A 54,698-nucleotide genomic window follows, 5' to 3' on the forward strand; every position below is an offset into this window, starting at 1 on the left:
CGACCAGTTCAAGATCTACAAGGACACGACCTTCTCGATGATGCGCGAGGCGCAGCGCCGTGGCTGGCGCGTCGCGGCCTGCCTGCCGCAGGACCTGACGTGGAAGTCGGGCGGAGCGGTCATCGCCAACGTGCAGCAGATCACGCTGACCGGCGACGCCAAGACCTGGTACCACGTCGACATCGCCGAGTCGAAGGCGCTCAAGGACTTCGACGTCGTGCTGATGCGCAAGGACCCGCCCTTCGATGCCGAATACATCTACGCCACGCACCTGCTCGAGCAGGCCGAGCGCGAGGGCGCACGCGTGGTCAACAAGCCCCGGGCGCTGCGCGACCACCCGGAAAAGCTCGCGATCATGGAGTTCCCGCAGTTCGTCACGCCCACGCTGGTGACCCGCAGCGCGGGCGCGGTGCGCGACTTCCACGCCGAACACGGCGACATCATCCTGAAGCCGCTCGACGGCATGGGCGGCATGGGCATCTTTCGCGTCAAGCAGGACGCGATGAACCTCGGCTCCATCATCGAGACGCTCAACAAGGACGGCGCCGAGACCATCATGGTGCAGCGCTTCGTGCCGCAGATCGTCGACGGCGACAAGCGCATCCTCATCATCGGCGGCGAGCCCGCGCCCTTCGTGCTGGCGCGCATCCCGCAGGGCACCGAGGTGCGCGGCAACCTGGCGGCCGGCGGCAAGGGCGTGGCCCAGCCGCTGACGCCGCGCAACCGCGAGATCGCCGAGACCGTGGGCCGGGCGCTGGCGCCGCGCGGCCTGTTGCTGATCGGCCTCGACGTGATCGGCGACAGCGTCACCGAGATCAACGTGACCAGCCCGACCTGCTTCCAGGAGATCACCGAGCAGACCGGCTTCGACGTGCCGGCGATGTTCGTCGATGCGCTGGAGGCGGAATTGAAGAAGGGGCCGTGAGGTCGTCGGCTGCCCGCTTGGGTCGCCGGTGGATGTCCTCCCCCATGTCGTCGCGCGGGAAAGTGCACTGCGTTGTTTTGCGCCAACGCAGCGCCACGGCCCGCCAGGCCGGGGTCAGCCCGCCCGTCGGCCGTCCACGAACACCGCGAGTTCGCCCGCCGAGAACGGCGTCCACTGCTCGTTGGTCGTCAGCGGCGCGGTCACGATCACGGCGACGCGGTCGTCGGGTGTCGTGTGTTGCGCGAAGTCCATCTGCACATCCTCGTCGGCCAGCTTCGCCAGCGTGAACGGGTGCTGCCGCTCGATGTACCAGAGCTTCGTCGACGCATGCGCCCACAGCGCCTGCCCGTTCGACAGCATGAAGTTGAAGGTGCCGTGCCTGGCCAGTTGCGGCGCCAGTTCGCGCAGCGTCAGCGTGAGTTCGGCGACGCTGGGCACGTCGGCATGCGACTTGGCCAGCTCCTGCATGAGCCAGCAGAAGGCGTGCTCGCTGTCGGTGTCGCCCACGGGGTGGAAGTTGCCGTGCAGCCGCGGCCGGAAGTCCTTCAGGTCGCCGTTGTGCGCGAACACCCAGTAGCGGCCCCACAGCTCGCGCACGAAGGGGTGGCAGTTCTGCAGGTTGACGCGGCCCTGCGTCGCCTTGCGGATGTGCGCGATCACGTTGCGGCTGCGGATCGGGTAGCGGCGGATCAGCTCGGCCACCGGTGACTCGCAGGCCGGCAGGTGGTCGACGAAGTGGCGCAGCCCGCGGTCCTCGAAGAAGGCGATGCCCCAGCCGTCGGCATGGTGGTCGGTGCGGCCGCCGCGCTGCGCGAAGCCGGTGAAGCTGAAGGTCACGTCGGTCGGCGTGTTGCAGTTCATGCCGAGCAGTTGGCACATGGGTTCAGGTCTCCTGTCGCGCGGGCAATGGGGCGCGCAGCTGCCAGGCCGCGCAGATGGCCAGGGCGCACAGCGCCGAGAGCATGAAGAACACCTCGTTGAACGCCGTCAGCCGCGCCGGGCTGCTGGCCGCCTGCGCGAGCGAATCGCCATGCGCCGCCAGCCGCCACTCCAGGGCGATGGCGCACAGGCTCACGCCGGCCGCACCGCCGAGCATGCGCAGGAAGCTGATGGCGCTGGCGCCCTGCGGGATGAGCGGCTTGGCCAGCGGGCGCATCGCGCCCAGGTTGAGCGACGGCAGGATGAAGCCCAGCCCGATGCGCCCGATGATCGCGAAGGCCACCAGCAGCCACAGCGTGCTGCCCAGCGTGAGCACCTTCATCAGCGCGAAGGACAGGGCCAGCAGCGCCAGCCCGATGCTCACCAGCAGCCAGGTCGCATGCCGATCGGCCAGCCGGCCGACGCCGGCGATGGTGATGGCCAGCACGATGCCCGCGGGCAGCATGATGGTGCCCACATGCGAGGCCGACAGGTGCAGCGCGACCTGCATGTACACCGGCAGCAGGTAGGTCGAGCCGAACAGCGCCGCGCCGTAGATGAACGACACCACGCTGCCCATCGCGAACGGCCGGTAGCCGAAGAGCGCCATGTTCATGAGCGGCGCGCCGCCACCGGCCGCCAGGCGCTTCTGCCACCACACGAACAGGGCCAGCGACAGCACGGCGCTCACCAGAAGCAGGGCGGCCTCGATCGGCGCGTTGCCGCGCAGTTCGACCAGGCCATTGAGCAGGCACAGCGTGCCGACCAGCCCGATGAGCAGGCCGCGCCAGTCCAGCCCGCCCGCGCGCGCGGCGGTCACGCCGCCGGGGGCCGTGGTCGGCACGAACTTGTAGGCCAGCCAGATCGAGGCCAGGCAGAACGGCACCACCATGAAGAAGATCGAGCGCCAGCCGAACAGGTCGACCAGCACGCCGCCGATGCTCGGTCCGATGGCCGGTGCCAGCACCACGCCCATGCCGAAGATGCCGCTGGCGCGGCCCTGCTCGTGCGGCTCGAAGGCGCGCAGGATGATGATGGCGGGAATCGGCTGCACCACGCCCGCGGCCAGCCCTTCGGCCACGCGCGCCAGCAGCACCAGCGAGAAGTCGTTGGCCAGCCCGCCGGCGACGCCGCCGGCCAGCAGCAGCACCATCGTGCCGACATAGGTGCGCCGGTAGCCGTAGCGGCCCAGCAGCCAGGGCGTGGTGAGCATCGACACCGTCATCGCGACCATGAAGCCCGAACTCACCCACTGCGCGCGTTCCTGGCCGAGCGCGAAGTGGTGGCTCATGCCCGGGATCGCCACGTTCACGATGGTCGAGGACATGATCGATGCCATCGTGCCGACCATCACGGAGAGCAGGAGGAACCAGCGGTAACGCTCGCCATAGCGGCTGCGCAGCGAGGGAAGAGGGGTGTCGTTCATCGGGTCGGGCGGTCGGCGGCACGGCCGTGTTGGCCTGTCCTACAAGGATACGGGCCTTTGCGCGGCGGGGCGCCGACGCGCGGCGCGGACAATGCTGGAGCTGTCTCACCCGTTGCGCCGACGCACCGTGGCGCAATCACACGAAAAGAACATACCCCATGGATTCCATCCTCCACGACAGCGGCCAGCCCGCCGCGTCGAACGAACCGGCCGACGCGCCGGCGGGCGGTAGCCAGTCGCTGGCCGCCGACCTGCGCGCGCCCACCATCAGCCGCGCCTACCAGTGCCAGTGCGGCCGCCCCGTCTTCCTCGGCAACAGCCAGTGCCTGGCCTGCCGCACGCCACTGGGCTACGTCACCGAGCGCCTGGGCGTCGTGCCGCTGGCTCCAGCCACGCACGACGGCGCCGAACCCGATACCTTCACCGTCTTCGGCGACACCGGCGGCAGGGCGTGGCGCCGCTGCGCCAACTTCCTGACCGCGGCAGGCTGCAACTGGATGGTGCCGGCACCGCGCGCCGGCGACGATCCGTCCTTCACCACCGACGGGCTCGCGCCCGGCTTCTGCCTGTCGTGCAGCGCCACGCGCACCATCCCCGATCTCTCGGTCGCGTCCAACGGCAACCTGTGGCGCAAGCTCGAGCAGGCCAAGCGCCGCCTGCTCTCGCAACTGCTCGCGCTCGGGCTCCCGGTGGTCACGCGCCATGCCGACCCGGTACACGGCCTGGCCTTCGACTTCCTGGGCAACGTGCCGGGTGGGCCGCACGTGCTCACCGGGCATGAAGAGGGCCTGATCACGCTCAATGCCGAAGAGGCCGAGGACGCCGTGCGCGAGCGCATCCGTGCCGAGATGCGCGAGCCCTACCGCACGCTGGTCGGCCACTTCCGCCACGAGATCGGCCACTACTACTGGGACCTGCTGGTCTTCCCCACGCCCTGGGTCGACGACTTCCGCGCGCTGTTCGGCGACGAGCGGGCCGACTACGCCACCGCCCTGCGCACGCACTACGAGAACGGCCCGCCGGCCGATTGGGCGAACCGCTTCGTCACCAGTTACGCGAGTTCGCACCCATGGGAAGACTGGGCCGAGACCTGGGCGCACTACCTGCACATGGCCGACACGGCCGACACCGCGATGAGCTTCGGTGTCGATGCGCAGAACGTGGAGCTCGCGAGCGACCTGTTCGAGCCCGCCGACCTGTGGCAGCCCGATCATCCCGGCGCGATGAAGTTTCTCGACTTCCTCAACGGCTGGGTGCGGCTCACCAACGTGCTCAACGAACTCTCGCGCAGCATGGGCCAGCCCGACTACTACCCCTTCGTGCTGCCGCGCGCGGCCGTGGGCAAGCTGCAGTTCATCCACCAGGTGATCACCGAGCAGCGGCAGCGCCGCCAGACAGGCGCTGCGCAGTCGGCGGGCACGGGCACCGATGTGGCGTTGGATGCGTCCGCATCGGTGGCCACGCCCCCGCGGGCGATCGAGACGGTCGGTACGACCGAGGGCCCAGCCCAGGGACAAGGCCAGGGACAGGGACAGGCGCAGACGCAGACGCAGGCGCAACAGCCCTTCTTCCAGACCGGCCTGCAGCAGAACCAGGGCCTGTTCGAGCACGGCACGGGCGCGGTGCAGCAGCACTGAGAGGCCGAGGGCCGATCAGATGGTGCGCTCGGCCGCCGCGGCGCAGCGCGCGCAGATGCACGCCAGGCCGCGCGCGGCCTCGGGCACGCGCTGCTTGAGCGCGTCGTCGAAGCGCGCCGTCATGCACCAGCACGGCCCCTGTGCCACGCCGGTCAGCCGCTCGATCTCCATCGCGCAGGCGTTCGTGGCCCCGCAGAGCGGGCAGCGGGTCGGGTCGACGGGGGGTGATTCGGGCATGGCGCGATTGTCGTGCCCGATCGGCCGCGTGCTCAGCGCGCCTCGTCGTCGCCCAGAAAGGCGAAATGCGAGGACATCGGGCTCGACTCCGGCAGCACGTACACCACGCCGTGTCGCGTGCCCAGCGCCGGCTTCACCTGCGCGTCGTAGAAGGCGGCAGGCACGTTGATGCAGCCATAGGAGATGCGGTTGTCCGCCACGCTCGGCGAGGCCAGCCGCTGCAGCCGCCATTCCGCCTTGTTCGTCGCGCGCACGCGGTGCATGGAGATCGCCGCGTCGTAGTCGACCCACACGATGTCCTCGCCCGAGGTGTTGCGGCCAGGCTCGGACACGAAGCGGCCCGCAGGCGTGGTGCGCTCGTGCGGCTCGATCCTCGCCATGGGCCGCTCGCCGATGCCGGGCACCGAGGCATCTCCGGAGGCCAGGCCGAGCAGCACCGGCGACGACGCCTTCAGCTCGCCCCGGGCGCCATAGACGAAAAGGCGCGCATTTTTCTTGTCGATCACCGCGAAGGGCTGCTGCTGGTTGTCGCCCGCGGCCACGGCGCGCCGTGCGAACGCGGCCGCGTCGGGGTCACCGGGCGCCGCATGGGCCGGCAGCTGCGCTGCGCCGCAGAGCAGCGACACCGCAACGAGTCGAGGCAGAAGAGGGGGCGAGGGCATGACGCGGTCCCGTGATCGTGAAGGGAAGGACGACGGGCCGGGCATCGCATGCGGTAGCCGGCCCTCGTTGCCTGGCAAGGCCTCGGCCTTGCGGCCAGCCTCAGTTGCGGTCCGCGCGCGCCGGGCGCATGGCGGGCTCGGCGGGCGCGTTCGGCGCCTGAGCCGGCGTCGTGGCCGCGCCGCTGTTCATCGGCATGGTGCCCGTCGCGCTGCTCGGGCCGGTGGGGGTGCCGGTGGTGCCCATCGGCGTGCCCTGCTGCGTCTGTTGGCCGGCGCCGGTGGCGGGGTTCGCGACGTTGGGGTTCGGCGGATTGCCCTGCGCCATGGCGACGCCGGCGGCGCCCATCAGCAGAGCGGCGAGAAGGGGAGCGGTGCGCTTGATCATGATGAATCTCCTTGGATGAATGAGAAGGGATCGAACCGGAGAACCCGGTGCCGTCGTCTCGACAGCTGCGTTCAGCCTATGCAGCCCCCGCGTTGCTCCCGTCGTCCCGGCGCGCGGTGCCATGTAGGAGAGGCCTGCCCCTGGCTGTGGCGCAGGGCACTGCGCCACTGACGGCCGAGGCCGGCGTCGCCATTCGCGGGGGTGGTTCAGACCTTGGGCGGCGGCTTGCGCAGCGCATCGCGCAGGCCGCCCACGATGCCGGCCTGCGTTGGCCGCGCACGCGTCACCATGCCGATCTCGCGATGGAAGGTCGCGTCGCCCAGCGTGACGACGCGCACGCCTTCGGGCACGCGCCAGTTGGCGCGCACGCGTGGCAGCAGGGCGGCGCCCATGCCCAGGCCGACCAGCTGCACGATGCCTTCGAGCTCGTCCATTTCCACGGCGTCCTGCACCTCGATGGCTTCGCTGCGCAGGAAGCGGTCGACCAGCCGGCCGCCGAAGGACGCGCGGTCATAGCGCAGGAAAGGCTCGCTGCCGAGAATGCGGCGCCAGTCACGCCCCTTGGCCTGCGGCGGCGCGAGCAGCACGAAAGGTTCCTGCCACAGCGGTTCCCACACCAGCTCGGGTGGCAGGCTGAAGGGCGGCCGGATCATCACGGCGGCGTCGAGCTCGCCGGCGTCGACCATGCCCAGCAGCGTCAGCGACACGCCCGGCACCACGCGCAGCCGCAGCTGCGGAACGCTGCGCCGCAGTGCGACCAGCGCGGCCGGCAGCCCGCCCGCCTGCACCGAGGCGATGGCGCCGATGCGCAGCGCGACCGAGAAGTCCGCCGCGCCCGGCCCGGCGTGCAACTGATCGGCCATGAGCACCAGCGCTTCGGCGCGTGCGAGCGTGTCGCGGCCGGCCTCGTTGAGCAGGGCGGTGCGGCCCGCCCGGTCGAACAGCGCGAAGCCCAGCGAGGCTTCGAGCCGCTGGATCTGCGCGCTCACGGCCGATTGCGTGAGCCCGATGCGTTCGCCGGCGCGCGAGAAGGTGCCGTGGCGCGCCACGGCGATGAAGGTGCGCAGTTCCTTGAGCATCGGTACCGATCGATGAAAGTGATGAGTCAGAGAAAAATATATCGTTTTTCAGCGTCAGCGGATTTTCCTAGACTTGCCGGTTTCCGTTCCAACCAATACGCCCCATGACCACCGCTGCCGCCGCCACGATCCCGCCCTTCCACCTCGCCTTCCCGGTGCATGACCTGTCGGCCGCGCGCGCCTTCTACGGCGGCCTGCTCGGCTGTCCCGAGGGCCGCAGTTCGCCGGACTGGATCGACTTCAACTTCTACGGCCATCAGATCGTGGCGCACCTCGCGCCTGACGAATGCGCGAACTCGGCGCTCAGCCAGGTCGATGGCCACGGCGTGCCGGTGCGCCACTTCGGCGCCGTGCTGTCGATCCCGCAATGGGAGGCGCTGGCCGCCAAGCTGAAGGCGGCCGGCACCGAGTTCGTCATCGAGCCCTACATCCGGTTCAAGGGCGAGCCGGGCGAGCAGGCCACCATGTTCTTCCGCGACCCGTCGGGCAACGCGGTGGAGATCAAGGCCTTTGCGAGCCTCGAATCGCTGTTCGCGAAATGAGCGGGAGCCGCATCGCGCTGTACTGTGCGCAGGCCCAGGCGTCGGCCTGGGCCGATGGCCTGCGCGCTGCGCTCCCCGGCACGCAGATCGACCTGTGGCCCCAGGCCTCGCCCGAAGCGCGGCACGCGATCGTCTGGACGCCGACCCAGGCATTCATGGACGCGCATCCCGCGCTCGAACTGATCTTCAACATGGGCGCGGGCGTCGATGCGCTACTCAAACTGCACCTGCCGCCCAAGGCACGCATCGTGCGCATCGAGGACGGCGGCATGGCCGTGCAGATGGCCGACTACGTCTGCCACGCGGTGCTGCGGCATTTTCGCGAGTTCGACGTCTACGACCGCGCGGCCGCGGCCGGCCAGTGGGCGCCGCGCCCGGACCGGTCGCGCAGCGACTTCCCGGTCGGCGTGATGGGCCTGGGCGTGCTCGGGCAGCGCGTGGTGAGCGCGTTGCAGCAGTTCGACTTTCCGGTGCGCGGCTGGAGCCGATCGCCGAAGACGATCGACGCGGTGCGCTGCTTCAGCGGTGCCGAACAGTTCGACGACTTCCTCGCCGCCAGCCGCTTCCTCGTGTGCATGCTGCCGCTCACGCCCGACACGCGCGACATCCTGTGCCGCGCTTCGCTGTCGAGGCTGCAGCCCGGCGGCTACCTGATCAACGTGGCCCGCGGCGCGCACCTGGTCGAGGACGACCTGATCGCGCTGCTCGACAGCGGGCACTTGTCGGGCGCGATGCTCGACGTGACGCGCACCGAGCCACTGCCGCCGGGCCACCCGTTCTGGTCGCACCCCAAGGTGACGATCACGCCGCACATCTCGGCGCAGACCGTGGTGTCGGAGTCGATCGCGCAGATGGTCTCGAAGATCCAGGCGGTACAGCGTGGCGAGGTGCCGGCCGGACTGGTGGACCCCGCGCGCGGCTATTGAAGACGCGACCATCGATCATTGAAAAGGCACCCGCGGGTGCCTTTTCATGCCGGTGCGGCGCGGCCGATCAGGCCTCGCCCTTCACCTTCAACCGCCACGCATGCAGCAACGGCTCGGTGTAGCCGCTCGGCTGCTCGATGCCCTTGAACACCAGGTCCTGCGCGGCCTGGTACGCAGCCGAGGTCTTGAAATGCCCGGCCATCGGCTGGTACAGCGCGTCGCCCGCGTTCTGCCCGTCGACCACGGCGGCCATGCGCTCGAAGGTCGCGTTGACCTGTTCCTTGGTCACGATGCCGTGCAGCAGCCAGTTGGCGATGTGCTGGCTGCTGATGCGCAGCGTGGCGCGGTCTTCCATCAGGCCGACGTTATGGATGTCAGGCACCTTGGAGCAGCCGACGCCCTGGTCGATCCAGCGCACGACGTAACCCAGGATGCCCTGCACGTTGTTGTCGAGTTCCTGCTGCTTCTCGTCGGCCGTCCACGCCGGCTTCGGCGCCACCGGCACCTGCAGCAGGTCGTTCAGGATGTTGTCGCGCTCGGCGTTGGCATCGATCTTCTCCAGTTCCTTCTGCACGTCGGCCACGCTGACCTGGTGGTAGTGCAGCGCATGCAGCGTGGCGGCGGTGGGCGAGGGCACCCAGGCGGTGTTGGCGCCGGCCTTGGGGTGCGCGATCTTCTGCTTGAGCATGTCGGCCATCAGGTCGGGCATGGCCCACATGCCCTTGCCGATCTGCGCCTTGCCGCGCAGGCCGCACGAGAGGCCGACCAGCACGTTGTTCTTCTCGTAGGCGGCGATCCACGGCGTCGTCTTCATGTCGCCCTTGCGCAGCATCGCACCGGCCTGCATGGCGGTGTGCATCTCGTCGCCGGTGCGGTCCAGGAAGCCGGTGTTGATGAAGGCCACGCGCGCGGCGGCCTCGGCGATGCAGGCCTTGAGGTTGACGCTGGTGCGGCGCTCCTCGTCCATGATGCCGAGCTTCACGGTGTTGGCCGGCAGGCCGAGCAGTTGCTCGACACGGCCGAACAGCTCGCTCGCGAAGGCGACTTCGGCCGGGCCGTGCATCTTCGGCTTGACGATGTAGATGCTGCCGGTGCGCGAGTTGCCCTTGCGCTTGAGGTCGATGGTGGCGATGGTGGTGGTCACGACCGCGTCGAGGATGCCTTCCGGGATTTCCTTGCCGCCCGCGTACAGGATGGCCGGGTTGGTCATCAGGTGGCCCACGTTGCGCAGGAACATGAGCGAGCGGCCGTGCAGCTTCAGCGGCTTCCCGTCGGCGCCGGTGTAGGCGCGGTCGGGGTTCAGGCCGCGGGTGAAGGTCTTGCCGCCCTTGGCCACTTCCTCGGTCAGCGTGCCCTGCACGATGCCCAGCCAGTTCGAGTAGGCCGTGACCTTGTCGGCCGCATCGACCACCGCCACCGAGTCTTCGAGGTCGAGGATGGTCGAGAGCGCGGCTTCCATGATCACGTCGCTGATGCCGGCCGGGTCGGTCTTTCCGATCACGGTGCTGCGGTCGATCTGGATGTCGATGTGGATGCCGTTGTGCTTGAGCAGCACCGACGACGGTGCCGCCGCGTCGCCCTGGTAGCCGACGAAGGCGGCCGGGTCCTTGAGCGAGGTGTCGCTGCTGTGCAGCGTGACGACCAGCTGGCCGTCCTTCACGTGATAGCCGGTCGCGTCCTTGTGTGAACCGTTGGCCAGCGGCGCCGCCTGGTCGAGCACGTTGCGCGCGAAGGCGATGACCTTGGCGCCGCGCACCGGGTTGTAGCCCTTGCCCTTCTCGGCACCGTCGGTCTCGGGAATGGCATCGGTGCCGTAGAGCGCGTCGTACAGCGAGCCCCAACGCGCGTTGGCGGCGTTGAGTGCGTAGCGCGCGTTCAGGATCGGCACCACCAGTTGCGGGCCGGCCTGCTGCGCGAGTTCGGCATCGACATTCGACGTCGTGGTCTGCACGTCCTTCGGCTGCGGCAGCAGGTAGCCGATCTTTTCCAGGAAGGCCCGGTAGGCCGGCATGTCGGTGATCGGGCCGGGGTGAGCCTTGTGCCAGGTGTCCATTTCGGTCTGCAGGCGGTCGCGTTCGGCCAGCAGCGCGATGTTCTTGGGCGCCAGGTCGGCGACGATGGCATCGAAGCCCTTCCAGAAGCGCGCGCTGTCCACGCCGGTGGCGGGCAGCACCTTGTCTTCGATGAAGCGATGGAGTTCGTTGGCGACCTGGAGGCCGTGGACGGTGGTGCGTGCGGTCATGGGGAAACCTCTGGAAGAAAGAAAGCGGGGAGGGTGGGACGCCGTGCTGCGTTCAGCTCCGTACTTTATTTGATACCGGCCAAAGCATTAAGAAGTTCGAAGTCGATTGATTTATGACAAAAATGAACTGAATCAGACCGTGCCGTCGAGCTTTGCGGCTGCTGCGCGCACAGGTGCGATGAACGCGTCGTCGTAGCGGTGGGCCGGCATCGTCAGCGTGACGGCGCCGGCGAGCCTGCCGTCGGCATGGAACACGGGCGCCGAAATCCCGCCCAGCTCGGCCGTGCGGTCGCCCACGGCCGCGCAGTAGCCCTGCTTCACGATCGCCTCGTAGAACGCCTGCTCGCCGGCGCCGGCCGGCCACTCGGCGCGCGGACCGAAGGCGATCAGGATGCGCGCGCCCGCGCCGCGGTCGACCGGCAACAGGTCGCCTGCGCGCACATGGTCGCGCACCATGTGCGGCGAGTCGACGCGGTAGAGGCAGAGGCGCACGTGTCGTTCGCCGTGGTCTTGCCGCACGTGGTACGCGGCGCTCTCGCCGGTGGCGCCCACCAGGTCGCGCAGCACCGGCGGCACCACCTGGTCGAGCGAGAACGACGCCGCGTACAGGCCATGCAGCCGCGCGATCTCGGCGCCCAGGGCATAGCGCCCGTCGCCCTGGCGGCGGATGAAGCGCGCATGTTCCAGCGAGGCCAGCAGGCGCAGCACCGTGCTCTTGTAGAGCTGCGTGCGCTGGGCCAACTGGGCGAGCGTCAGGGCGTCGTCGCCCGCCCGGAAGGCCGACAGCAGGGTCAGTGCACGGTCGACGGCGGCGGCGCCGCCCGGGGCGGCGTTGAGGTCCGACACGGACTCGGTCTGCGCTTTGCGCGGCATGGCGTCTCCTTGACGTGAAAGGCGATCGGCGATTTAATTCTGTTTGTCGGAATATAGTTCTATAAGATAGAACTATCAAGTCCGGCCTTCAGTTTGCGACAGGAGACAAGCCCATGACATCCCCCGACGTCCTCATCAGCGAGGTCGGCCCGCGCGACGGCCTGCAATCGGTCAAGGCCACGATGCCGACCGCTGACAAGTTCCGCTGGATCGACGCGCTGCGCGCCGCGGGCGTGCGCGAGATCGAGGTCGCTTCCTTCGTTCCTGCGCGCCTGCTGCCGCAGATGGCCGACGCCGCCGAGGTCGTGCGCCACGCGCTCACCTTGCCGGGCCTCACCGTCATGGCGCTGGTGCCCAACCGGCGCGGCGCCGAGGCCGCCTTGGCTGCCGGCGTCCACAAGCTCACGATGCCCGTGTCGGCCAGCGCCGCGCACTCGCTGGCCAACGTGCGCAAGACGCGCGAGGAAATGATCGAGGAGGTGCACGCCATCTCCGACCTGCGCCGCGATATCGCACCGCACGTCAAGCTCGAAGCCGGCATCTCGACCGCCTTCGGCTGCACGCTGCAGGGCGACGTGCCGGAGGACGAGGTGATCTGGCTCGCGGCGCAGTGCGTGGCCGCCGGTGCCGACGAATCCGGCCTGTCGGACACCGTGGGCTACGCCAACCCCGCGCAGGTGCGCCGCCTGTTCCGCCGCCTGCGCGCCGAGATCGGCGACAAGGCGGGCGCCGCCCACATGCACAACACGCGCGGCCTCGGCCTGGCGAACTGCCTCGCCGCCTACGAAGAGGGCGTGCGCACCTTCGACTCGTCGCTCGGCGGGCTGGGTGGTTGCCCGTACGCGCCGGGTGCGTCGGGCAACGTCGTCACCGAAGACCTGGTGTTCATGTTCGAGGCCATGGGCGTTCGCACCGGCATCGATCTCGACAAGCTGATGGCGGCGCGTGCGCCCCTCATGGCCGGGCTGCCTGGCGAGCCGGTGTATGGCATGACGCCCGAAGCGGGCCTGCCCAAGGGATTTTTTCAAGGAACGTCGCATGTCTGATTCGCCATTGCCTTACGCGGGCATCCGTGTCGTTGAGTTCACCCACATGGTGATGGGCCCGACCTGCGGCATGCTGCTGGCCGACCTCGGCGCCGAGGTCATCAAGGTCGAGCCGATCGAGGGCGACAACACGCGCCGCCTGCTGGGCTCGGGCGCGGGCTTCTTCCCGACCTTCAACCGCAACAAGAAGAGCATCGCGCTCGACCTCAAGCAGCCCGGCGGCGTGGAAGCGGCACTCCGCCTGATCGCCACCGCCGACATCGTGAGCGAGAACTTCAAGCCCGGCACCATGCAGAAGCTGGGCCTCGACTACGAGACGCTGAAGAAGCTCAACCCGCGGCTCATCTACGTGAGCCACAAGGGCTTCCTGCCCGGCCCGTACGACCATCGCACCGCGCTCGACGAGGTGGTTCAGATGATGGGTGGGCTGGCCTACATGACCGGCCGCTCCGGCGACCCGCTGCGCGCGGGCACCAGCGTGAACGACATCATGGGCGGCATGTTCGGCGCCATCGGCGCGATGGCCGCGCTGCGCCAGCGTGAACTCACGGGCAAGGGCGCCGAGGTGCAGTCGGCGCTGTTCGAGAACAACGTGCTGCTGGTCGCGCAGCACATGATGCAGTTCGCCGCCACCGGCAAGGCGGCCGACCCGATGCCCAGCCGCATCTCTGCCTGGGCCGTGTACGACGTGTTCACCGTGAAGGACGGCGAGCAGATCTTCCTGGCGGCCGTCAGCGACAAGCAGTGGGCGATCTTCTGCAAGGCCTTCGGGCTGGAGGACATGCAGGCCGACCCGCGCCTGAAGTCGAACAACGACCGCGTGCGGGCGCGCGACTGGATGATGCCCATCCTGCGCTCGCACCTGGCGGGCTACAGCGCCGCCGAACTCAGCGCAGTGTTCGAGAAGAACGAGTTGCCCTTCGCCCCCATCACCAAGCCGCAGGAACTGTTCGACGACCCGCACCTGAACGCAACCGGCGGCCTCGCGCCGATCCGCATGAACGACGGCCACATGGCCAAGGTGCCGCTGCTGCCCTTCACGCTCGACGGTGAGCGCCCGGGCATCCGCCTGCAGCCGCCCACGCTGGGCGAGCACACGAATGCCCTGCTCAAGGAAGTGGGCTACAGCGACGACGAGATCGCGGCCCTCAAGACCCAACACATAACCACCGGAGACTGACCATGAAAAAAACCAATGGCGTGCAACGCCGTCTTCTGCTGGCCTCGCTGGCCGCGTTCGCGTGCCTGCCGGCTGCGGCCCAGAGCGTCTGGCCGAGCAAGCCGATCCGGCTGGTGGTTCCATTCCCCGCCGGCGGACCCACGGACATCTCGGCCCGCGTGATCGGGCAGGCCCTGGGCGACCTGCTCAAGACGCCGGTGTTCGTCGAGAACAAGGGCGGTGCGCACGGCTTCATCGGCGCGTCGGACGTGGCCAAGAGCGCGCCGGACGGCTACACGCTGATGATGTCCAGCATCGGCACCATGGGCATCAATCCGCGGCTCTACAACAAGCTGCCCTACGACGCGAACAAGGACTTCGTGCCGCTGTCGCTGGTCGTGACGGTGCCGATCGTGGTGGTCGTCAACCCGAAGGTCCTGCCGGTGAAGACCGTGCCCGAACTCGTCGCCTATCTCAAGGCGAACCCGGACAAGGTCAACTTCGGTTCGGCGGGCAACGGCGGCTCGTCGCACCTGGTGCCGGAGTACTTCAAGTACCGCACCGGCACGACCATGACGCACATTCCCTACAAGGGCTCGGGCCCTGCCGTGGCCGATCTCGTCGCCGGCCAGGTCCAGATCATGTTCGACACGCTGCTGACCAGCACGCCGTTCGTGAAGTCTGGTGCGCTGAAGATGCTCGCGGTGACCACGCCGCATCGCCTGGCCGAATACCCCGACGTGCCGACGATGGCGGAAGCCCTCGGCATGAAGGACTTCGATGCCTCGTCCTGGTACGCGATGTACGCGCCGGCCGGCACGCCGGCCCCGATCGTCCAGCGCTTGAACGGCGCCATTCAGGCGGTGCTGAAGCAGCCCGAGATCGCCAAGCGCCTGGCCGAACTGGGCGCCGTGCCGTCTGGCGGGACGGCGGCGCAGCTGGCGGCCTTCCAGTTGGCCGAGCAGGACAAGTGGGGCCAGGTCATCAAGGCGGCGAACGTCAAGCCCGACTGAAGCCTGGCGCGCTCAGCGCACGCTGGCGGCTCGCGTCGCGGGCGTCGGCTGCCAGCCGCCGCCGAGGGCGCGGTCCAGGTTGATGCGCGCCGCCAGCTCGTCGGCGCGCAATTGCAGTGCCGTCTGCTGCGCGCTGAACAGGTTGCGCTGCGCATCGAGTTCGTCGAGGTGCGACGCATAGCCTTCGCGGTAGCGGTTGCTGGCCACGCGCAGCGTTTCCTCGAGCGCCACGCGCTGCGCATCGACTTCGATGCTCTGCTTGCTCAGTTCGTCGACGGACGCCAGCTGGTCTTCGACTTCGCCGAAGGCCGTGAGCACTGCCTTTTCGTAGCTGGCCAGGGCCTGGTCGCGTCGCGCGTCGGATGCCTTCACGCCGGCACGCAGACGTCCGCCTTCGAACAGCGGGGCGAGCACGCTGCTGCCGAGGCTCCACAGCTTGAAGGGGTCGCCAGTGAGTGCGCTCGAGCGGATGCTGCCGAGCGTCGCAGACAACCTGAGCGAGGGCAGCAGTTGTGCCCGCGCGGCGGCCAGTTGCGCATCGCTTGTGGCCAGCTGCGCCTCGGCACCGGCGATGTCGGGGCGACGGCGCAGCAGGTCCGACGGCAGGCCCAGATCGGGCAGGGCGACGAGCTTGAGCTCGGTCAGCGGCAGGCCTCGGGGCACGGGGTCGGGCGGCGAACCCGCGAGCACGCTCAGCGCATGTTCCTGTCGGCGGATGGCCAATTGCAACTGCGGGATCACGGCCGCGGTAGCACGGTACTCGGCTTCGCTCTGCTGCGTCTCGAGGGCCGAGGTGTAGCCGCGCTCCTGGCGCGAACGCGCGAGCTTCAGCGCCGAGTCGCGTGCCGCCAGCGTCTGGCGTGCAACGTCGAGCCGCGCGTCGAGCGCGCGCAGGTTGATGTAGCCCGAGGCCATGGTCGCGGCCACGCTCAGCGCGGCGCTGTCGCGTGCGGCCTCGCTGGCCTGCAATTGCGCGTCCGAGGCCTGGTTGAGCGCGTCGATGCGGCCCCACAGGTCGACTTCGTAAGACGCCTGGAACTGCGGCAGGCCCACGGTCGACAGGTAGGGCTTGCCGGTGGCGGCGCTGATGCTCTGGCTGCGGCTTCCGGCGAAGGCGGCTTCGAGCGTCGGCAGGCCGGCCGCGCGTTGCACGTCGACGAGCGCACGGGCTTCGGCCACGCGCGCGGCGGCGCTGCGCAGGTCGGTGTTGTGTGCCAGCGCCTGGTTGACGAGCTGGTCGAGCACCGGGTCACCAAAGGCGCGCCACCAGCCGGCCTCGAGCGTGGTGCCCGGCGTGGCCGGGCCGCGGCTCTGCCAGGCGGCCGGCACCGTCGCCTCTAGCGTCGGCGTGGTCGGGGTCATGCTGCTGCAGGCCTGCAGCAGGGCCAGGACGACCGGTGCGAGCGTGGCGCGGCAGGCGGTCAGGGCGCTCGGCGATCTCATGGCTGGCGCTCCGCCGCGTCTTTCGCACCTGTGCCCGACGCGCGTGTATCCACGCTCACCACCACCGACATGCCCGGCCGCAGGCGCTGTGCCATCGCCTGGTCGGCGTCGATGGCGATGCGCACCGACAGGCGCTGCGGGATCTTGGTGAAGTTGCCGGTCGCGTTGTCCTGCTTGATCACGCTGAACTCGGAGCCGGTGGCCGGCGACAGGCGCTCCACGTGCCCGGTCAGGCGCGCGCCGGACAGTGCATCGACATCGAAGTGCGCCAACTGCCCGGGCACCATGTGCGCGGTTTGCGCTTCCTTGAAGTTCGCCACGATCCACACCTGCGACGGCACCACCGCCGTCAGCTGCGTGCCGGGCGTCACGTACTGGCCGAGCTTGACGCCGACCTCCCCCACATGCCCGTCGCGTGGCGCGCGGATCTCGGTGTTGTCGAGGTCGATCTCGGCGAGCTTGACGGCAGCGCGCGCGGATTCGACCGCCGCCTCGACCGCGTCGCGGTTGACGATCACGGTGCGCAGGTCCTGCGTCGCGACCGACTTGCCGGCCTGGCTTTGCATCGCCGCGGCTTCGGCCTGTTTCACCGCGGCCTCGGCCTGGTGCAGCGCGGCCTCGGTCTGGTCGCGCTCACGCTGCGACAGCGAGCCGTCCTGCGCCAGCGGCGCGGCGCGGCGCATGTCGGCCTGGGCGCGCGTGAGCTGGGCGCGGGCATTGAGCAACTGCGCCTGTGCGCTGGCGATCTGTGCCTGCGTGCTGCCGATGGCCGCTTCGCGCGCGCGCTGGGCCTGCGCGGTGTTCGCCAGGTTGGCCTCCTGCGCCGCGAGCGCGCTGCGTGCCTGCTCGAGCTTCTGGCGGTAGATGCGGTCGTCGAGCTTCACGATCACCTGGCCGGCCTTGACCGTCATGTAGTCCTGCACATCGACCTCGGCGACGTAGCCGTCGACCTTGGGCGCGACGATCGTCACCATGCCGCGCACGTAGGCGTTCTCGGTGGTTTCGGTGCCGGTGTGGAAAGGCGGTAAACGCCAGGCGTAGAGCACCAGCGCGACGCAGGCGAGGGTGGCGATCAGCACGATCCAGCTGCCGCGCGAACGAAGGGTTTTGGTCAGGAGAGACATGATGAGAAGCGATCAGGAAGAAGCGGCAGGGGCCATCGGTGCATCGGTCGACGCATCGTCAGCAACGGCGCGGCGTGCGCGGTGCCAGCGGTGTGTCTTGGCCCCTGCGAAGACGAGAAAACCGAGGGTCGATACGAGCGCCACGGCGCGGAACAGGTCGTTGTAGGCCAGCACATAGGACTGCTGCGTCACTTGCTGGGCGAGCAGGCCCAGGGCCTGGGTGCTGCGTGCGGCCGTGTCGTTGAGCGTCGACGCGTAGGCGCCGCCGAGCTGCGCCAGGCGCTGCACCACCTGCGGGTCGGACAGCTGCATGTGTTCGAGCAGGCGCTCGTAGTGCAGGCGCTGGCGGTCCTGCAAGAGCGTGGCCAGCCAGGCCTGGCCGATCAGACCGGCCAGCGCCTGTCCGCCGCTGAACACGGCGATGAAGCTCACGATGTTCTTCATGCCGCCCGCGATCACCTTGCCAAAGCCCTGCAGCAGGGCCGACGCGAGGAACATCGCGCTGGCCGTGGCCAGCAGCGTTTGCGAGAGATACAGGTCGTGGGGGCGCGTCAGCACGGTCGACTGGCTGTCCATCCACGCGGCGATGATGATCAGCACCAGCGCGATGTCGCCGAGCACGCCGAAGCGCTTGGACGGCAGCGCCAGCAAGGCCAGCAGGAAGCCGCCCACCGTACCGGCCGTGACCCAGAGGAACAGCGGATGCATCTGGTCGTTGGTGAAGCCCAGCGTGTTCATGAGGCCCACCGCGCCCGTGGTCTGCTCCGACAGGATGATGCGGAACAGCAGCGTCGCGCCCATGAAGCGCAGCATGAAGGGGCTCACCAGCCAGCGCAGGTCGAGCAGCTGCTTCTCGCGCGGCAGCTCGAGGGCCAGATAGAGGCCGAAGCACAGCACCGACCCGGCCAGGCACAGGCCCAGCCAGGGCGTGTCGGTCCACCAGTGCAGGCGGCCCTGCGTCAGCACCACGCACAGCAGCGCGAGCGAGGTCGCGTACAGCGCGAAGACGATGGCGTCGCCCCTGGCGAACATCTGCTGCGTCGGCATGGGCTTGATGCGCACCACGTTGATGGCAGCCACGCACAGGATGGCGAGCGCCGCGTCCACCACGTTGAGCCCTTGCCATTGCCCGATCTGCAGCAGGTCTTCGGAGATCACGCGTGACAGCGGCGCCCCGAGCTGCAAGGCCGCGAAGGCCAGCACCGCCCCGATGAAGACCTTGGGCCCGGCCGGAAAGGCCTGCACCATGTAGAGCACGGTCAGGCTGCTGATCGGCGCGGCCGCCAGGCCGAGCGCTGCGCGCACGAGGAGCGCCGAGCCCAGGTGCTGCGTGAACAGGTGCGTCACCGCCAGCAGCAGGTAGAGGGGAATGACGATGTCGGCGAACTTGCGCAGGCCGTACTGGTAGCGCACCTTGGTCAGCAGCAGCGACGCCGAGATGTTGGTGGCGTAGTAGGCGGTGGTGAGCCAGCTGGCCTCGGTGGACGTGACGCCGAGCGCGCCCTGGATGCCGGTCAGATTGGAGTTGACCAGGTTCACACCCAGGCCCTGCGTGATGCCCAGCAGCACGGACACGGCGGCGAAGGCCAGGCCTTCGCGCAAGTCGTACGGCGCGGCCGGGGCGGGTGCTGGTGCCGCGACGGGTTCGCGTTCGTCGCTCATGTCGGGCGTGCCTCGCCGGGCTGGCGTGCCAGCGGCATCACGAGCTCGTCGACGACCCGGGCGATCGACGCCCGCGTGACTTTCTGGCTGCGCGTGTTGTAGCGGTAGAGGATCATGGCCGGCACCAGGTCGAGCAGCAGATCCATGTCGACCGGGGCGTCGATCTCGCCGCGCGCGACCGCGCGCTCCACCAGCGCCCGCACCTTGGCGCGGCGTGCGGTGAGCCGTTCGGGCGCGATCTTCTCGGTCCAGGCCATGTGCTGGCGCACGTTGCCCAGCATCTCCTGCACGGCCGCCTGCATCACGTGGTTGCCGATGCCGTAGTAGTGCTCATAGATCTTCACGAGGTCGCCGCGCAGCGTGCCGGTGTCGACTTCGACATCGATGGGGGAGTGCAGAGTGAGGGCGTCGGCCAGCAGTTCGTCCTTCGACTTCCAGCGGCGGTAGAGCGAGGCCTTGCCCGCGCCGGCGCGCTGCGCCACGGCGTCCATGGTCACGGCCTGGATGCCCGATTCGCCCAGGAGCTCCATTGCGGCGCGCAGGATGCTCGCGTCGAGCGCGGCGTCGCGGGGGCGGCCGGGGGTCGGAAGGGCGGTGTCGGCGGTCATGTATTTCGGAACGAATTAGTATCGAAACTGAATTGTATCGAAATTGGGGATTTCCCGCTGATGCCCGGCAAGGCCGTGCGGGCGCTCTGGATAATCCGGCGCCAATGGACCGCCTCACGCAACTCGAATCCTTCGTCTCGGTCGCCACCCGCGGGAGCTTGACCGCGGCGGCCAAGGCCGAGGGCGTGGCGCCGGCGATCATGGGCCGGCGCATCGACGCGCTGGAGGCGCGGCTGGGCGTGAAACTGCTGCTACGCACCACGCGGCGCCTGACGCTCACGCACGAGGGCAGCGCCTTCCTGGAGGACTGCCAGCGCCTGCTGATCGAATTCGCCAACGCCGAGGCCAGCGTGAGTGCCGGCGGCGTCAAGGCCAGCGGCCACCTGCGGGTGACGGCACCGGCCGGCTTCGGCCGCCGCCACGTGGCGCCGCTGGTGCCGCGCTTCCATGCGCTGCACCCGGAGGTGACGATCTCGCTGAACCTGAGCGACCGGGTGGTCGACGTCACCGGCGAGAACTTCGACTGCGCGGTGCGGGTCGGAGACCTGCCCGACTCGTCGCTGGTGAGCCTGCGCCTGGCCGACAACCGCCGCCGCTGCGTGGCGACGCCGGCCTTCCTGCGTCGCCACGGCACGCCGCGCCATCCGTCCGACCTGGCGCGCTTCGCCTGCCTGACGCTGTCGAGCGATGCCTCGCAGACGCGCGGCTGGGCGTTCCGCGTTCCGTCGGCCAGCGGCGAGCCGGAGACCATCCATTTGAAGCCCAGCGGCCCGCTCGACTGCTCCGACGGCCAGGTGCTGCACGACTGGTGCCTGGCCGGCCACGGCATCGCCTGGCGCAGCGGCTGGGAGATCGAGGCCGAGGTCGAGGCCGGCCTGTTGGTGCCGGTGCTCGACGACTTCGCGGCGCCGCCGAACGGCATCTACGCGGTGTTTCCGCAGCGAAAGCACCTGGCGCTGCGGGTGCGGCTGTGGCTGGATTTCCTCAAGGCCGAGTACGGGCGCCCTGAATTCTGGAGCGGCACAATGGCGGCCGCCCACCCGGACACCACGAACCCCACGGAAAAGACACGATGACCTTCGAAGCCATCCTCGCCTACCTGCACCTGCTGGCCATCCTCACGATGGTTGTCTTCATCTCCAGCGAAGCGGCGCTGTGCCGCGTGCAGTGGCTCAACGCCGCGGTGGTGGAGCGGCTCGCCAAGGTCGACCGGGTCTACGGCATCGCCGCGATCATGGTGCTGGCCACCGGCGTGGCGCGTACCGTCTGGGGCGTGAAGGGCACGTCCTGGTACTGGACCAACCCGCTGCTGCACGTGAAGCTCACGCTCTTCATCATCGTGGGCGTGATCTCGATCTTTCCGACCATGACCTACTTCCGCTGGCGCAAGGCCCTGCGCGCCACCGGCGCCCTGCCGACCGAGGCCGATATCCAGAAGACCCGCAAGCTGGTGATGGTGCAGGCGCACCTGATCGCGCTGATCCCGCTGGTCGCCGTGTTTCTCGCGCGCGGCTTCGGCAAATAGGAAAAGCCCCGCGAGCGGGGCTTTTCTTCGGTTGGCAGCGGGTCAGGCCGGCTTGTTGCTCAGGCAGGTCTTCATGAAGGCCTTGCGGGCGTCGCCGGCCAATGCCTTGGTCTTGGCGTCGGCGTTGCAGGTCTTCATCTTTTCCTGCTGCGTCACCTTGCCGCCGCCGCCGGCCGACAGGCAGCTCTTCATGAACGTCTTGCGTTCGTCGCCCTTCTTGTCGCCGGCGTCCTTGTTGCAGGTGGCCATCTTGCCCTGCTGGGCCGTCGGCGCTTTCTCGGGCGTGGCGGCCTTGTCCTGGGCCTGCGCGGCGCCGAAGGAGAGGCAGGCGCCCAGTGCGATCAGGGAAAGGATTTTCTTCATGATGTGGTTCCTCGAAGGTTGATCGGGTGACAGCAACCCGGCGACGGCCGGGCCGTTCATGCTAACGGCCGATCCCGCGCCGCGGATGACCGGACGGACGGCCATCGGGGTTTGCCCCGGTAAAATCCCGCGATGCTAATGGTCAAACAGGAGCTGCTCGCGGCGCTCGCGAACACGCTCGAATCCTTCTCGTCCGGCGCCGGAGCCAAGGCCGCCTTCGAATCGCCCAAGGTGGCGGCCCACGGCGATTTCGCCAGCACGGCCGCCATGCAGCTGGCCAAACCCCTCGGCCGCAAGCCGCGCGAACTGGCGGAGCAACTGAGCGCCACGCTCTTCGCGACACCGGCTTTCGCGCAGTGGGTCGAGGCGATCGAGATCGCCGGCCCCGGTTTTCTCAACATCCGCCTCAAGACGGCCGCCAAGCAGCAGATCGTGCGCGAGGTGCTGGCCGCCGGCGACGCCTTCGGCCGCCAGCCCGCCCGGGGCGACAAGGTGCTGGTCGAGTTCGTCTCCGCCAACCCGACCGGCCCGCTGCATGTCGGCCACGGCCGCCAGGCGGCGCTGGGCGACGCCATCTGCAACCTGCTGGCCGCCCAGGGCGCGGACGTCTACCGCGAGTTCTATTACAACGACGCCGGCGTGCAGATCCAGACGCTCGCCAGCAGCACCCAGTTGCGCCTGAAGGGCTTCAAGCCGGGCGACGCGCAATGGCCGAGCGGCGAGAAGGCGGCGGCGTACAACGGCGACTACATCGCCGACATCGCCGAAGATTTCAAGGCGAAGAAGACAGTCAGCGCCGACGACCGCGAATACACCGCCAGCGGCGACATCGAGGACATCGACTCGATCCGCCAGTTCGCCGTGGCCTACCTGCGCCGCGAGCAGGACCTGGACCTGAAGGCCTTCCAGGTGAGGTTCGACAACTACTACCTGGAGTCGAGCCTGTACACCAGCGGCCGTGTCGCTGCCACGGTGCAGAAGCTGGTCGATGCCGGCAAGACCTACGAGCAGGACGGCGCGCTGTGGCTGAAGTCGACCGACTACGGCGACGACAAGGACCGCGTCATGCGCAAGCAAGACGGCACGTACACCTACTTCGTGCCCGACGTGGCGTATCACATCGCCAAGTGGGAGCGCGGCTTCCACCGGGTGGTGAACATCCAGGGCACCGATCACCACGGCACCATCGCCCGCGTGCGCGCCGGCCTGCAGGCGGCCGGCGTCGGCATCCCGGCCGGCTACCCCGACTACGTGCTCCACACCATGGTGCGGGTGGTCAAGGGCGGCGAGGAAGTGAAGATCAGCAAGCGCGCCGGCAGCTACGTCACGCTGCGCGACCTGATCGAATGGACCAGCACCGACGCGGTCCGCTTCTTCCTGCTCTCCCGCAAGCCCGACACCGAATACACCTTCGACGTTGACCTGGCGGTCGCGAAGAACAACGACAACCCGGTCTACTACGTGCAGTACGCGCATGCGCGCATCTGCTCGGTGCTCGCCGCCTGGGGGGGCGACGAGGCTACGCTCAAGGGCGTCGACCTGTCGGCCCTCGAGAGCCCGGCCGCCCAGGCGCTGATGCTGCTGCTGGCCAAGTACCCGGAGATGCTCACCGCCGCCGCCAAGGATTTCGCGCCGCACGACGTGACCTTCTACCTGCGCGAACTGGCCGCCAGCTACCACAGCTATTACGACGCCGAGCGCATCCTGGTCGACGACGAAAAGGTCAAGCGGGCCCGGCTGGCGCTGGTCGCGGCCACCGCGCAGGTGCTGCACAATGGCCTCGCGATCCTCGGCGTGAGCGCGCCGCGCAAGATGTGATGACCCCTTTTTCCTCACCATGAAAACAAGACAACGCGGCAACACGGTCATCGGCCTGATCATCGGCATCGTCCTGGGCCTGGGCGTGGCGCTCGGCATCGCGGTCTATGTGACGAAGGTGCCGATCCCGTTCATGAACAAGACCCAGCGCGGCGGTGCCGAGCAGGACGAGGCCGAAGCCCGCAAGAACAAGGACTGGAACCCCAATGCCCCGCTCGCCGGCAAGGCACCCGTGCGCACCGCGCCCGAGCAGCCCGCCTCGGTCGGCCCGCTGAACCCGGCGGCACCCGCCACCGGCCCGGTGCCGGCCGTGGTGACGCCCGACGCGCGCAGCGCGGCCGCCCGCGCCCGTCCCGACGCCAACCCGCCGGCCGCTTCGTCCGACCCGCTGGGCGACCTGGCGCGCGCCCGCGCCGGCACCACCGCCCCGGCCACCACCACGGCCGCGGCCGACGGCACCGACCCCTTCGTCTACTTCGTGCAGGCCGGGGCCTTCCGCAGCAACGACGACGCCGAGGCGCAGCGCGCCAAGCTGTCGCTGATGGGCGTCGAAGCCCGCGTCACCGAGCGCGAGCAGGCCGGCCGCACCGTCTACCGGGTGCGCGCGGGCCCGTTCAACAAGAAGGACGACGCCGACCGTCTGAAGTCGCGGCTCGACAGCGGCGGCCTCGAATCCAACCTGGTCCGCGTGCAACGCTGAACGCCGCAAGGCGGGACCGAATCGGCGCCGCCCGGCGTCACCCCCTGGCGCTGCGGGAACTCCGCAGCCGCTGCCCGGCTCTGTCAGCCGCACAGGAGAACCTTTGATGACCATGAACCGCCGCGATTTTTCGCTGACCGCCGCTGCCTCCATCGGGCTGCTCCCCCTCGCCGCCACCGGCGTGCATGCCCAGTCCAAGCCGCCGAAGGCCGGCACCGACTACATCGTGCTGGGCAAGCGCGCCCCGGTCGACACGCCCGCCGGCAAGGTGGAAGTGGTCGAGTTCTTCTCGTACAACTGCCCGCATTGCGCCGCCTTCGAGCCGCGCCTGGAGTCGTGGATCAAGACGCTGCCGGCCGACGTGGTGTTCAAGCGCATCCCGGTGCCCTTCGTGGGCAACGACACCGAAGTCAAGCAGCGCCTGTACTACACGCTCGAGGCGATGGGCAAGGTCGACGCCTTCCAGATGAAGCTGTTCCAGGCCATCCACCAGCAGCGCCAGCCGCTGTTCGGCGACGCCGCGATCCTGGCCTGGGCCGAGAAGCAGCCGGACCTGGACGGCAAGAAGTTCGCCGACGTGTTCAAGTCCTTCTCGGTGGCGGGTAAGGCCAAGCGCGCCACCCAACTGACCAGCGACTACCAGGTGGCCGGTGTGCCGGCACTGGGCGTGGCGGGCCGTTGGTACGTGGATGGCGACACGGCCGGCTCGCTGGACCGCGCCCTGGAAGTGGTGGGCCTGCTGGTGGCCGAAGCCCGCAAGGGTTGATCGGTCGGCCGACACGATCGGCCACAAATGTAAAAAGCCCGCCTTGGCGGGCTTTTTTGTCCGGGCGGCCGGATGCACTGATCCGCCGCATACAATCGCCGAGCAAGTTTCGTGCCTTTATGACACTTCGACCCCACACTCCCCTTTCCTCCCTCCTGCGCGCCGGCTTCGCCGCGCTGTTGCTGGCCGTCGCCACCGTCCCGGCGCTGGCCGAGAAGGCCGACCGCACCAAGCCCATGAACATCGAGGCCGATGCCATGCGCTACGACGACCTGAAGCAGACCAGCGTGTTCACCGGCAACGTGGTGGTGACCAAGGGCACCATCATCATCCGTGGCGCGCGCATCGACGTGCGCCAGGACCCGGAGGGTTACCAGTACGGGGTGGTCACCGCGGCGCCCGGCAAGCTGGCCTACTACAAGCAGAAGCGCGACTCCGGCGTCGACGAGTGGACCGAGGGCGAGTCGGAGGTCATCGAATACGACAGCCGCGCCGACAACGTCAAGTTCATCCGCCGCGCCATCATGCGGCGGCTGATCGGCGCCAAGGTCAACGACGAGACCACCGGTGCCCTGATCGTCTACGACCAGAGCAACGACACCTTCACCGTGAACGGCGCGCCGCTGCCCCCGGGCGCCAGCGTGGCCGCCGGCAACCAGGGCAGCCGCGTGCGCGCCATCCTGACGCCGAAGGCTGCCGGCGCGGACGCGGCGCAGCCGAGCGCCCCCGCGGCGTCGACGCCCGCGCCGGGCCGCGGCCTGCGCCCGAGCACCACCCTCGGCGGAGAAGCGCGCCCGTGAACGACAGCGTGGACATCGCGAAGCAGGCCGTCCCGGCCGGCGCCGGTGCCGTCGAAGGCAGCCGGCTCCAGGTGCGCGGGCTGCAGAAGCGCTACGGCAGCCGGCAGGTGGTCAAGAACGTCTCGCTCGATGTGCAGAAGGGCGAAGTCGTCGGCCTGCTCGGCCCCAACGGCGCCGGCAAGACGACCTCGTTCTACATGATCGTGGGCCTGGTGCGGGCCGATGCCGGCGAGATCAGCATCGACGGCGAGCCGATCGCGCACATGCCGATCCACCGCCGCGCCCGCATGGGCCTGAGCTACCTGCCGCAGGAGGCCTCGATCTTCCGCAAGCTCACCGTGCAGGAGAACGTGCGCGCCGTGCTCGAGCTCCAGCGCGAGCCCGACGCCAACGGCCGGCTCGTGCCGCTGTCGAAGAAGCGCACCGAAGAGCGCCTGAACGAGCTGCTGTCGGACCTGCGCGTCGAGCACCTGCGCGATTCGCCGGCGCTGGCGCTGTCGGGCGGCGAGCGCCGCCGTGTCGAGATCGCCCGCGCCCTGGCCACGCAGCCGCGCTTCATCCTGCTGGACGAGCCCTTCGCCGGCATCGACCCGATCGCCGTGATCGAGATCCAGCGCATCGTCAGCTTCCTCAAGAGCCGCGGCATCGGCGTGCTCATCACCGACCACAACGTGCGCGAGACGCTGGGCATCTGCGATCACGCTTTCATCATCAGCGACGGGCAAGTGCTGGCACAAGGCACGCCTTCGGAGATCGTCGACAACGCCGAGGTACGCCGCGTGTACCTGGGCGAACACTTCCGCATGTAAGGGGAGGACGGAACTCTCCATGAAGCAGGGCCTTTCGCTGCGCGTTTCGCAGCATCTCGCGCTCACGCCACAGCTGCAGCAGTCGATCCGTCTGCTGCAGCTGTCCACGCTCGAACTGAGCCAGGAAGTGGAGCAGATGCTCGACGAGAACCCGTTTCTCGAGCGCACCGCCGAAGAGGCCGCCCGCGAGGAGTTCGGCGTCGACACCGCCGATGCCCCGCCGCCGCGCGACGACGACTTCTCGCCCGGCCCCGCTGCGGCCAGCAGCGACAGCACGCTCAGCACGACCGAGGCCGAAGCGCCGGTGGTCGACGCCACCGAAGCCACGCCCGACTGGGAAGGCGACGGCACCGTCGACATGGCGCCCGACGACAGCGAATGGGGCGGCGATGCGCCACCGCGCGCCAACAACCTGGGCGACGACGAACGCGCCGACGCCACCGAGCTGGCGCGCAGCCAGGAATCGCTGCAGTCCCATCTGCACCGCCAGGCGCTGAGCCTGCGCCTGAACGAAAGCGACCAGGCCGCGCTGCGCTTCCTGATCGAGTCGCTCAACGAAGACGGCTACCTCGAAGAGTCGCTGCCCGCCCTGGCCTCCGGCCTGGCCGGCGACGACAACGACGAGTTCGACGGCCTGGTGCACCACTTCCAGGTGGCGCTCGGCCTGCTGCAGAGCCTGGAGCCGGTCGGCGTGGGCGCGCGCGACCTGGGCGAATGCCTGGCCATCCAGCTGCGCGCGCTGGCCCGTGCGAACGAAAGCGCCGAAGAGGCGCAGGTGCGCAAGACCGCCATCGCGATCTGCAAGCAGCCGATGGAGCTGCTCGCCCGGCGCGACTTCAAGCGCCTGGCCACGCTCACCCGCAGCAACGAGGAAGAGGTGCGCAGCGCGCTGCAGCTGATCGCCACGCTCGAACCCAAGCCGGGCCGGCGCTTCGTCGACGTGGAACGCAACGTGGTGATCCCCGACGTGATCGTCACGCGCGTCGGCACCGGCACCAACGTGAAGTTCCGCGTGATGCTCAACCCCGACGTGATGCCGCGCCTGCGGGTGCACGACATCTACGCCGGCGCGCTCAAGCAGCACAAGGGCGAAGGCAGCCAGGCGCTGTCGCAGCGGCTGCAGGAGGCGCGCTGGTTCATCAAGAACATCCAGCAGCGTTTCGACACCATCCTGCGCGTCTCCAATGCCATCGTCGACCGGCAGAAGAGCTTCTTCGTGCACGGCGAGCTGGCCATGCGCCCGCTGGTGCTGCGCGAGATCGCCGATGAACTCGGTCTGCACGAATCCACCATCAGCCGCGTGACCACGGCCAAGTACATGGCCACGCCCTACGGCACGGTCGAACTCAAGTACTTCTTCGGCTCGGCGCTGGGCACCGAGACCGGCGGCAACGCGTCGAGCACCGCGGTGCGCGCGCTCATCAAGCAGTTCGTCGGCTCCGAGAGCATCAAGAAGCCGCTGTCGGACAGCCAGATCTCCGAGATGCTCAAGGAGCAGGGCATCGAATGCGCCCGGCGCACCGTCGCCAAGTACCGCGAGGCGCTGCGCATCGCGCCGGCCAACCTGCGCAAGGCGCTTTAAGCAAGCCCGTTCATGAACCAGCTCCATCTCTTCCTGCCCTGCGCCGCCGGCGTCGAGGACTTCCTGGCCCAGGAAGTCCATGGCCTCACCGGTCTGGCCGGCGACGACCTGATGGCCTCGCGCGGCGGCGTTTTCGTGCGCGGCTCGTGGCGCGACGCCATGAAGCTCAACCTGCACAGCCGGCTGGCGCAGCGCGTGCTGATCGAACTGGCGCATGCGCCGTACCGCAGCGAGAACGACCTCTACGCCATCGCCAGCGGCGTCGCATGGGAGATCTGGTTCACGCCGAAGCAGACCTTCAAGATCGAGACCACGGCGCAGCACAGCCCGCTGCAGAGTCTGAACTTCGCCACGCTGCGCATCAAGGACGCCATCGCCGACCGCTTCCGCGCCAAGGCCGGTGGCGTGCGGCCGAGCATCGAGACGCAGTGGCCCGACGTGCGCGTGTTCGCCCACCTCACCACCGACACCTGCACGCTCTACATCGACACCTCGGGCGAGCCGCTCTTCAAGCGCGGCTGGCGCCAGGACACCGGCGACGCGCCGCTGAAGGAAACCCTGGCCGCGGCCATGCTGGCCGCCAGTGGCTGGTGGAACCCGGAAACCGGTGCCGTGTCGGACGCGCCGCTGTACGACCCCTGCTGCGGCAGCGGCACCATCGCGATCGAGGCGGCGCAGATCGGCCTGGGCATCCCGGCCGGCGCGCTGCGGCGCTTCGGCTTCGAGAAGCTGCTGCCTTTCCAGCCGCACGTGTGGGAAGCGATCCAGAACGAGGCCGCCGATGCGCCGGCCAAGACCGCGCCGCCCATCTTCGGCAGCGACGTGTCGCACCGCATGGTCGACTTCGCCGAGCGCAACGCCGAGCGGGCCGGCGTCGCGGCGGCCATCCAGTTCCGCGGCGGCGACGCCCTGCAGCGCATGCCACCCGAAAGCGCTGCACAGGGCGGCGTGATCGTGCTGAACCCGCCCTACGGCGAACGCATCGAGGTCGGCGGCGTGGCCCGCGCGGGCGCCCGCGAGCAGGCCGCGACCGAGGACGGCGGCGAGTTCTTCACCCAGCTGGCCAGCCACTGGAAGAAGAGCTACGCCGGCTGGACCGCCTGGGTGCTCACGCCCGACCTGCAGCTGCCCAAGCGCATGCGGCTGAAGGAGTCGCGCCGCGTGCCGATGTGGAACGGCCCGATCGAGTGCCGGCTGTTCCGCTTCGACATGGTGGCCGGCTCGGCCCGCACGCCGCGGCCCTGAAGGCCCGTCGCGCCGTCGTCAGCCGTGCGCCAGCGGCTGGTCGGCCGGCAGGAAGCGCTGGAACAGGTCCGACACGAAGGCCGCGCCGGTCTCGGCCTGCACCCCCGTCAGGTACAGGCCGCGCCAGTACGGCGAGCGCCGGCCCCGGCTCTCCTCGAACATCCGGTCCACCACGCTGCGCAGCCCGGGTTGCAGGGCGTTCACCTGGTCGAAGAAGGCGTGGATCGCGAGACGGTCCGCCGCACTCGGCGCGTCCTCCAGCAGTCGCAGCCGCAGGCCCTGCAGGCGCGCTGCGATGGGCTCGAACAGCTCGCTCAGGCGGTCACCCGCCGCCGAGACGGCATGGCGATCCTGCAACGGCAGGCGATGGCCGAGTGCCTGCGCCAGCACCTCGGGCGGCAGGGCACCATGCACGGTGTCGTAGCCCGGAAGCCCTTCCAGCCCTGTCACGATGAGGTAGACCGGCAGGCGCAGCTGCAGGTGCTCGGCGGCCTCGTCGACCACATGCCGCAGGCGCGCCGTGCCCGGCATGACCTGCGCGGCGTTGCCCAGCAGGCTGGTGGCGCCGACGCACACCACCACGCCATTGAGCGGCAGCCGCTCGCGCTGCTCGGCCAGCTCCATCAGTGCGCCGTACCAGAGGTTGCGCATGCGGCGCGAGCCCGAATCGCAGACGGCCGCCGGACTGGTCTCGATCGCCGTCATCGTCTCGAAGAACCACCAGCGCCAGAAGGCGCGGCCGCTCGCGTCACGGTCGTGTGCCACCGGCAGCGGCGACACGCTGTGGGCGGCGGCGAGCAGGCCCGGCACGTCGGCTGCCGTGTCGCCGATGAAGAGAAACCAGGGGATGCCGTAGAGGCCGTCGTGGTGCGGGCGGGGCGGCGCATCGGCGTGACGCAGGGCGCGTCGTGCCAATGAGACGGCCTCGCGCAGGCCGTGCAGGGCCGCGAGTTCCGAGGGCGATTCCGCCGGCCCGAGGGCCGCGATGCGCGCCCGCAGGGTGCGCCGCCGCGCGGCCTGCGGCGCGCCGAGCAGCCACCACCACAGTCCGAGGAAGGCGATGCCGCAGACAGCGACCAGCTGCCAGAAGGTGACCGGCAGGGAAGACAGGGTGGCCATGGCATTTCTCCTCGTTCGCGTCGATCCGCTCAGCGCGCAGTGGTTTCGAGAAACAGGAAGTCGGCGACGAGGCGCTCGTTTCCCGGGTTCGCCGCGATCGACTCCCGCAGCGCCGAAAGATAGGTCGGCGCGACCTCGTAGGGCGGCCGGCCGGCGAGGTGTGCGAAGGGGGCCGGCGAGGCGACCACGGCCACCAGCACGGTGCCGAAGGGCGGGCTCACGAGCCAGCTCGCGGGCATGTCCTCGCCCAGCGTCACGCTCTGCCGGGCCGACAGGCGCGCGTGCGTGGATTCCGGCATCAGGTGCAGCACCGCGCCATCGCTGGTGTAGTAGTCGACCCGCATGTGGCTGGCGTAGGCAGGGCCGGTGACCCTCAGTCGCACCGCATCGCCCTCGCGCAGCCGGCCCGAGGGGGCGGAGGGCGCCTCGATGCGCAGCCCGGCCTTGCTGTCCTGGTTGCGCAGTTGGTAGGGCTTGAGGATCGCTGCCACCTCGCAGTAGGGCCAGGCGCGGATGCGCAGGTCGAAATCCGGCGTCTTGGCCTGCGGCAGGGCCGCGACGTCCTGTCGCACGCGCGCGCCATCTTCGGAGCTGGCGACGAAGCCGCTGACGTGCGCACTGCCATCGGCGCCCGTCGCCAGCGCCAGGTCGGCACAGGCGTAACGCTGCAACTGCTCGGCGACACGCTCGGCGGGTGCGGGTGGCGGCCCGGCGCGGTTGCCGAGCAGCAGGCCGAGCAGGTAGATCCCGGGGACCAGCAGCGCGACGGCGCCACCGGCGCGCACCAGCGCGCGGCGGCGGCGCTGGGGCCGACGGCGTGCCGGCGGGTCCGGCGAGGCATAGGGCTGCGGCGTGAGCCGTGTCCATGCCAGCGCGTCGAGTTCGACCGGCGGGGTCGGCAACTGCTGGCCGTGCAGGCGCTTGAGCTTGCCCCATTCGCCGGTGTCGGCGTCCTCGAAGTAGTACTGCCCTCGGAAGCCCAGGGCCAGTGCGTACCAGTAGACCTCGCGCACCGCGCCGTCGTCCGGGCCGAGCGCCGCCAGGTGGTGGAAGAACTCGGTCTGCGCATTGCTGGAATTGAAGAGCGTCGATTGCAGAGGGGCTCCGGTATCGTCCGCGCCGGCCAGCCGCTGCAGGAGCTCGTCGAACCAGGCCACCGCCGCGAAGCTCGCCGACTCGACCTGCGCTGCCGGCCAGCCGGCCGAGCGCGCTGCACCGCGCGCCGCGTCGAGCAACACGCGCGCCTGCTGCCGTGCGGCGGCCGGGGCCGTCATGGCGCCGCCGGCCTCCCGTGTGGCATCGAGCCACAGCCCGAAGGCGAAGAAGGCGCAGAAGGCGTCGAGCAGGCGTGCCATGGCGGTCATGCCGACGCGCGGGGCCGGTCAGGCGTGTGCCGGGATCGATGGCCCATGCTGTCTCCCGTTGTCGTGGCTCGGAGGAAAACCATCCCACCAGCCTCGGCGCGCGCCAATACCGCAGGGGGCCTATGCCTTTCGGCAGCCGGTCATGCCTTGCTGCGCAGGCCGTTCGCCGTTATCTTCTGCCGTTTCGGAGTTCATCCGAACCCTGGGGTTACGTCATGAAAATCCTGATCGCCGACGATCACCGACTCGTCATGGAAGCGGTCAAGGCCAAGCTGGCCGAACTCGAGCCCGGCATCGAATTCGTCCTGGCCATGAGCGTCGACGAGTTGCTGGCCGCGGCCACCGACGACCTGGACCTGGCGCTGATCGACCTGAACATGCCGGGCGCGCAAGGCCATGGCCACATCGACGAAATGCGCCGACGCCATCCGGCCGTGCCGGTGATCGTGCTGTCGGGCACCGAAGACCCGGCGGTGATGCGCGCGACCATCGAGCGCGGCGTGCTGGGCTTCATCCCCAAGGCCTATTCGCCCGACGTGATGATCTCCGCCGTGCGGCTGGTGCTCGCCGGTGGCGTCTACGTCCCGCCGATGATGCTGTCGGCCGTGCCCGCCGGCATCGTGGCCGGGGTGCCGGCGGCCGAGGTCGCGCGGCAACTCGGCGGCGCCAGCCACACGCTCGACCACCTGCGCAACGTGCTCACCGACCGGCAGGTCGAAGTGCTCCAGCTGCTGTCCCAGGGCAAGCCCAACAAGTTGATCGGCCGCAGCCTCGGCATCAGCGAGGGCACGGTCAAGATCCACCTCGCGGCGATCTTCCGCGCCCTCAACGTCCGCAACCGCACCGAGGCGGTGGTCGCGGCGCAGGCGCTCACCGAAGCCTGACTAGGGCCTGTTAACGCTATTTCCGGAAATAGCGTGAACAGGCCTAGCTCGACTTCCATCGGGCACAGCGCGACTCGGCCTTGGTCGTCCAGGGCAACTCGCCCTTGATCGATTCGACGACCTTGTAGTAGTCCCACGGCTCTTTCGACTCGGCCGGCGTCTTCACCTGCAGCAGGTGCATGTCGTGCACCATGAGCCCGTCGCCGCGAAGCCATCCGCCCTTGACGAACATGTCGTCGAACCGGGACTTGCGCAGCTGCGCCATGATCTTCTCCGGGTCGTCGGAGCCGGCCGCCTTCACGGCCCTGAGGTACTGAAGAGCCGCCGAGTAGTCGCCGGCATGGAACGAGGAAGGCATGCGCTTGTGCTTGTCGAAGAAGCGGCGCGCCCAGTCCCGCGACTCGGCGCTCTGGTTCCAGTACCAGCTGTCTGTGAGATACATGTTCTGGGTCGTCTTCAGGCCCAGGGCATGGACATCGTTGATCGTGATGATCATCCCGGCCAGCTTCATGCCCTTGCCGAGGCCGAATTCCGCGGCGGACTTCAGCGCGTTCACCGTGTCGCCGCCCGCGTTCGCCAGTGCCAGCACGTCCGCCTTCGAGCTCTGCGCCTGCAGCATGTAGGAGGAGAAGTCGCTGGCGCCCAGCGGGTGCTTGATCGAGCCGGCGACCGTGCCGCCATTCTCGAGAATCACCTTGGTCGCGTCGTTCTGCAGCGAGGCGCCGAAGGCGTAGTCGGCGGCGACGAAGTACCACTTCTTCGCGCCTGCCCTGACCACCGCGCCGGCCGTGCCACGGGCCAGCGCCACGGTGTCGTAGGCGTATTGCACGGTGTACGGCGAGCAGAACTCGTTGGTGAGGCTGGAGGCGCCCGAGCCCACGACGAAGTACGGCTTCTTCTTTTCGGCGGCCACGCCCGCCATGGCGATCGCGGCGCCCGAATTCACGCCGCCGATGAGCATGTCCACCTTGTTGACATCGAACCACTCGCGCGCCTTGGCTGCCGCGATGTCGGGCTTGTTCTGGTGGTCCATGGTCAGCAGCTCGATCTGCTTGCCGTTCACCATGCCGCCGGCATCGGCGATGGCCATGCGGATCGCATCGGCGCCGGCCGGGCCGTCGTAGTCCCGGTAGACGCCCGACATGTCGCTGATGAAGCCGATGCGCACGACATCGTCGGAGACCTGGGCCGACACGGCGGTCGCTGCGATCACCAGGCCGACGGCCACTGCAACGCAATTCTTCTTCATGGGTGTCTCTCGTGGTGGGGTGAAGGTCAAAGGGCGAACGCGGGCCGCACCGCACCGACGCGGGGAAGGCCCATCATGGCGCGCGCCTCGGCCGGCGTCGCTGGCTCCATGTCGAGCTCCCGGATGATGCGAACGATGCGTTCCGTCAGCTGGATGTTGGTCGCGAGCTCGCCCTGGCGCAGATAGAGGTTGTCCTCCAGGCCGACGCGCGCGTGGCCGCCCAGCAGCAGGGACGCGACATTGGCTTCCAGCTGCGACGGGCCGATGCCGCTGACGCAGAAGATGCTGTTGCGCGGCAGCGTGTCCACCATCATCTGAAGAAAGCGCGGGGAGTACGGCATGGCGTTCTGGAAATTGCGATGCACGTTCATCACGATGTTCACGAAGTGCGGCGCGTCGTCGAGCCCTTCGCCGATGAGCGTGGTGGTGTCCTGAAGGATGTGGGTCGGACTGAACACCTCCCACTCCGGCTTGATGCCGCGTGCCTTCATGCCTGCCGCCAATTCGCGGCCGCGGGCGATCGAGGTGTCCATCAGGATCTCCTTGCCCTCGAAGCTGAGGTTCAGCGTCGTTGCATCGAGCGTGCACATCTCCGCACCGGCCTCCATGCCCTTGAGCCGCTCCTCCCACAGGATCTCCCAGCGGTCGCCGGCGAGCGGCTTGACCATGTCGCCGTGGACGCCGCCGCCCGTCGAGTTGTTGATCACGATGTCGCTGCGGGCCCGGATGCGTGCGTTGATGTCGCGGTAGACGGCGGGATCGCAGGTGGCGCCATCGTCCGGCCTGCGCGCATGGATGGCCACGACGCTCGCGCCCGCGTTCCAGCAGCGCACGACGTCGTCCGCGATCTCCGCGGGCTGCGTCGGAAGGTGCGGGTTCTGCGACTTGTGGGCCATGCCCCCTGTGGGAGCGATGGTCAGGATGACTTTGCGTTTGGACATGGAGTTCGTCTGGTGGGGGGAGTGGAGGGGGATCGCGCAGGGCGAGGGCTCAGGCATCACGGCCGGCCCGGCCCGAAGCCGTGGCCGGGGCAGGCCGCGCGACGCGGATCACGCGGGTGTCGGGTGCTTCGGCGTGCATGCGCGCCACCTCGTCCGCTCGGCGAGTCAGGACGGCGCGCTGGTTCACGTAGCCCTTGTCGGTGATCTCGCCCGCATCGGCATCGGGTGGGTCCGTCAGGAACATCACGCGGCGCGGCATCTGCGACGAGCCGACGCCGCTCTGCTCGAACATCGACAGCGCCTCCCGGACGCGCTGCGCGACCTCGTCGGCCGATGCCTGGCTGGCGGCGGGGCTCGGGAACACGAGGGCGCCGATCTCGTCGCGGTCGTGACCGGTCAGGACCACGTCGGCGGCGTAGGGCGACAGCGCGGAGACGAGCTTCAGGCGCAGGGGCCCCACGGACACCCAGGTCCCGGTGGAGAGCTTGAAGTCTTCCGAGACCCGGCCATCGAAGAGCACGCCGCGCGAAGGATCGCCGGGGTCGACGACGAGGCCGGCGTCGCCGATCCTGTAGAAGCCCTCGTCGTCGAAGGCGGCTGCCGTGAGCGCGGGCGCATCGCGGTAGCCCGCGAAGACGCTGACACCTCGCACGCGCATTTCCAGCTTTTCGCCGTTGCGCACCAGCTTGAGTTCCGTGCCCGGCAGCGGGACGCCGATGCAACCCGCGCCATCGAGCCTGAAGTGCGCGCTGGTGACGAGCGGTGCGGTCTCCGTCGCGCCCCAGGAGGTGGTCAGCCACAGCGGCTCTTCGCGCACCTGGGCGGCCAGTGCTTCCAGTCGGCCCCAGGTCGCGGCAGGAAGCGCTGCCGCAGCGTAGAACACCAGCTGCAGCCGCGACAGGACATCGCGTGCCAGGTCGAGGTCGGCTTCCAGCAGCGGCAGCAGCATGTCCAGCCCGCGCGGCACGTTGAAATGCAGGTTGGGCCGGACCTCGCGCAGATTGCGCACCGTCTTCTCGATGAGCCCCGGCGCGGGGCGGCCCTCGTCGATGTACAGCGCGCCGCCATGGCGCAGGACCATGTGGAGGTTGTGGTTGCCGCCGAAGGTGTGGCTCCAGGGCAGCCAGTCGACGATCACGGGCTTTTCCGTCTCGAGGAAGCGCCAGGTCTGGGCCAGCGCCTGCTGGTTGGCGCAGAGCATCCGGTGCGTGTTGGGGACGACCTTGGGCTGTCCGGTCGAGCCGGAGGTCAGAAGGTACTTGGCGACGTCGTCGCCGCTGAGCGTCTCGAACACGGCCATCACGGCGGGCGTTTCGCGGGTCTCCAGAAAGCGGGCGAAGTCGAGTGCGCCGGGCATGTGCTCGGCGCCGTCGCCGAGCACCTGGATGGCGTCCCCCGCGCAGGCGGCCATCGCGGCGCCGTACACCTTGGCGTCGGCGGCGTAGATGAGCGAAGGGTGCAGCGCATCGACGATGCCGCGGATCTTCGCGTGGTCCCTGGAGAGGCGCGAGTAGGCGCTGGAGACCGGGCAGACCGGCAGTCCGACATGCATGGCCCCCAGCATGAGCAGCGCATGGTCGATCGAGTTGTCGGACAGAATCACGATGGGCCGCTCGCGGGGCAGCCCGAGGTCGATCAGGCGTTGCGCGATCGCACCGATGGCCACGCGCAGCTGGCCCCAGGTCATGCGCCGCCAGCCGCCGGCCGCATCGCGCTCCGCCAGCGCCAGCGCGTCGGGTGTTTCGCCCGACCAGCGTTCGATCCATTCGCCGATGCAGCGCGCGTAGTCGCCCAGCGGCTCGGTCGAGCGCAGCACCAGGCTGCCGTCGGCATGTCGGCGGCACGCGATGCGGGCGGGCGCGACGCGTGCGGGGTCGTCGTAGATGGCCATGGCGCTCATTCCCCTGGCCATGCCTGCGCCTTGCCCTTGATCGCGGCGATCAGCAGTTCGTCGCGTGCCGCTTCCAGGTCCGCCAACCGCCGGCCCGCCAGTTCGTCGTCGACGCCCTGCACGATCCTGGCCTTCAGCGCGGGCGTCAGCGTCGGCGAACCGAGGTCCTTCCACCAGTCCTCGATGGGGCCGCCCAGGTGATCGAGCACATGACGGATGCCGCCGGCGCCGCCGGAGAAATGCAGGTTCAGGAACGGGCCGCAGACACCCCAGCGGAGGCCGGGGCCGTAGGCGATGGCGGTGTCGATGTCCTCCACCGTGGCGACGCCCTGTTCGACCAGATGGAAGGCCTCGCGCCAGAGCGCCGCCTGCAGCCGGTTGGCGATGTGGCCCTTGATCTCCTTGCGGCCGTGGATCGGGCGCTTGCCGATCGCGGTGTAGAAGGCCATCGTCCGTTCGATGGTGCGGGGCGACGTGCGCTCCCCGCCGATGACTTCCACCAGGGGAATGAGATGGGGCGGATTGAAGGGGTGTCCCAGGACGACGCGTTCCGGGTGCTGGCAACCGGCCTGGATCGCGGTGGTCGAGAGACCGGACGAACTCGACGCGAGGATGACCTCCGGCGGCAGCAGCGCGTCCATGCGCCGAAAGAGATCCGCCTTGACGTCGAGACGTTCGGGGCCGTTCTCCTGCACGAAGTCGGCACCTTGCAAGGCATCTTCCAGATCGCGGTGGAAGCGAAGGCGCTGTGTCGATGCGCCCGGCGCCAGGCCGAGCCGTTCCAGGGTCGGCCAGTGCTGTGCCACGCTGTCCCGCAGCCGCTGCTCCGCGCCGTCCGACGGATCGGTCGCGACGACGTCGAGGCCCTGGGCGAGAAAATGGGCGGCCCAACTGGCGCCGATGACGCCCGTTGCGACGACGGCGACGCGCTGGATGGTGGGAGGGAGCATGGGTGCGGGGTCCGGTCGTTGGCGCGTGCGCTGGCGGGCCAGTGCATGCAGGGTGACGAAGCCCCGGATTGTTCGATGCCCCCCGGGATGGCACAGTCGTCAGCACGACAATCGACACCCGGGAAAACCACCGGACCCCCTGCACGACGTGAGCGCGTCCAATACCCCATGAGCATCAGAGCCGCGCCGCGTGCGTCCGGAATCACCCTTGCGCAACTGCTGGCGGAATCGGCGTGGTTTCCGCAGTTGACACAGGCTGCCCGCGACCAGGTGCTGTCCGACGTGGTGGAGCGAACGGTCGCGGCCGGTGAGGCGCTCATCCGTCATGGCGAGACGGCGCTGTGGTGGAACGGCGTGATGGACGGGGTGATGAAGTGGTCGACGGGCACGCGGGCCGGACGCTCCGTCACGCTGGGCGGGCTGACGACCGGAAGCTGGTTCGGCGAAGGCAGCCTGTTGCGCGGCAAGCCGGTGCAGGCCGACGTCATCGCGTTGCGCCACAGCCGTGTGGCGCTGCTCCCCAAGAACACCTTCGAGTGGCTGTACGACACGGAACCTCGCTTCGGCCGCTTTCTGCTCAACCAGATCAACGAGCGCCTGCACTGGTTCATGGGCGACTTCGCCGCGCACCGTGTGTTGAGCGTCGAAGCGCAGGTGGCCCGGGCGCTGACCGGCTTGATCCATCCCTGGTTGAATCCGGGCGGCGATCTGCACCTGCAGATCTCCCAGGAAGAACTGGCGAACCTCGTGGGCCTCTCGCGTCAGCGCTGCAATCAGGCCCTGAGCCAGTTCAAGGGCCTGTCGATCGTGCGCACCGAGTACGGCGGCATCACCATCCTGGATGCGCAGCGGCTCGAATCACTCACGCGGGTCGAATAGAGGGGCCGCCGCCGCGACCGGCGCGCCGCGCGCCGTCTACGCGCCCAGCTGCAGGAACACCCGCCCGCCCTCGATGCGCACCGGGTAGCTGCGCAGGTCCGCGGTGACCGGCGCGCAGGTCGCGCGGCCGTCGCGGATGTCGAAGCGGCCCTGGTGCAGCGGACACTCGATCTCGAAGCCCTCGAGAAAGCCGTCGCACAGCCGTGCCTGGCCGTGGGTGCAGGTGTTGTCGGTGGCGAAGATGCGGCCCTCCACCTTGTAGAGGGCGATGTCGCGGCCGGCGACCTGGGCGCCGATCACATCGTCCTCTGGCACGTCGTCCTCGGCGCTCGCATCGATCCATGGGGTGTCGTTCATCGGAGGGCCTCAGATCGGGTAGATGATGGAGTTCGGGATCATTTCGCTGTCGTACACGCACAGGCGCGACGCGAACCGGAGTCCGTCCGGCGTCCGGACGATGGTGTCGATGTAGCGGCCGACGTTGAAGACGGTCGATGCCTGCGACAGCTTGGTGCGGAACACCGCGTAGTTGGCTTCCACCTCGAAGCGGTCGGGCGTCGCCGACCGGATCAGCGGCGCGCCGACGACATGCCGCTGGTAGTACGGGTCGTGAAACAGCGTCTCGCGGATGCCGTAGACGCGGTCCTTCAGCATGCCCTTGCTCTCGAAGAACAGGGTGGCCAGCGGGAAGCCGCGCTCGTGGTTCTCGCGCGGGATCAGCTTGTAGAGGCAGTCCTCGACGAAGAACTCCGGCCACAGGCCCCAGTCGCCGGAATCCACGGCCTGCGCGTAGTCGGCATGCAGGCGCGCGATCGCGGCGTAGTCGTGGAAGCCGACGTCCGGTGCAGCGTTCGGCGTGGTCGCCGTCGGTGTTTCAGTCATGTCGTTCATGGGGTTCAGGCCTCCATGACTTCGCGCCAGTAGGCGTACATGCCGCGGATCAGCGTCTCGGTCACCATGTGGTCGGTGTCGCCGACCTCGCGCCCGCCGAGCTCGGCCAGCGTGCGATGGAAGGGCTTCTGCTCGAAGCCTTGCTGCGAGAACTCGATGACCTCGCCATCGTCGGCCGAGACGAAGCCGGCCGGCCCGAACAGGTTGGCCTGCCGCAGCCGGCGCTGCGTCATCTCGTCCGTGTCGTCGTCGAAGCCGAAGTGCGTCCACACGAAGTCGAAGGCGCCATGGCCGTCGGGCTGGATGTGGCGGGTGGAGACGCTGTTGACCTGCTGCTGCAGGATGACGCTCGGGAACAGCGTCATCATCACGGCTGTCGGCCCGCCCCACCAGGGCTCCGGCACGATGTCGAGAAAGCGTGGGTCGTTGAGTGTCATGCTCTCCTTGAAGCTCGACACCTGCGTCACCTGGTCGGCCTTGCCCGACTGGCCGCGCGTGGAGATCATCGCGGCGTGGCGATGCCGGGCGTCCATCTTCAGCTCGCTCTTGTTGTCGGCGCGCCAGAGCCCGAAGGTGACGAACCAGGTGTGCAGCAGGCCGGGGTGGTACGGGTCCTTGATGTTCTCCTGCATCAGCTTCCAGTTGCCCGGAATGCGCTGGCGGTTGTAGCCGAGGATGCGCAGCTGCCGGCCGTTGAACAGGCGGTCGAAGTAGCCCAGGATGGTCGGCCCGAGGAAATCCTCCAGCGACTCGATGTCGTGGTCGAAGCTCGCGAACACCACGCCGCCGCGCGTCGCCACCTTGAGCTTGTTCAAGCCGTGGTCGTCGGTCTTGAAGTCGGCCGGCATGCCGCCGTTGACCTTGCCGTCCTGCTTCACGCCGCGCCGGAAGGGCACGCCCTGCAGGTCGCCCTGCAGCGTGTAGCTCCACTGGTGGTAGGGGCAGACGAACTCCTTGCGGTTGCCGTGCCGCTCGCGGCAGAACTGCATGCCGCGGTGCGCGCAGACGTTCTCGACCACGCGGATGCCACCCTCGGCATCGCGCACCATGAGCACCGAGCGCTCGCCCACGACGGTGCGCTTGAAGTCGCCGGGCGCGGGGATCTCCGCTTCGAGGCCCACGTAGTTCCAGTGCTTCGTATAGAAGAAGCGTTCGAGTTCCTTCCTGTGCTGGGCCTCGTCGGTGTAGGCCATGAAGGGGATGCGGCTGGTGTCGGCGGACGCCCAGTGGATGCGGGCCGGAAAGGTGCCCGTGTCGGCGGTGCTCATCGTGTGTCTCCTTTATCGTTGAAGCTCAATGGCCGCTGGCGTAGAACGCATCGGCATGGATCTGGTCGGCCTGGATCCCCAGTCGGTGGACCAGCAGGCGCGTGGCGTCCACCAGGGGTGGCGCGCCGCACAGGTAGGCGCGAAAGCCCGCCAGTGAGGAACCCGGCCAGTCGCTCGCGATCGCATCCGTCACCAGGCCGCTGCGGCAGTCCGGCGCCTGGCCGGCGCTGAGCACCACATGCACCTGCAAGGACGGATGCTCCCGCTGCAGCGCCGCGAGCTGGTCGCGGCCATACAGGTCGCGCGCCGCACGCACGCCGAAGTACAGGTGGATCGGATGGCGCATGCCCTCGGCGATCGCGCCGCGCACGATCGAGAGGATCGGCGCGAGGCCGGTGCCGCCGGCCACGCACAGCATCGGCCCCGCGTGCCTGCGCCGCAAATAGGCGCAGCCGAGCGGGCCGCTCACGCGCACGCTGTCGCCGACCGCGAGAGACGTCGCGACGTAGCCGCTCACGCGGCCGTCCGGCACCATCCGCACATGGAACTCGAGGGCGTCGTCACCCGGCAGGCCGGCCATTGAATAGGGGCGCACATGTTCGGGCGTGAACTGCAATTGCGCGTACTGCCCGGGCGAGAAGTCCAGCGCCTTGGCGGCTTTCAGGCGGATGCGGCGGATGTCGTGCGTCGGCGCGTCGATCGCCACCACCGTGGCCTTGAGCACCCTGGCGGTGTGGACGACGACGTCGTCGATCTCCGGGATCTCGACCGTGCAGGGTTCGGTCAGCGATGTCTGGCAGGCCAGCACGTACGCGTCGGGCTGCTCGGCGGCTTCCGCCACATCGCATGCCGGGCCCTTGACCAGCTTGCAGCGGCAGGTGCCGCAGCGGCCGGCCATGCAGCTGTAGGAGATCGGAATGCCGTGGCTGCGCAGCGCTTCCAGCAGGTTGATGCCCGGCGCCACGTCGAGCGTGCGCTGGAGCGGTCGCACCAGGAGTTCCATCGTGTCTTGTCTCGTCGTCTCTTGTTGTCTGCCGCCGATGGGGCGATGAGGTCCGATGCTCGGGCTGCGGTAAAAATCAGTCAATACAATGGCGTCGATGTTCAATATCACTTGAATCAATGATGTGAAGGGCCCTTCATGGAGCTGCATGACATCGACCTGAACCTGCTGGTGGTGTTCGACCAGCTCATGGCGGAACGCAAGGTGTCGAAGGTCGCCGAGAACCTCGGGCTGGGCCAGCCGGCCGTCAGCAACGCGCTGGCACGTCTTCGCAAGCTGCTGGGTGACGAGTTGTTTCTTCGCACCTCGGCCGGCATGCAGCCGACGCCGTTCGCGGACCAGCTGGCCGCATCGGTCGGCCTGGCGCTGGGCATGCTCCACAGCGCCGTGAACGCCCGAAGCACCTTCGACCCCGGCAACAGCCAGCGCCGCTTCGCGATCGGCATGACCGACATCGGCGAGATCTATTTCCTGCCCCGGCTGATGCAGCGCCTGCACGAGCTTGCGCCGCAGGTGTCGATCACCACGGTGCGCAACACGGCGGTGAACCTCAAGGACGCGATGGAGGCGGGCCAGGTCGACCTCGCGATCGGCCTGCTGCCGCAGCTCAAGAGCGGGTTCTTCCAGCGGCGCCTGTTCGAGCAGAAATACGTCTGCCTCGTGCGGCGCCGGCATCCGCTGACGCGCCGGAAACTGCAGGAAGCGGACTTCTTCGCCGCAGAACACCTGGCCGTGGTCTCCGCAGGCACGGGCCACGGCCGCATCGACCAGATCCTGGACCGGAACGCACCGCAGCGAAAGGTTCGGCTGACGGTGCCGCACTACGTGGCGCTCGGCCACATCCTTCAGTCCAGCGACCTGGTCGCGACCGTGCCGCAACGGCTGGCCGAGCGGATGGTGGCGCCGTTCGAGCTGGCGGTGCTGCCGCATCCGGTCCAGCTGCCGGCAATCGCCATCCACCTGTTCTGGCATGCCAAGTACCAGAAGGACCCGGCAAACCAGTGGCTGCGCAACCTGATCGTCGAACTGCACGCCGATTGACGGCGCACGCGGCGCGGGCGATGCAGCGTCAGACGCCCAGCCAGCTGGACAGCGTGGCCGGGTCCGCCGCGAGCGGCGCCGACTCGGACGCCAGCACGATGCGGCCCTTCTCCATCACCACCGCATGGTCGGTGTGCGCCAGCACCTTGCGCCAGTCGCGGTCGACGATCAGCGTGGCGATGCCGGTGCTGCGGATGTCCGCGATCACCCGCCAGATCTCCGCGACGATCAGCGGCGCCAGGCCCTCCGTCGCCTCGTCGAGGATGAGCAGGCGCGGGTTGGTCATCAACGCCCGGCCGATCGACAGCATCTGCTGTTCGCCGCCCGACAGTTGCTGGCCGCCGTGCGAGAGCCGTTCGGTGAGGCGCGGGAAGGTCGCCATCACGCGGTCGAAGGTCCAGGCGCGGCGCCCATCCAGGCCGGCGCGCTCGCTCATCAGCAGGTTCTCGCGCACCGACAGGTTGGGGAAGATGCCGCGACCCTCGGGCACGTAGCCGATGCCCTGCCGGGCCATTTTCTCGGGCGCCCAGCCGGTCACGTCGCGGCCGTCGAGCAACACGCGGCCGGAGGCCGGCCGCACGTAGCCCATCAGCGAGCGGATCAGCGTGGTCTTGCCCATGCCGTTGCGCCCGAGCAGGCCGAGCGAGGTGGCTGCCGGGTGCACGGCATCGACCCCGCGCAGGATGTGGCTGTCGCCGTAGTAGGTGTGGAGCGATTCGATTCGCAGCATGTCAATGTGCTCCCTCGTCGCCCAGGTAGGCCTCGCGCACGGCGGGGTCCTGCCGGATCGTGGCGGGGTCGCCGCTGGCGATGACCGCGCCGTTGACCATCACGGTGATGCGGTCGGCGATGCGAAAGACCGCGTCCATGTCGTGCTCGACCAGCAGGATGGCGTGCGACGCCTTCAGGCGTTCGAGCAAGGCCAGCATCCGGTCGGTCTCCTCGGCGCCCATGCCCGCCAGCGGTTCGTCCAGCAGCAGCACCCGCGGCCGGGTCGCCAGGCACATCGCGACCTCGAGCTGGCGCTTGGCGCCGTGGCTCATCGTGCCGGCGATGCGGCGCGCCTCGGTGTCGAGCCCGGCGGCACGCAGCGCTTCGTCGGCCGCCGCGTTGCTGGACGCGCAGCGGTGCGAGGCCTGCCAGATCGCCCACGGTCGCGGCGTCGCGGCCTGCGCGGCGAGGCGGCAGTTCTCGTGCACGGTGAACTCGGGGAAGATGGTCGTGCGCTGGTAGCTGCGGCCCACGCCGTCGCGGGCCCGGCGCGATTGCGCGCGGGTGGTGATGTCTTCGCCGGCCAGCGCGATGCGGCCCTCGGAGGCCTCGATCTCGCCCGAGAGCATGTTGATCAGCGTCGACTTGCCGGCGCCGTTGGTGCCGATCACGGCGTGCACTTCGCCGCGCTTCAGGTCGAGCGTCACGGCGTTCACCGCGACCAGGCCGCCGAAGCGGCGGGTGAGCCCCTGCACCGTCAGCAGTGCGCCGCTCATGGCGTCACCGCCTTCGGCTGCGGGCTCGGCGACAGGCGTGCGGCCAGGCCGATCAGTCCCTTCGGCAGCAGCGCCACGAACACGATAATCGCGATGCCGAGCGTGAGCTGCCAGTGGTCGGCCAGCGGCCCCACGAGCGCATGCGTCCCGAGGATTTCCTTGAGCACGGTGAAGGCGACGGCGCCGATCACCGCGCCGCGCAGGTGGCCGAGGCCGCCGAGGATGATCATCAGCAGCACCTCGCCGGAGTTGTGCCAGGCCAGCAGTTCGGGGTTGACCACACCGTCGCGCGAGGCGACCAGGAAGCCCGCCAGGCCGGCCAGCGCGCCTGCGAGCACGAAGGCCGCGAGCTTGTAGCCGTACACGGCGAAGCCGGCCGCGCGCATGCGCTGTTCGTTCACGCGGATGCCCGCCAGCGCCGCGCCGAAGCGGGAGCGGCGGATGAGCGCGAGCAGGCCGTAGGTGCCGGCCAGTGCCGCGAGCACCGCATAGAACTGTACGCGGCGGTTTTCCATGTCGATCGGGCCGAGGCTCGGCCGCACGTACATATAGATGCCGTCGCTGCCGCCGCCGACCTTGGTGTCGTGGAAGATGAAGAAGGCCATCTGTGCGAAGGCCAGCGTGACCATGATGAAGTAGACGCCGCGCGTGCGCAGGCTGAGCGCGCCGACCACCAGCGCGTACAGCGCGGCGCTGCCCATCGCCAGCGGCAGCAGCCAGGCGATCGAGCCGCCCTCGGCGCCAGAGCCCAGCACCGTCGCGTAGGCGCCGATGCCGTAGAAGGCCGCATGGCCGAGGCTCACGAGGCCGGTCATGCCGACCAGCAGTTCGAGGCTCAGCGCGAAGATCGACAGGATCATCACCTTGACGACGAGGTCGGACGCGTACGGCCCCAGCAATGGCCCGGCCGCCGCCAGGAGCACGGCGCAGAGCAGGGGAATCCAGGCAGAGAAGTTCTTCATGTCAGGCACGCCGTCCCATCAATCCTTCGGGGCGCCAGATGAGCACGATGGCCATCAGCACGTACACGCCCATGCCGCTCAGCTCGGCGAAGAAGACCTTGCCGAAGGTGTCGACGAAGCCCACCAGCAGCGAGGCGACCAGCGCGCCGGTGATCGAGCCGATGCCGCCGATCACCACCACCACGAAGCAGATGATCAGCACGCTCGCGCCCATGTTTGGGTACACGGACGACATCGGTGCGGCGATCATCCCGGCCAGCGCAGCGAGCGCCACGCCGGCCGCGAACACGATGCGGTAGAGGCGGCGGATGTCGATGCCCAGACCACGCACCATGTCGCGGTTGCTCGCGCCGGCGCGGATCATCATGCCCAGTCGCGTGCGGTTCACCACCAGATAGAGCCCGATGGCCAGCACGATGCAGGCGGCCGACGCGAAGAGCCGGTACCACGGGTAGCTCATGAGGTCGCCGAGCGCGAAGCTGCCGTCGAGCCAGGCCGGCACCTTCACGCCGTGCACGTCGTTGCCCACCAGGATCGAGCGCAGCTCCTCGAAGACCAGGATCAGGCCGTAGGTCATCAGCACCTGCTGCAGGTGGTCGCGCTGGTAGAGATAGCTGAAGAAGGCCCACTCCAGCAGGTAGCCGAAGACGGCCGCGAGCAGCACGCCCGCGACCAGCATCAGGATGAACTGGTCGCCGAAGAGCGGCGACAGCGCGAACGCCATGTAGGCGCCCAGCATGTAGAAACTGCCGTGGGCCAGGTTGATCACGCCCATGATCCCGAAGATCAGCGTGAGGCCCGAGGCGACCAGGAACAGCAGCAAGCCGTACTGGACCGCGTTCAGGCACTGGACGAGAAAGGTTCCGAAGTCCACGGCGCGCGCCTTACATCCTGCAGCCGCGGGCTGGGTCGGCCAGGCCCTTGATGGCGACGCTCACCATCTTGTTCTCCTTGCCGTCGACCTTGCGCAGGTAGATGTCCTGCACCGGGTTGTGCGACTTGCCCACCGCGAAGGTGCCGCGCGGGCTGTCGATCTTCGCCTTCTCGACGGCGGCCGCGAACTCGGCCTTCTTGGAGATGTCGCCCTTGGTGGCATCCAGCCCGATGGCCAGGATCTGCGCCGCGTCGTAGCCCTGCACGGCATAGACGTCGGGCTGCAGCTTGAAGGCCTTGGCATAGGCGGCGCGAAAGCTGTTGTCGCGCGGCGTGTTCAGGCCGTCGGCGTAGTGCAGCGTGGTCAGCATGCCCTGCGCGCTGTCGCCTTGCGCATCGAGCGTGCCGTCGGTCAGGAAGCCGGGGCCATACAGCGGGATGGTCTTGTTCAGGCCCGCGGCCGCGTAGTCCTTGACGAACTTCACCGCGCCGCCGCCGGCGAAGAAGGCGTACACCGCATCGGGCTTGGCCGCGGCGATCTCGGTCAGCAGGGCCTGGAACTCGACGTTGGGGAAGGGCACGGTGAGTTGCTTGACGACCTGGCCGCCCGCCTTCTCGAAGCCCTCCTTGAAGCCGGCGGTCGACTCGTCGCCGGCCGCGTACTTCCAGGTGATGGTGATCGCCTTCTTCTTCTTTTCCTGCTTGGCCGCGACCTCGCCCATGGCGTAGGCGGGCTGCCAGTTGGAGAAGGAACTGCGGAAGATGTTGGGTGCGCACATCGGCCCGGTCACCGCGTCGGCGCCCGCGTTGGGCACGATCAGCGTGGTGCCGCTTTCCTTCGCCGCCTTGGCCATCGCCATGGCCACGCCCGAGTGCACGGTGCCGACGATGACGTCGACGTTGTCGCGCTTGATGAGCTTGTTGACGTTGTCGGTCGCCTTGGCCGGGTCGGACTCGTCGTCGACCTTCACGTATTCGATCTCGCGGCCGCCGAGCTTGCCGCCCTGTTCCTCGACGCGCAGCTTGAAGCCGTTCTCGATGGCCACGCCCAGCGCGGTGTAGGTGCCGCTGTAGGGCAGCATCAGGCCGACCTTCAGCTTGCCCTGCTGGGCGTGGCCGAGCGTGGCGATGCAGGCGAGGGTGAGCGCGGTCAGCGCGGTACGAAGGTTCTTCTGGCTCATGGTTGTCTCCATTGATTGATGAACGAAATAGTCGCGCTTATCACCTGCTCCGGCTGGTCCCGGTGAGGGGAGTGGCCGCAGTCGGGCAATTCGAGAAGTTGCGTGCGGCCGACCCGCGATGCGATGCCGCGGATCTGCTGCAGGGTGCCGTATTCGTCGTCCACGCCCTGGATGGCGAGCACCGGGCAGGCGATGCCGTCGAGTTCGCGCTCGATGTTCCACTGGCGGAAGGGCGGATGCAGCCAGATGCGGTTCCAGCCCCAGAAGGCGGAGTCGGGGTCGTCGTGGTAGCGGCCGAGCTTGCTGGGCAGGTCGGTCTGCACGTAGGCGACGCGCGCCTGCTCGATGTTCTCGACCGTCACGTCCTCCACCAGGATGTGGGGCGCCAGCACCACGAGGCCGGCGACGCGCTGCGGAAAGCGCGCGGCGTACAGCAGCGTGATCGATCCGCCATCGCTGTGGCCGAACAGCCAGGGCGGCTCGTCGATGCCCAGGGCGTCGAACAGCGGCGGCAGCACCTCGTGCGCCTGGCGATGCATGAAGTCGACGTCCCAGACTTCATCGGCCTCCCGCGGCGTCGAGCGGCCGTAGCCGGGCCGCGAGAAGACCAGCCCGCGGAAGCCACCCGCGTTGCACAGCCGCTGCGGGAAGTCCTTCCACATCGCGACCGAGCCCAGGCCCTCGTGCAGGAAGACGAGCAGCGGCGCGTCATCACGCTCGGCTGCGATGCGCACGTACTCGACGCGCACCTCCCGTTCCCGCCAGCGGATGGCGGCCCATTGCGTCTCTTCGCTCACGCGTGCAGCTCCTGCTCGCGCAGTCGGAAGCGTTGGATCTTGCCCGTCGCGGTCTTGGGCAGTTCGTCGACGAACTCGATGAAGCGGGGGTACTTGTAGGCGGCCAGGTGCTGCTTGACGAAGGCCTTGAGTTCCTCGGCGCTGCACGATTGGTTCGACTTCAGCACCACGAAGGCCTTGGTCTTGGTCAGGCCGTCGTCGTCTTGCTTGCCGATGACGGCGGCTTCGAGCACCGCCGGGTGGCGCATCAGCGTGGCCTCGACCTCGAAGGGGGACACATAGATGCCGCTGACCTTCAGCATGTCGTCGCTGCGGCCGGCGTAGGTGTAGTAGCCGTCGGCGTCGCGCGAGTACTTGTCGCCGCTCTGCGTCCAGCCGTCGCGGAAGGTCTGGCTGCTCTTCTCGGGGTTGCCCCAGTACATGAGCGCGCTGCTCGGTCCCTTGATGTAGAGGTCGCCGACTTCTCCATCCGGCACGGGCCGGCCGTCTTCTCCGCGCAGTTCGATCTGGTAGCCCTCCACCGGACGCCCCGTGGTGCCGTAGCGGATGTCGCCGGGCCGGTTGGAGAGGAAGATGTGCAGCATCTCGGTGGAGCCGATGCCGTCGATGATCTCGCAGCCGAAGTGCGCCTTGAAGCGCTGTGCGATCTCGCCCGGCAGCGCCTCGCCCGCCGACGAGCACATGCGCAGCGCCACGCTGTCGCGCGCGGGCAGCGACGGCGACGCGAGCATGCCGGCGAAGCCGGTGGGCGCGCCGAAGAACACGGTGGGTTTCACGCCCGTGGCCTCGTCCGGGAGCGCGGTGCCGGTCCAGCGCTTGAAGGTCGCGTCGGGCGTCGGCCGCTCGGCCATCAGCACGACGGTCGCGCCGACCGACAGCGGGAAGGTCAACCCGTTGCCCAGCCCGTAGGCGAAGTACAGCTTGGCGGCGGAGAAGCAGATGTCGTCCTCGGTGAGTGCGAGCACCGGCTTGCCGTAGAGCTCGGCGGTCCACCACGGGTTGCCGTGGGTGTGGACCGTGCCCTTGGGCCGCCCGGTCGAGCCCGAGGAATAGAGCCAGAAGGCATGGTCCTGCGGGCCGGTCGCGGCCGGCCGGGCCAGCGGAGGGTGTGCGCCGATGGCGGCGTCCAGGTCGCTCGCGCCGCTGGGCAGCGCGGCGGTGGGCTGCGAGACGAAGAGCTGGCGCAGCGCATGCGGCGACTTGGACATGGCGTCCTGCAGCACCGGCAGCAGCGCGCCCGACACCAGCGCCGCGACGGCGCCGCTGTGCTCGAGCATGTAGGCATAGTCGTCGGCCGTGAGCAGGGTGTTGACCGCGACGGGCACCACGCCGGCGTAGAGACATCCGAGGAAGCTCACCGGCCAGTCGCTGGTGTCGAGCTGCAGCAGCAGCACGCGTTCTTCGGGCTGCACGCCGGCCGACTGCAGCGCGCTGGCGAGGCGGCGCGCCCGGACTTCCAGGCCGCCGTAGCTGAGCGTGCCGCGGTCGTCGATGTAGGCGAGCTTGGCGGCCCGCTCGCGGTTGAGTGCGAACAGGTGTTCGGCGAAATTGAAGTCGGTGGGCAAGCTCATCGTGTGTCTCCTGGTGTCTGCGGCGCGGTGGTGCGCTCTTCTGTGTGCATGTCGCGGGCGCGGGGCGCTAGCCGAGGCCCAGCCCGGCCAGCACCGCCGGGCTCGCCTGCACCGCGCTGCGGCGGTGGTAGAAGTCCAGCGCCCGCAGGCCGCCGAGTTCCGCGCCGCCGCCGGCGCGCCCCGGGCCGCCATGCAGCGACATCGGCATCACGTTGCCGTGGCCGGTGTGGGTCTGCGCCACGTCGGGGCTGACCACATGCACCCGGCCATGGCTGGCCGCGAGCTGCACCGCGGTGCGTGCCAGCGCTGTGTCGTCGCTGCCGTAGAGCGAGGTGACCAGCGAGCCCTGGCCGCGATGCGCCAGCGCGATTGCGTGGTCGAGGTCGCGGTAGGCGAGCAGGGTCGCCACGGGGCCGAAGACCTCCACGTCGTGCACCGAGTCCGCCGCGTCGGCGTCCTTGGCGCCCAGCAGCACCGGGCCGATGCAGGCCGCGATGGCGGGGTCGGCGTCGACCAGCGCCTGCGCGCTGCCGTCGTGCAGCACCGTGGTCTGGCGCTGCAGCGTCGACAGGCCCTCGCGCACCGCGTTCAGCTGCGCACGGCTCACCAGCGAGCCCATGCGCACGCTCTCGTTGCGCGGGTTGCCGACGGTGACGCCGCGCAGCTTGGCGCCGATCGCCTCGGCCGCCGCGTCGTAGACGCCGGCCGGCACGAGGATGCGGCGGATCGCGGTGCACTTCTGGCCGCTCTTGACGGTCATCTCGCGCACCACCTCGCGCACCAGCAGGTTGAAGGCGTCGGTGCCCGGCGTGGCGTCGGGCAGCAGCAGCGCCGAGTTGAGGCTGTCCGCCTCGATGTTGACGCGCACCGAGCGCTGCGCCACCGCCGCGTGCGAGCGGATCAGCGCGCCGGTCTCGGCCGAGCCGGTGAAGGAGACAACGTCGAAGGGCTGCAGCTGATCCATCAGCCCGTTCGAGCTGCCGCAGATCACCGACAGCGCGCCGGCCGGCAGCACGCCCGCGTCGACCACGTCGCGCACCATGCGCTGCGTGAGCCAGGCGGTCGAGGTGCCGGGCTTGACGATGACGGGCACGCCCGACAGCAGCGCCGGCGCCGCCTTCTCCCACAGCCCCCAGGCCGGGAAGTTGAAGGCGTTGATGAAGAGCGCGACGCCGCGGGTGGGGACCTGCAGGTGCTGCGAGAGGAAGACGGGCTCCTTGCCCAGCTTGACCGCGTCGCCGTCGCGCAGCGCGTGCACGTCGCCCAGCGCCTCGCCCCACTTCGCGTACTGGCCCAGGGTGAAGATCGCGCCGTCGATGTCGACGGCCGAGTCGTTCTTCACGGTGCCCGAGTTGGCCGTGGCGATCTCGTAGTAGCTGTCGCGATGCGTCTGCAGCACCTTGACGATGGCGGCGAGCAGTCCGGCGCGCTGGCGATAGCTCAGCGCGCGCAACGCGGCGCCGCCGACATCGCGTGCAAAGCCGAAGGCCGCCGGCAGGTCGAGCCCGGTCGCGTCGACGCGCGCCAACTCGGTGCCGAGCACCGGGTCGAACAGCGGCACGCCGGCGCCGCTGCCGCTTTGCCAGCGACCGCCGACATGGTTGGGAAGAAGCTCTGTCATGGCATCAAACTTTGGTGAACTGGATCTGCCCTTCGGGCAGCAGGTAGAGGATGAGTGCGCGGCCGTTGTCGACGGTCGGGTGGTGGGCGCTGCCCGGTGGGTACACGCACCAGCCGGCCGGGCGGCCGTCGAAGGTCGCGTCGCCCTCGATCGGCATGATCAGGTCGATCTCGCCGTTGGGATGCGTGTGGTGCGGGCCGGCGAGGTCGGCCATGTCGACCACGTCCACCGAGAAGCGGTGCAGGGCGTCTTCGGGCTTGAAGGGGCGGCCGTAGCGGATGCCGCCGCCTTCGCGCTCGCAGAGCCAGCCCTCGGCCACGCCCTCGATGCAGGCGGCCTTGAGGCGTGCATAGGTCGGGGTGTCCGCGCCGTGTTCCGCGTTCAGCCAGCGGTCCAGCGTGTCGTCCAGCGGCCGGCCTGCGATCTGCGTGCTCAGGTCCGCGATCAATTGATGGAATGCTTGCTTGGACATGGGTCTTCTTTGGCGGGCGTCGTGGTTCGTAGGGTTCGGGGCGGTTGCAGCTTTCGGTGGCGTGCAGTATCTTGCGCTCGATCAAACAATAAGCAGCAAAATGCAGCATGTCAAGCAACATAATGCATGTATGGCGTTTACCCTGAGCGCGCAAAATCGAGGCATCGAATGAGGATTTCCATGACTGAGGAAGCAGGGCAGGGTGGCGGCGCCGTGGCGGGTGCGATCGATACGGCCATCGCCGAAGCGACGCGCCATCCGCTGCTCGCCGTGCTCGGCGAGCGCGTCCGCAGCCTGCGCGCACAGCGCGGTCTCACGCGCAAGGCGGTGGCCCTGGCGGCCGACGTGTCGGAACGCCACCTGGCGAACCTGGAGTACGGCACCGGCAATGCCTCGATCCTGGTGCTGCAGCAGGTGGCGCAGGCCCTGCACTGCTCGCTCGCCGAACTCGTCGGCGACATCACGACCAGTTCGCCCGAATGGCTGCTGATCCGCGAACTGCTCGAGCACCGCAGCGAAGCCGATCTGCGGCGCGCCCGCATCGCCCTGGGCGAACTGCTGGGCAGCGGCCGCGGCGACTCGGCGCGCCACCGCCGCATCGCGCTGATCGGGCTGCGCGGGGCGGGCAAGTCGACCCTCGGGCCGATGCTGGCGCAGGACCTCGACGTGCCCTTCATCGAGCTGAGCCGCGAGATCGAGAAGCTCGCCGGCTGCAGCGTGCGCGAGATCCATGACCTCTATGGCACCAACGCGTACCGGCGCTACGAGCGGCGCGCGCTGGAGGAAACCGTGCAGATCCACAGCGAGGTGGTGATCGCCACGCCCGGCGGCATCGTGTCCGATCCTGCCACCTTCAACGAGTTGCTGGCGCATTGCACCACCGTCTGGCTGCGTGCTGCGCCCGAGGAGCACATGGGCCGTGTCGTGGCGCAGGGCGACACCCGCCCGATCGCCGCCAGCAAGGAGGCGATGGAAGACCTGCATCGCATCCTCGATGGGCGCGCGGCCTTCTACTCGAAGGCCGACCTGACGGTCGACACCAGCGGCCAGACGCTGGCGCAGAGCTTCGACGTGCTGCGCGGCGCTGTGCGCGCGGCGATCGCCGCGGCGGGCTGACCCCGCCGCTGGCGACGCGCCGACTCCGGGTTTTCCTGAACTGCAGAAAAGTGCAACAGGCATTGACTTGCCTGTTGATGTGCATGATGATGCATGTATCGAGCGCAAGAAATGCATTATGTTTCTTGTTTCTGCGGCCCACGGAGACCCTTCATGACCGACACAGCCCCCCAGCCCCCCCGCGTTGACTACCGCACCGAGCCGGCCCAGTACCGGCACTGGCATCTCGCCGTCGAGGGCGCGGTCGCGCGCCTGACCCTCGACATCGCGGAAGACGGCGGCATCCGCCCGGGCTACAAGCTCAAGCTCAACAGCTACGACCTCGGGGTCGACATCGAGCTCAACGATGCGCTCAACCGCGTGCGCTTCGAGCATCCGGAGGTGCAGTCGGTCATCGTGACCAGCGGCAAGGACCGCATCTTCTGTTCGGGTGCCAACATCTTCATGCTGGGCGTCTCCAGCCATGCCTGGAAGGTGAACTTCTGCAAGTTCACCAACGAGACGCGCAACGGCATCGAGGACAGCTCGAAGCATTCAGGCCTGAAGTTCCTGGCGGCGGTCAACGGCGCCTGCGCGGGCGGCGGCTACGAACTGGCGCTGGCCTGCGACGAGATCGTGCTGGTCGACGACCGCTCTTCCGCCGTCTCGCTGCCCGAAGTCCCGCTGCTGGGCGTGCTGCCCGGCACCGGCGGCCTCACGCGGGTGACCGACAAGCGCCATGTGCGGCATGACCTGGCGGACATCTTCTGCACCAGCGTGGAAGGCGTGCGGGGCCAGCGCGCGGTCGACTGGCGCCTGGTCGACGCGATCGCCAAGCCGGCCCAGTTCGCCGCGGCCGTGCAGGAGCGTGCCGCCAAGCTGGCAGGGGGCAGCCAGCGGCCCGGCAAGGGCGCGAAGGGCGTGACGCTGTCGCGCATCGAGCGCGAAGACGGCCCCGACACCCTGCGCTATGCGCATGTCGGCGTCGACATCGACCGCGCCCGCCGCACCGCGACGCTCACCGTCAAGGCGCCCACGGGCGCGCAGCCGACCGACATCGCAGGCATCGAGGCCGCCGGCGCCGCCTGGTGGCCGCTCGCGATGTGCCGCCAGCTGGACGACGCCATCCTGAACCTGCGCACCAACGAACTCGACGTGGGCACCTGGCTGCTCAAGACCGAGGGCGACGCGCAGGCCGTGCTGGCCAGCGACGCCCTGATGCTCGCCCACCAGGACCACTGGCTGGTGCGCGAGACCATCGGCGCACTGCGCCGCACGCTGGCGCGGCTGGACGTGTCGTCGCGCAGCCTCTTCGCACTTATCGAGCCGGGCTCCGCCTTCGCCGGCACGCTGGCCGAGATCGCCTTCGCGGCCGACCGCACCTACATGCTCGCGCTGCCCGACGACGCGGAGCGCGCGCCCACGCTCACGCTCAACGAATTCAACTTCGGCTTCTACCCGCTGGTGAACGACCAGAGCCGGCTGCAGCGCCGCTTCTACGAGGAGGCATCGCCGCTCGAGGCCGCGCGCGGCGCCATCGGCAAGGCATTGGACGCGGACGCCGCGCTGGCGCTTGGCCTGGTGACCGCGGCCCCCGACGACATCGACTGGGAAGACGAGCTGCGCATGGCCATCGAGGAGCGT

The 54,698-nt window shown here is 69.0% G+C and carries 53 protein-coding genes (2 of these 53 cut by a window edge); 21 read left to right on the forward strand and 32 right to left on the reverse strand.

The features are described from left to right. On the forward strand, positions 1 to 925 hold the 3' portion of the coding sequence (gene gshB / locus N8A90_RS21550) for a glutathione synthase (protein WP_262077203.1). The gene continues 35 nt to the left of window position 1, outside the view; 925 of the gene's 960 nt are visible here — the last part of the coding sequence; its start codon lies beyond the left edge, outside the window; it ends in the stop codon at positions 923 to 925. Positions 926 to 1,039: 114 nt separating this feature from the next. Here the strand turns inward: gshB and N8A90_RS21555 are convergent, their stop codons facing one another. Both N8A90_RS21555 and N8A90_RS21560 read right to left on the reverse strand, forming a co-directional pair. After that, positions 1,040 to 1,804 (reverse strand): class II glutamine amidotransferase, encoded by a 765-nt coding sequence (locus tag N8A90_RS21555; RefSeq protein WP_262077204.1) that lies wholly within the window; start codon positions 1,802 to 1,804, stop codon positions 1,040 to 1,042. A 4-nt stretch (positions 1,805 to 1,808) separates the two neighbouring features. Then, a complete protein-coding gene (locus tag N8A90_RS21560) occupies positions 1,809 to 3,269 on the reverse strand; it encodes an MFS transporter (RefSeq protein WP_262077206.1) in 1,461 nt (486 codons plus the stop codon). Between the two features lie 158 nt (positions 3,270 to 3,427). On the opposite strand from N8A90_RS21560, the gene N8A90_RS21565 reads away from it, so the two are divergent. Continuing rightward, entirely contained in the window at positions 3,428 to 4,906 is a 1,479-nt protein-coding gene (locus tag N8A90_RS21565; RefSeq protein ID WP_262077207.1) for a putative zinc-binding metallopeptidase, read from the forward strand. Between the two features lie 15 nt (positions 4,907 to 4,921). Here the strand turns inward: N8A90_RS21565 and N8A90_RS21570 are convergent, their stop codons facing one another. From N8A90_RS21570 to N8A90_RS21585, 4 genes are all read right to left on the reverse strand, one after another. Next, complete coding sequence (locus N8A90_RS21570) at positions 4,922 to 5,143, reverse strand: cysteine-rich CWC family protein (protein WP_262077209.1); 222 nt, start codon at positions 5,141 to 5,143, stop codon at positions 4,922 to 4,924. Positions 5,144 to 5,175: 32 nt separating this feature from the next. Continuing rightward, positions 5,176 to 5,805, reverse strand: coding sequence for a L,D-transpeptidase (locus N8A90_RS21575; RefSeq protein WP_262077210.1), 630 nt, complete (start codon positions 5,803 to 5,805; stop codon positions 5,176 to 5,178). Between the two features lie 100 nt (positions 5,806 to 5,905). After that, on the reverse strand, positions 5,906 to 6,190 hold the full coding sequence (locus tag N8A90_RS21580; protein ID WP_262077211.1) for a proteophosphoglycan ppg4: 285 nt from the start codon (positions 6,188 to 6,190) through the stop codon (positions 5,906 to 5,908). Between the two features lie 206 nt (positions 6,191 to 6,396). Continuing rightward, entirely contained in the window at positions 6,397 to 7,269 is an 873-nt protein-coding gene (locus N8A90_RS21585) for a LysR family transcriptional regulator (RefSeq protein ID WP_262077212.1), read from the reverse strand. Between the two features lie 104 nt (positions 7,270 to 7,373). Between N8A90_RS21585 and N8A90_RS21590 the strand changes: the two genes are divergently transcribed. Then, positions 7,374 to 7,811 (forward strand): VOC family protein, encoded by a 438-nt coding sequence (locus tag N8A90_RS21590; RefSeq protein WP_262077213.1) that lies wholly within the window; start codon positions 7,374 to 7,376, stop codon positions 7,809 to 7,811. Then, positions 7,808 to 8,737 carry a 2-hydroxyacid dehydrogenase gene (locus N8A90_RS21595; RefSeq protein WP_262077214.1) on the forward strand — a complete coding sequence of 310 codons (930 nt, stop codon included), beginning with the start codon at positions 7,808 to 7,810 and terminating at the stop codon, positions 8,735 to 8,737. The genes N8A90_RS21590 and N8A90_RS21595 overlap by 4 nt, the downstream gene beginning before the upstream one ends. Positions 8,738 to 8,804: 67 nt before the next feature. Here the strand turns inward: N8A90_RS21595 and N8A90_RS21600 are convergent, their stop codons facing one another. Beyond that, positions 8,805 to 10,979 (reverse strand): malate synthase G, encoded by a 2,175-nt coding sequence (locus N8A90_RS21600; RefSeq protein WP_262077215.1) that lies wholly within the window; start codon positions 10,977 to 10,979, stop codon positions 8,805 to 8,807. A 132-nt stretch (positions 10,980 to 11,111) separates the two neighbouring features. Then, on the reverse strand, positions 11,112 to 11,852 hold the full coding sequence (locus N8A90_RS21605; RefSeq protein WP_262077216.1) for an IclR family transcriptional regulator: 741 nt from the start codon (positions 11,850 to 11,852) through the stop codon (positions 11,112 to 11,114). Between the two features lie 113 nt (positions 11,853 to 11,965). On the opposite strand from N8A90_RS21605, the gene N8A90_RS21610 reads away from it, so the two are divergent. The 3 genes from N8A90_RS21610 to N8A90_RS21620 are packed head-to-tail and all read left to right on the forward strand — an operon-like array spanning position 11,966 to position 15,070. After that, positions 11,966 to 12,898 carry a hydroxymethylglutaryl-CoA lyase gene (locus tag N8A90_RS21610; RefSeq protein ID WP_262077217.1) on the forward strand — a complete coding sequence of 311 codons (933 nt, stop codon included), beginning with the start codon at positions 11,966 to 11,968 and terminating at the stop codon, positions 12,896 to 12,898. After that, a complete protein-coding gene (locus N8A90_RS21615) occupies positions 12,891 to 14,078 on the forward strand; it encodes a CaiB/BaiF CoA transferase family protein (RefSeq protein WP_262077219.1) in 1,188 nt (395 codons plus the stop codon). Before N8A90_RS21610 ends, N8A90_RS21615 begins: the two co-directional genes overlap by 8 nt. A 2-nt stretch (positions 14,079 to 14,080) precedes the next feature. Further along, positions 14,081 to 15,070, forward strand: a complete 990-nt coding sequence (locus N8A90_RS21620) for a Bug family tripartite tricarboxylate transporter substrate binding protein (RefSeq protein WP_262077221.1) — start codon at positions 14,081 to 14,083, stop codon at positions 15,068 to 15,070. A 12-nt stretch (positions 15,071 to 15,082) separates the two neighbouring features. Here N8A90_RS21620 and N8A90_RS21625 read toward each other — a convergent pair whose 3' ends face one another. The 4 genes from N8A90_RS21625 to N8A90_RS21640 are packed head-to-tail and all read right to left on the reverse strand — an operon-like array spanning position 15,083 to position 19,907. Then, the gene (locus N8A90_RS21625) at positions 15,083 to 16,513 is read right to left on the reverse strand and encodes an efflux transporter outer membrane subunit (RefSeq protein WP_262077223.1); all 1,431 of its coding nucleotides are present in this window, start codon (positions 16,511 to 16,513) and stop codon (positions 15,083 to 15,085) included. Next, entirely contained in the window at positions 16,510 to 17,637 is a 1,128-nt protein-coding gene (locus tag N8A90_RS21630) for an HlyD family secretion protein (RefSeq protein ID WP_262077225.1), read from the reverse strand. Before N8A90_RS21630 ends, N8A90_RS21625 begins: the two co-directional genes overlap by 4 nt. 12 nt (positions 17,638 to 17,649) lie before the next feature. Further along, positions 17,650 to 19,299 carry an MFS transporter gene (locus N8A90_RS21635; protein ID WP_262077226.1) on the reverse strand — a complete coding sequence of 550 codons (1,650 nt, stop codon included), beginning with the start codon at positions 19,297 to 19,299 and terminating at the stop codon, positions 17,650 to 17,652. Further along, the gene (locus N8A90_RS21640; protein ID WP_262077227.1) at positions 19,296 to 19,907 is read right to left on the reverse strand and encodes a TetR/AcrR family transcriptional regulator; all 612 of its coding nucleotides are present in this window, start codon (positions 19,905 to 19,907) and stop codon (positions 19,296 to 19,298) included. The genes N8A90_RS21635 and N8A90_RS21640 overlap by 4 nt, the downstream gene beginning before the upstream one ends. Positions 19,908 to 20,011: 104 nt before the next feature. Between N8A90_RS21640 and N8A90_RS21645 the strand changes: the two genes are divergently transcribed. Beyond that, a complete protein-coding gene (locus N8A90_RS21645; RefSeq protein WP_262077228.1) occupies positions 20,012 to 20,983 on the forward strand; it encodes a LysR family transcriptional regulator in 972 nt (323 codons plus the stop codon). Then, positions 20,980 to 21,432 carry a DUF2214 family protein gene (locus N8A90_RS21650; RefSeq protein WP_262077230.1) on the forward strand — a complete coding sequence of 151 codons (453 nt, stop codon included), beginning with the start codon at positions 20,980 to 20,982 and terminating at the stop codon, positions 21,430 to 21,432. The genes N8A90_RS21645 and N8A90_RS21650 overlap by 4 nt, the downstream gene beginning before the upstream one ends. Positions 21,433 to 21,474: 42 nt before the next feature. Here the strand turns inward: N8A90_RS21650 and N8A90_RS21655 are convergent, their stop codons facing one another. After that, positions 21,475 to 21,795: a PsiF family protein gene (locus N8A90_RS21655; protein WP_262077231.1), complete on the reverse strand. Its 321-nt coding sequence runs from the start codon at positions 21,793 to 21,795 to the stop codon at positions 21,475 to 21,477. Between the two features lie 132 nt (positions 21,796 to 21,927). On the opposite strand from N8A90_RS21655, the gene argS reads away from it, so the two are divergent. From argS to N8A90_RS21690, 7 genes are all read left to right on the forward strand, one after another. Then, positions 21,928 to 23,613, forward strand: coding sequence for an arginine--tRNA ligase (argS, locus tag N8A90_RS21660; RefSeq protein WP_262077233.1), 1,686 nt, complete (start codon positions 21,928 to 21,930; stop codon positions 23,611 to 23,613). A gap of 19 nt (positions 23,614 to 23,632) precedes the next feature. Further along, positions 23,633 to 24,313 (forward strand): SPOR domain-containing protein, encoded by a 681-nt coding sequence (locus N8A90_RS21665; protein ID WP_262077235.1) that lies wholly within the window; start codon positions 23,633 to 23,635, stop codon positions 24,311 to 24,313. A 112-nt stretch (positions 24,314 to 24,425) separates the two neighbouring features. Next, positions 24,426 to 25,079: a thiol:disulfide interchange protein DsbA/DsbL gene (locus tag N8A90_RS21670; RefSeq protein ID WP_262077328.1), complete on the forward strand. Its 654-nt coding sequence runs from the start codon at positions 24,426 to 24,428 to the stop codon at positions 25,077 to 25,079. A gap of 119 nt (positions 25,080 to 25,198) precedes the next feature. Then, a complete protein-coding gene (gene lptA / locus N8A90_RS21675) occupies positions 25,199 to 25,879 on the forward strand; it encodes a lipopolysaccharide transport periplasmic protein LptA (protein WP_262077237.1) in 681 nt (226 codons plus the stop codon). Between the two features lie 14 nt (positions 25,880 to 25,893). Then, positions 25,894 to 26,688, forward strand: a complete 795-nt coding sequence (lptB, locus tag N8A90_RS21680; protein ID WP_262077329.1) for an LPS export ABC transporter ATP-binding protein — start codon at positions 25,894 to 25,896, stop codon at positions 26,686 to 26,688. A 19-nt stretch (positions 26,689 to 26,707) separates the two neighbouring features. Continuing rightward, positions 26,708 to 28,270: an RNA polymerase factor sigma-54 gene (locus N8A90_RS21685; protein WP_262077239.1), complete on the forward strand. Its 1,563-nt coding sequence runs from the start codon at positions 26,708 to 26,710 to the stop codon at positions 28,268 to 28,270. 12 nt (positions 28,271 to 28,282) lie between these two features. Continuing rightward, the gene (locus tag N8A90_RS21690; RefSeq protein WP_262077241.1) at positions 28,283 to 29,515 is read left to right on the forward strand and encodes a class I SAM-dependent RNA methyltransferase; all 1,233 of its coding nucleotides are present in this window, start codon (positions 28,283 to 28,285) and stop codon (positions 29,513 to 29,515) included. An 18-nt stretch (positions 29,516 to 29,533) separates the two neighbouring features. On the opposite strand, the gene N8A90_RS21695 is transcribed toward N8A90_RS21690, so the two are convergent. Both N8A90_RS21695 and N8A90_RS21700 read right to left on the reverse strand, forming a co-directional pair. Further along, positions 29,534 to 30,634 carry a type VI secretion system protein gene (locus N8A90_RS21695; RefSeq protein WP_262077243.1) on the reverse strand — a complete coding sequence of 367 codons (1,101 nt, stop codon included), beginning with the start codon at positions 30,632 to 30,634 and terminating at the stop codon, positions 29,534 to 29,536. A 29-nt stretch (positions 30,635 to 30,663) separates the two neighbouring features. After that, positions 30,664 to 31,989, reverse strand: coding sequence for a DotU family type IV/VI secretion system protein (locus N8A90_RS21700; RefSeq protein ID WP_262077246.1), 1,326 nt, complete (start codon positions 31,987 to 31,989; stop codon positions 30,664 to 30,666). 224 nt (positions 31,990 to 32,213) lie between these two features. On the opposite strand from N8A90_RS21700, the gene N8A90_RS21705 reads away from it, so the two are divergent. Continuing rightward, positions 32,214 to 32,882: a response regulator transcription factor gene (locus tag N8A90_RS21705; protein ID WP_262077248.1), complete on the forward strand. Its 669-nt coding sequence runs from the start codon at positions 32,214 to 32,216 to the stop codon at positions 32,880 to 32,882. A gap of 43 nt (positions 32,883 to 32,925) precedes the next feature. Here N8A90_RS21705 and N8A90_RS21710 read toward each other — a convergent pair whose 3' ends face one another. From N8A90_RS21710 to N8A90_RS21725, 4 genes are read right to left on the reverse strand one after another with little or no spacing between them, the layout of a single operon-like run. Next, a complete protein-coding gene (locus N8A90_RS21710) occupies positions 32,926 to 34,131 on the reverse strand; it encodes an ABC transporter substrate-binding protein (protein WP_262077250.1) in 1,206 nt (401 codons plus the stop codon). 26 nt (positions 34,132 to 34,157) lie between these two features. Continuing rightward, positions 34,158 to 35,072, reverse strand: a complete 915-nt coding sequence (locus tag N8A90_RS21715; protein WP_262077252.1) for a 3-keto-5-aminohexanoate cleavage protein — start codon at positions 35,070 to 35,072, stop codon at positions 34,158 to 34,160. Positions 35,073 to 35,121: 49 nt separating this feature from the next. Further along, positions 35,122 to 36,972 carry a feruloyl-CoA synthase gene (locus tag N8A90_RS21720; protein ID WP_262077330.1) on the reverse strand — a complete coding sequence of 617 codons (1,851 nt, stop codon included), beginning with the start codon at positions 36,970 to 36,972 and terminating at the stop codon, positions 35,122 to 35,124. Continuing rightward, positions 36,969 to 37,913 carry a 3-hydroxyacyl-CoA dehydrogenase NAD-binding domain-containing protein gene (locus tag N8A90_RS21725; RefSeq protein WP_262077253.1) on the reverse strand — a complete coding sequence of 315 codons (945 nt, stop codon included), beginning with the start codon at positions 37,911 to 37,913 and terminating at the stop codon, positions 36,969 to 36,971. The genes N8A90_RS21720 and N8A90_RS21725 overlap by 4 nt, the downstream gene beginning before the upstream one ends. Positions 37,914 to 38,081: 168 nt before the next feature. On the opposite strand from N8A90_RS21725, the gene N8A90_RS21730 reads away from it, so the two are divergent. Further along, positions 38,082 to 38,792: a Crp/Fnr family transcriptional regulator gene (locus tag N8A90_RS21730; RefSeq protein ID WP_262077255.1), complete on the forward strand. Its 711-nt coding sequence runs from the start codon at positions 38,082 to 38,084 to the stop codon at positions 38,790 to 38,792. A gap of 36 nt (positions 38,793 to 38,828) precedes the next feature. Here N8A90_RS21730 and N8A90_RS21735 read toward each other — a convergent pair whose 3' ends face one another. The 4 genes from N8A90_RS21735 to N8A90_RS21750 are packed head-to-tail and all read right to left on the reverse strand — an operon-like array spanning position 38,829 to position 41,954. Beyond that, positions 38,829 to 39,149, reverse strand: coding sequence for a non-heme iron oxygenase ferredoxin subunit (locus N8A90_RS21735; RefSeq protein WP_262077257.1), 321 nt, complete (start codon positions 39,147 to 39,149; stop codon positions 38,829 to 38,831). Positions 39,150 to 39,158: 9 nt separating this feature from the next. Then, a complete protein-coding gene (locus N8A90_RS21740; RefSeq protein WP_410087728.1) occupies positions 39,159 to 39,683 on the reverse strand; it encodes an aromatic-ring-hydroxylating dioxygenase subunit beta in 525 nt (174 codons plus the stop codon). Positions 39,684 to 39,688: 5 nt separating this feature from the next. Beyond that, positions 39,689 to 40,951, reverse strand: a complete 1,263-nt coding sequence (locus N8A90_RS21745) for an aromatic ring-hydroxylating dioxygenase subunit alpha (protein ID WP_262077259.1) — start codon at positions 40,949 to 40,951, stop codon at positions 39,689 to 39,691. A gap of 25 nt (positions 40,952 to 40,976) precedes the next feature. Further along, positions 40,977 to 41,954, reverse strand: a complete 978-nt coding sequence (locus N8A90_RS21750; RefSeq protein ID WP_262077261.1) for a 2Fe-2S iron-sulfur cluster-binding protein — start codon at positions 41,952 to 41,954, stop codon at positions 40,977 to 40,979. Between the two features lie 138 nt (positions 41,955 to 42,092). Between N8A90_RS21750 and N8A90_RS21755 the strand changes: the two genes are divergently transcribed. Then, positions 42,093 to 42,995: a LysR family transcriptional regulator gene (locus N8A90_RS21755; protein ID WP_262077262.1), complete on the forward strand. Its 903-nt coding sequence runs from the start codon at positions 42,093 to 42,095 to the stop codon at positions 42,993 to 42,995. 28 nt (positions 42,996 to 43,023) lie between these two features. On the opposite strand, the gene N8A90_RS21760 is transcribed toward N8A90_RS21755, so the two are convergent. The 9 genes from N8A90_RS21760 to N8A90_RS21800 all read right to left on the reverse strand — a co-directional run bounded on the left by N8A90_RS21760 (position 43,024) and on the right by N8A90_RS21800 (position 51,959). Beyond that, entirely contained in the window at positions 43,024 to 43,725 is a 702-nt protein-coding gene (locus N8A90_RS21760; RefSeq protein ID WP_262077263.1) for an ABC transporter ATP-binding protein, read from the reverse strand. Between the two features lies 1 nt (position 43,726). Beyond that, entirely contained in the window at positions 43,727 to 44,482 is a 756-nt protein-coding gene (locus N8A90_RS21765) for an ABC transporter ATP-binding protein (RefSeq protein ID WP_262077264.1), read from the reverse strand. Further along, positions 44,479 to 45,444 carry a branched-chain amino acid ABC transporter permease gene (locus N8A90_RS21770; protein WP_262077265.1) on the reverse strand — a complete coding sequence of 322 codons (966 nt, stop codon included), beginning with the start codon at positions 45,442 to 45,444 and terminating at the stop codon, positions 44,479 to 44,481. Before N8A90_RS21770 ends, N8A90_RS21765 begins: the two co-directional genes overlap by 4 nt. Position 45,445: 1 nt before the next feature. Then, positions 45,446 to 46,318, reverse strand: coding sequence for a branched-chain amino acid ABC transporter permease (locus N8A90_RS21775; RefSeq protein WP_262077267.1), 873 nt, complete (start codon positions 46,316 to 46,318; stop codon positions 45,446 to 45,448). A 10-nt stretch (positions 46,319 to 46,328) separates the two neighbouring features. Next, the gene (locus N8A90_RS21780; RefSeq protein ID WP_262077269.1) at positions 46,329 to 47,498 is read right to left on the reverse strand and encodes an ABC transporter substrate-binding protein; all 1,170 of its coding nucleotides are present in this window, start codon (positions 47,496 to 47,498) and stop codon (positions 46,329 to 46,331) included. Beyond that, entirely contained in the window at positions 47,495 to 48,295 is an 801-nt protein-coding gene (locus N8A90_RS21785; protein WP_262077270.1) for an alpha/beta fold hydrolase, read from the reverse strand. Before N8A90_RS21785 ends, N8A90_RS21780 begins: the two co-directional genes overlap by 4 nt. Then, complete coding sequence (locus N8A90_RS21790) at positions 48,292 to 49,866, reverse strand: benzoate-CoA ligase family protein (protein ID WP_262077271.1); 1,575 nt, start codon at positions 49,864 to 49,866, stop codon at positions 48,292 to 48,294. Before N8A90_RS21790 ends, N8A90_RS21785 begins: the two co-directional genes overlap by 4 nt. A gap of 67 nt (positions 49,867 to 49,933) precedes the next feature. Then, positions 49,934 to 51,487, reverse strand: a complete 1,554-nt coding sequence (locus tag N8A90_RS21795) for a 3,4-dehydroadipyl-CoA semialdehyde dehydrogenase (RefSeq protein ID WP_262077273.1) — start codon at positions 51,485 to 51,487, stop codon at positions 49,934 to 49,936. Positions 51,488 to 51,491: 4 nt separating this feature from the next. Next, a complete protein-coding gene (locus tag N8A90_RS21800) occupies positions 51,492 to 51,959 on the reverse strand; it encodes a DUF4863 family protein (RefSeq protein WP_262077275.1) in 468 nt (155 codons plus the stop codon). 180 nt (positions 51,960 to 52,139) lie between these two features. Between N8A90_RS21800 and N8A90_RS21805 the strand changes: the two genes are divergently transcribed. After that, the gene (locus tag N8A90_RS21805; RefSeq protein WP_262077277.1) at positions 52,140 to 53,075 is read left to right on the forward strand and encodes a helix-turn-helix transcriptional regulator; all 936 of its coding nucleotides are present in this window, start codon (positions 52,140 to 52,142) and stop codon (positions 53,073 to 53,075) included. Between the two features lie 153 nt (positions 53,076 to 53,228). After that, positions 53,229 to 54,698: the 5' portion of a 2,3-epoxybenzoyl-CoA dihydrolase gene (gene boxC, locus N8A90_RS21810; RefSeq protein ID WP_262077279.1), read on the forward strand. It continues 204 nt past the right edge of the window; the window shows 1,470 of its 1,674 coding nt (coding positions 1-1,470); its start codon is at positions 53,229 to 53,231; the stop codon falls past the right edge of the window.

Source organism: Variovorax sp. N23, assembly GCF_025486315.1.
Classification (GTDB): Bacteria; Pseudomonadota; Gammaproteobacteria; order Burkholderiales; family Burkholderiaceae_C; genus Variovorax.

Excerpts from the sequence above, each read along its gene's own strand:
- N8A90_RS21645 (WP_262077228.1), top strand. The coding sequence starts at position 20,012 with ATGGACCGCCTCACGCAACTCGAATCCTTCGTCTCGGTCGCCACCCGC.
- N8A90_RS21650 (WP_262077230.1), top strand. The coding sequence starts at position 20,980 with ATGACCTTCGAAGCCATCCTCGCCTACCTGCACCTGCTGGCCATCCTC.
- N8A90_RS21620 (WP_262077221.1), top strand. The coding sequence starts at position 14,081 with ATGAAAAAAACCAATGGCGTGCAACGCCGTCTTCTGCTGGCCTCGCTG.
- N8A90_RS21730 (WP_262077255.1), top strand. The coding sequence starts at position 38,082 with ATGAGCATCAGAGCCGCGCCGCGTGCGTCCGGAATCACCCTTGCGCAA.
- N8A90_RS21715 (WP_262077252.1), bottom strand. The coding sequence starts at position 35,072 with ATGTCCAAACGCAAAGTCATCCTGACCATCGCTCCCACAGGGGGCATG.
- N8A90_RS21575 (WP_262077210.1), bottom strand. The coding sequence starts at position 5,805 with ATGCCCTCGCCCCCTCTTCTGCCTCGACTCGTTGCGGTGTCGCTGCTC.
- N8A90_RS21615 (WP_262077219.1), top strand. The coding sequence starts at position 12,891 with ATGTCTGATTCGCCATTGCCTTACGCGGGCATCCGTGTCGTTGAGTTC.
- N8A90_RS21560 (WP_262077206.1), bottom strand. The coding sequence starts at position 3,269 with ATGAACGACACCCCTCTTCCCTCGCTGCGCAGCCGCTATGGCGAGCGT.
- N8A90_RS21580 (WP_262077211.1), bottom strand. The coding sequence starts at position 6,190 with ATGATCAAGCGCACCGCTCCCCTTCTCGCCGCTCTGCTGATGGGCGCC.
- N8A90_RS21690 (WP_262077241.1), top strand. The coding sequence starts at position 28,283 with ATGAACCAGCTCCATCTCTTCCTGCCCTGCGCCGCCGGCGTCGAGGAC.
- N8A90_RS21790 (WP_262077271.1), bottom strand. The coding sequence starts at position 49,866 with ATGAGCTTGCCCACCGACTTCAATTTCGCCGAACACCTGTTCGCACTC.
- N8A90_RS21755 (WP_262077262.1), top strand. The coding sequence starts at position 42,093 with ATGGAGCTGCATGACATCGACCTGAACCTGCTGGTGGTGTTCGACCAG.
- N8A90_RS21705 (WP_262077248.1), top strand. The coding sequence starts at position 32,214 with ATGAAAATCCTGATCGCCGACGATCACCGACTCGTCATGGAAGCGGTC.
- N8A90_RS21610 (WP_262077217.1), top strand. The coding sequence starts at position 11,966 with ATGACATCCCCCGACGTCCTCATCAGCGAGGTCGGCCCGCGCGACGGC.
- N8A90_RS21735 (WP_262077257.1), bottom strand. The coding sequence starts at position 39,149 with ATGAACGACACCCCATGGATCGATGCGAGCGCCGAGGACGACGTGCCA.
- N8A90_RS21795 (WP_262077273.1), bottom strand. The coding sequence starts at position 51,487 with ATGACAGAGCTTCTTCCCAACCATGTCGGCGGTCGCTGGCAAAGCGGC.
- N8A90_RS21585 (WP_262077212.1), bottom strand. The coding sequence starts at position 7,269 with ATGCTCAAGGAACTGCGCACCTTCATCGCCGTGGCGCGCCACGGCACC.
- N8A90_RS21670 (WP_262077328.1), top strand. The coding sequence starts at position 24,426 with ATGAACCGCCGCGATTTTTCGCTGACCGCCGCTGCCTCCATCGGGCTG.
- N8A90_RS21805 (WP_262077277.1), top strand. The coding sequence starts at position 52,140 with ATGACTGAGGAAGCAGGGCAGGGTGGCGGCGCCGTGGCGGGTGCGATC.
- N8A90_RS21555 (WP_262077204.1), bottom strand. The coding sequence starts at position 1,804 with ATGTGCCAACTGCTCGGCATGAACTGCAACACGCCGACCGACGTGACC.
- N8A90_RS21635 (WP_262077226.1), bottom strand. The coding sequence starts at position 19,299 with ATGAGCGACGAACGCGAACCCGTCGCGGCACCAGCACCCGCCCCGGCC.
- N8A90_RS21695 (WP_262077243.1), bottom strand. The coding sequence starts at position 30,634 with ATGGCCACCCTGTCTTCCCTGCCGGTCACCTTCTGGCAGCTGGTCGCT.
- N8A90_RS21605 (WP_262077216.1), bottom strand. The coding sequence starts at position 11,852 with ATGCCGCGCAAAGCGCAGACCGAGTCCGTGTCGGACCTCAACGCCGCC.
- N8A90_RS21590 (WP_262077213.1), top strand. The coding sequence starts at position 7,374 with ATGACCACCGCTGCCGCCGCCACGATCCCGCCCTTCCACCTCGCCTTC.
- N8A90_RS21655 (WP_262077231.1), bottom strand. The coding sequence starts at position 21,795 with ATGAAGAAAATCCTTTCCCTGATCGCACTGGGCGCCTGCCTCTCCTTC.
- N8A90_RS21770 (WP_262077265.1), bottom strand. The coding sequence starts at position 45,444 with ATGAAGAACTTCTCTGCCTGGATTCCCCTGCTCTGCGCCGTGCTCCTG.
- N8A90_RS21745 (WP_262077259.1), bottom strand. The coding sequence starts at position 40,951 with ATGAGCACCGCCGACACGGGCACCTTTCCGGCCCGCATCCACTGGGCG.
- N8A90_RS21685 (WP_262077239.1), top strand. The coding sequence starts at position 26,708 with ATGAAGCAGGGCCTTTCGCTGCGCGTTTCGCAGCATCTCGCGCTCACG.
- N8A90_RS21630 (WP_262077225.1), bottom strand. The coding sequence starts at position 17,637 with ATGTCTCTCCTGACCAAAACCCTTCGTTCGCGCGGCAGCTGGATCGTG.
- N8A90_RS21800 (WP_262077275.1), bottom strand. The coding sequence starts at position 51,959 with ATGTCCAAGCAAGCATTCCATCAATTGATCGCGGACCTGAGCACGCAG.
- argS (WP_262077233.1), top strand. The coding sequence starts at position 21,928 with ATGCTAATGGTCAAACAGGAGCTGCTCGCGGCGCTCGCGAACACGCTC.
- N8A90_RS21600 (WP_262077215.1), bottom strand. The coding sequence starts at position 10,979 with ATGACCGCACGCACCACCGTCCACGGCCTCCAGGTCGCCAACGAACTC.
- N8A90_RS21780 (WP_262077269.1), bottom strand. The coding sequence starts at position 47,498 with ATGAGCCAGAAGAACCTTCGTACCGCGCTGACCGCGCTCACCCTCGCC.
- N8A90_RS21725 (WP_262077253.1), bottom strand. The coding sequence starts at position 37,913 with ATGCTCCCTCCCACCATCCAGCGCGTCGCCGTCGTCGCAACGGGCGTC.
- N8A90_RS21595 (WP_262077214.1), top strand. The coding sequence starts at position 7,808 with ATGAGCGGGAGCCGCATCGCGCTGTACTGTGCGCAGGCCCAGGCGTCG.
- N8A90_RS21720 (WP_262077330.1), bottom strand. The coding sequence starts at position 36,972 with ATGAGCGCCATGGCCATCTACGACGACCCCGCACGCGTCGCGCCCGCC.
- N8A90_RS21710 (WP_262077250.1), bottom strand. The coding sequence starts at position 34,131 with ATGAAGAAGAATTGCGTTGCAGTGGCCGTCGGCCTGGTGATCGCAGCG.
- lptA (WP_262077237.1), top strand. The coding sequence starts at position 25,199 with ATGACACTTCGACCCCACACTCCCCTTTCCTCCCTCCTGCGCGCCGGC.
- N8A90_RS21740 (WP_410087728.1), bottom strand. The coding sequence starts at position 39,683 with ATGAACGACATGACTGAAACACCGACGGCGACCACGCCGAACGCTGCA.
- N8A90_RS21750 (WP_262077261.1), bottom strand. The coding sequence starts at position 41,954 with ATGGAACTCCTGGTGCGACCGCTCCAGCGCACGCTCGACGTGGCGCCG.
- N8A90_RS21700 (WP_262077246.1), bottom strand. The coding sequence starts at position 31,989 with ATGGCACGCCTGCTCGACGCCTTCTGCGCCTTCTTCGCCTTCGGGCTG.
- N8A90_RS21565 (WP_262077207.1), top strand. The coding sequence starts at position 3,428 with ATGGATTCCATCCTCCACGACAGCGGCCAGCCCGCCGCGTCGAACGAA.
- N8A90_RS21765 (WP_262077264.1), bottom strand. The coding sequence starts at position 44,482 with ATGAGCGGCGCACTGCTGACGGTGCAGGGGCTCACCCGCCGCTTCGGC.
- N8A90_RS21570 (WP_262077209.1), bottom strand. The coding sequence starts at position 5,143 with ATGCCCGAATCACCCCCCGTCGACCCGACCCGCTGCCCGCTCTGCGGG.
- N8A90_RS21760 (WP_262077263.1), bottom strand. The coding sequence starts at position 43,725 with ATGCTGCGAATCGAATCGCTCCACACCTACTACGGCGACAGCCACATC.
- N8A90_RS21640 (WP_262077227.1), bottom strand. The coding sequence starts at position 19,907 with ATGACCGCCGACACCGCCCTTCCGACCCCCGGCCGCCCCCGCGACGCC.
- N8A90_RS21625 (WP_262077223.1), bottom strand. The coding sequence starts at position 16,513 with ATGAGATCGCCGAGCGCCCTGACCGCCTGCCGCGCCACGCTCGCACCG.
- N8A90_RS21665 (WP_262077235.1), top strand. The coding sequence starts at position 23,633 with ATGAAAACAAGACAACGCGGCAACACGGTCATCGGCCTGATCATCGGC.